Source organism: Methylophaga sp. UBA678 (assembly GCF_002299105.1).
In the GTDB taxonomy this organism is placed as follows: domain Bacteria; phylum Pseudomonadota; class Gammaproteobacteria; order Nitrosococcales; family Methylophagaceae; genus Methylophaga; species Methylophaga marina.
This window is the reverse complement of sequence record NZ_DBNG01000002.1, coordinates 55,226-112,896: the sequence shown is the minus strand read 5'-3', so window position 1 is coordinate 112,896 and position 57,671 is coordinate 55,226. Positions and strand designations below refer to the sequence as shown.

At 44.4% G+C, this 57,671-nt stretch carries 61 protein-coding genes, 1 other RNA gene and 1 pseudogene (1 of these 63 cut by a window edge); 20 read left to right on the top strand and 43 right to left on the bottom strand.

Annotation, left to right across the window (positions count from 1 at the left end; translation table 11 throughout):
* A protein-coding gene (locus B3014_RS00840; RefSeq protein ID WP_289243196.1) for an SIMPL domain-containing protein crosses the window boundary here: on the bottom strand, positions 1-603 show its 5' portion. 87 nt of this gene lie to the left of the window's left edge; only the first 603 of its 690 coding nucleotides appear in the window; it begins with the start codon at positions 601-603; its stop codon lies beyond the left edge, outside the window.
* 170 nt (positions 604-773) lie between these two features.
* Here B3014_RS00840 and pgl point away from each other — a divergent pair, with 170 nt between their 5' ends.
* Genes pgl through B3014_RS00820 form a run of 4 tightly spaced genes read left to right on the top strand, consistent with a single transcriptional unit; the run spans position 774 to position 3,496 of the window.
* Positions 774-1,484, top strand: coding sequence for a 6-phosphogluconolactonase (gene pgl, locus B3014_RS00835; protein WP_289243197.1), 711 nt, complete (start codon positions 774-776; stop codon positions 1,482-1,484).
* Between the two features lie 2 nt (positions 1,485-1,486).
* Positions 1,487-2,473, top strand: a complete 987-nt coding sequence (gene glk, locus B3014_RS00830) for a glucokinase (protein WP_289243198.1) — start codon at positions 1,487-1,489, stop codon at positions 2,471-2,473.
* A gap of 3 nt (positions 2,474-2,476) precedes the next feature.
* Positions 2,477-2,857: a Co2+/Mg2+ efflux protein ApaG gene (apaG, locus tag B3014_RS00825; RefSeq protein ID WP_289243199.1), complete on the top strand. Its 381-nt coding sequence runs from the start codon at positions 2,477-2,479 to the stop codon at positions 2,855-2,857.
* 21 nt (positions 2,858-2,878) lie between these two features.
* The gene (locus B3014_RS00820; RefSeq protein WP_289243200.1) at positions 2,879-3,496 is read left to right on the top strand and encodes a DUF2238 domain-containing protein; all 618 of its coding nucleotides are present in this window, start codon (positions 2,879-2,881) and stop codon (positions 3,494-3,496) included.
* On the opposite strand, the gene B3014_RS00815 is transcribed toward B3014_RS00820, so the two are convergent.
* On the bottom strand, positions 3,485-4,366 hold the full coding sequence (locus tag B3014_RS00815; protein ID WP_289243201.1) for a pentapeptide repeat-containing protein: 882 nt from the start codon (positions 4,364-4,366) through the stop codon (positions 3,485-3,487). The two genes, B3014_RS00820 and B3014_RS00815, sit on opposite strands and share 12 nt — an antisense overlap.
* A 65-nt stretch (positions 4,367-4,431) precedes the next feature.
* On the opposite strand from B3014_RS00815, the gene B3014_RS00810 reads away from it, so the two are divergent.
* The 3 genes from B3014_RS00810 to B3014_RS00800 all read left to right on the top strand — a co-directional run bounded on the left by B3014_RS00810 (position 4,432) and on the right by B3014_RS00800 (position 8,414).
* Positions 4,432-6,120, top strand: a complete 1,689-nt coding sequence (locus tag B3014_RS00810; RefSeq protein WP_289243202.1) for a flagellar hook-length control protein FliK — start codon at positions 4,432-4,434, stop codon at positions 6,118-6,120.
* Positions 6,117-6,410, top strand: a complete 294-nt coding sequence (locus B3014_RS00805; protein ID WP_286303950.1) for an EscU/YscU/HrcU family type III secretion system export apparatus switch protein — start codon at positions 6,117-6,119, stop codon at positions 6,408-6,410. Before B3014_RS00810 ends, B3014_RS00805 begins: the two co-directional genes overlap by 4 nt.
* A gap of 186 nt (positions 6,411-6,596) precedes the next feature.
* A complete protein-coding gene (locus B3014_RS00800) occupies positions 6,597-8,414 on the top strand; it encodes a putative bifunctional diguanylate cyclase/phosphodiesterase (protein ID WP_286303951.1) in 1,818 nt (605 codons plus the stop codon).
* Here the strand turns inward: B3014_RS00800 and B3014_RS00795 are convergent.
* The 24 genes from B3014_RS00795 to B3014_RS00680 all read right to left on the bottom strand — a co-directional run bounded on the left by B3014_RS00795 (position 8,411) and on the right by B3014_RS00680 (position 27,704).
* Positions 8,411-8,782: a DUF2802 domain-containing protein gene (locus tag B3014_RS00795; protein ID WP_286303952.1), complete on the bottom strand. Its 372-nt coding sequence runs from the start codon at positions 8,780-8,782 to the stop codon at positions 8,411-8,413. The two genes, B3014_RS00800 and B3014_RS00795, sit on opposite strands and share 4 nt — an antisense overlap.
* A 30-nt stretch (positions 8,783-8,812) precedes the next feature.
* Entirely contained in the window at positions 8,813-8,998 is a 186-nt protein-coding gene (locus B3014_RS00790) for a hypothetical protein (RefSeq protein ID WP_289243203.1), read from the bottom strand.
* Between the two features lie 12 nt (positions 8,999-9,010).
* Positions 9,011-9,484, bottom strand: a complete 474-nt coding sequence (locus B3014_RS00785; RefSeq protein ID WP_286303954.1) for a chemotaxis protein CheW — start codon at positions 9,482-9,484, stop codon at positions 9,011-9,013.
* 81 nt (positions 9,485-9,565) lie between these two features.
* On the bottom strand, positions 9,566-10,318 hold the full coding sequence (locus B3014_RS00780) for a chemotaxis protein CheW (RefSeq protein ID WP_289243204.1): 753 nt from the start codon (positions 10,316-10,318) through the stop codon (positions 9,566-9,568).
* Complete coding sequence (locus B3014_RS00775; RefSeq protein WP_289243205.1) at positions 10,311-11,099, bottom strand: ParA family protein; 789 nt, start codon at positions 11,097-11,099, stop codon at positions 10,311-10,313. The genes B3014_RS00780 and B3014_RS00775 overlap by 8 nt, the downstream gene beginning before the upstream one ends.
* A gap of 2 nt (positions 11,100-11,101) precedes the next feature.
* Entirely contained in the window at positions 11,102-12,001 is a 900-nt protein-coding gene (gene motD / locus B3014_RS00770) for a flagellar motor protein MotD (RefSeq protein ID WP_289243206.1), read from the bottom strand.
* 10 nt (positions 12,002-12,011) lie between these two features.
* Positions 12,012-12,752 (bottom strand): flagellar motor protein, encoded by a 741-nt coding sequence (locus B3014_RS00765; RefSeq protein WP_289243207.1) that lies wholly within the window; start codon positions 12,750-12,752, stop codon positions 12,012-12,014.
* A gap of 1 nt (position 12,753) precedes the next feature.
* On the bottom strand, positions 12,754-13,809 hold the full coding sequence (locus B3014_RS00760) for a protein-glutamate methylesterase/protein-glutamine glutaminase (RefSeq protein WP_286303959.1): 1,056 nt from the start codon (positions 13,807-13,809) through the stop codon (positions 12,754-12,756).
* 8 nt (positions 13,810-13,817) lie between these two features.
* Complete coding sequence (locus B3014_RS00755; protein ID WP_289243208.1) at positions 13,818-15,851, bottom strand: chemotaxis protein CheA; 2,034 nt, start codon at positions 15,849-15,851, stop codon at positions 13,818-13,820.
* 11 nt (positions 15,852-15,862) lie between these two features.
* On the bottom strand, positions 15,863-16,594 hold the full coding sequence (locus B3014_RS00750) for a protein phosphatase CheZ (RefSeq protein WP_289243209.1): 732 nt from the start codon (positions 16,592-16,594) through the stop codon (positions 15,863-15,865).
* Positions 16,595-16,608: 14 nt separating this feature from the next.
* Positions 16,609-16,998 carry a chemotaxis response regulator CheY gene (cheY, locus tag B3014_RS00745; protein ID WP_286303962.1) on the bottom strand — a complete coding sequence of 130 codons (390 nt, stop codon included), beginning with the start codon at positions 16,996-16,998 and terminating at the stop codon, positions 16,609-16,611.
* A gap of 15 nt (positions 16,999-17,013) precedes the next feature.
* The gene (locus B3014_RS00740; RefSeq protein WP_286303963.1) at positions 17,014-17,736 is read right to left on the bottom strand and encodes an RNA polymerase sigma factor FliA; all 723 of its coding nucleotides are present in this window, start codon (positions 17,734-17,736) and stop codon (positions 17,014-17,016) included.
* Positions 17,733-18,611 carry a MinD/ParA family protein gene (locus B3014_RS00735; protein WP_286303964.1) on the bottom strand — a complete coding sequence of 293 codons (879 nt, stop codon included), beginning with the start codon at positions 18,609-18,611 and terminating at the stop codon, positions 17,733-17,735. The genes B3014_RS00740 and B3014_RS00735 overlap by 4 nt, the downstream gene beginning before the upstream one ends.
* Positions 18,604-19,815, bottom strand: a complete 1,212-nt coding sequence (flhF, locus tag B3014_RS00730) for a flagellar biosynthesis protein FlhF (RefSeq protein ID WP_289243210.1) — start codon at positions 19,813-19,815, stop codon at positions 18,604-18,606. The genes B3014_RS00735 and flhF overlap by 8 nt, the downstream gene beginning before the upstream one ends.
* A 22-nt stretch (positions 19,816-19,837) precedes the next feature.
* A complete protein-coding gene (gene flhA / locus B3014_RS00725; RefSeq protein WP_289243211.1) occupies positions 19,838-21,925 on the bottom strand; it encodes a flagellar biosynthesis protein FlhA in 2,088 nt (695 codons plus the stop codon).
* Positions 21,926-21,931: 6 nt separating this feature from the next.
* On the bottom strand, positions 21,932-23,065 hold the full coding sequence (flhB, locus tag B3014_RS00720; protein WP_289243212.1) for a flagellar biosynthesis protein FlhB: 1,134 nt from the start codon (positions 23,063-23,065) through the stop codon (positions 21,932-21,934).
* Positions 23,058-23,840, bottom strand: coding sequence for a flagellar biosynthetic protein FliR (gene fliR / locus B3014_RS00715; protein WP_289243213.1), 783 nt, complete (start codon positions 23,838-23,840; stop codon positions 23,058-23,060). The genes flhB and fliR overlap by 8 nt, the downstream gene beginning before the upstream one ends.
* A gap of 2 nt (positions 23,841-23,842) precedes the next feature.
* Entirely contained in the window at positions 23,843-24,112 is a 270-nt protein-coding gene (gene fliQ / locus B3014_RS00710) for a flagellar biosynthesis protein FliQ (RefSeq protein WP_007146641.1), read from the bottom strand.
* Between the two features lie 2 nt (positions 24,113-24,114).
* Entirely contained in the window at positions 24,115-24,849 is a 735-nt protein-coding gene (gene fliP / locus B3014_RS00705; RefSeq protein WP_289243214.1) for a flagellar type III secretion system pore protein FliP, read from the bottom strand.
* Positions 24,846-25,268, bottom strand: coding sequence for a flagellar biosynthetic protein FliO (gene fliO / locus B3014_RS00700; protein ID WP_289243215.1), 423 nt, complete (start codon positions 25,266-25,268; stop codon positions 24,846-24,848). Before fliO ends, fliP begins: the two co-directional genes overlap by 4 nt.
* The gene (fliN, locus tag B3014_RS00695) at positions 25,268-25,726 is read right to left on the bottom strand and encodes a flagellar motor switch protein FliN (RefSeq protein ID WP_289243216.1); all 459 of its coding nucleotides are present in this window, start codon (positions 25,724-25,726) and stop codon (positions 25,268-25,270) included. The genes fliO and fliN overlap by 1 nt, the downstream gene beginning before the upstream one ends.
* Complete coding sequence (gene fliM, locus B3014_RS00690) at positions 25,723-26,745, bottom strand: flagellar motor switch protein FliM (RefSeq protein WP_289243217.1); 1,023 nt, start codon at positions 26,743-26,745, stop codon at positions 25,723-25,725. Before fliM ends, fliN begins: the two co-directional genes overlap by 4 nt.
* Positions 26,746-26,747: 2 nt before the next feature.
* A complete protein-coding gene (locus tag B3014_RS00685; RefSeq protein ID WP_289243218.1) occupies positions 26,748-27,242 on the bottom strand; it encodes a flagellar basal body-associated FliL family protein in 495 nt (164 codons plus the stop codon).
* Between the two features lie 48 nt (positions 27,243-27,290).
* Complete coding sequence (locus B3014_RS00680; RefSeq protein ID WP_289243219.1) at positions 27,291-27,704, bottom strand: flagellar basal body-associated FliL family protein; 414 nt, start codon at positions 27,702-27,704, stop codon at positions 27,291-27,293.
* 83 nt (positions 27,705-27,787) lie between these two features.
* On the opposite strand from B3014_RS00680, the gene asd reads away from it, so the two are divergent.
* The gene (asd, locus tag B3014_RS00675) at positions 27,788-28,678 is read left to right on the top strand and encodes an archaetidylserine decarboxylase (protein WP_289243220.1); all 891 of its coding nucleotides are present in this window, start codon (positions 27,788-27,790) and stop codon (positions 28,676-28,678) included.
* A 62-nt stretch (positions 28,679-28,740) separates the two neighbouring features.
* On the opposite strand, the gene zwf is transcribed toward asd, so the two are convergent.
* Positions 28,741-30,210: a glucose-6-phosphate dehydrogenase gene (gene zwf / locus B3014_RS00670; protein ID WP_289243221.1), complete on the bottom strand. Its 1,470-nt coding sequence runs from the start codon at positions 30,208-30,210 to the stop codon at positions 28,741-28,743.
* Between the two features lie 79 nt (positions 30,211-30,289).
* On the opposite strand from zwf, the gene glgA reads away from it, so the two are divergent.
* On the top strand, positions 30,290-31,753 hold the full coding sequence (glgA, locus tag B3014_RS00665; RefSeq protein ID WP_289243222.1) for a glycogen synthase GlgA: 1,464 nt from the start codon (positions 30,290-30,292) through the stop codon (positions 31,751-31,753).
* Between the two features lie 4 nt (positions 31,754-31,757).
* Positions 31,758-34,601 carry a phosphoenolpyruvate carboxylase gene (gene ppc, locus B3014_RS00660; protein ID WP_289243223.1) on the top strand — a complete coding sequence of 948 codons (2,844 nt, stop codon included), beginning with the start codon at positions 31,758-31,760 and terminating at the stop codon, positions 34,599-34,601.
* Here ppc and B3014_RS00655 read toward each other — a convergent pair.
* The 9 genes from B3014_RS00655 to trxA form a co-directional block, all read right to left on the bottom strand.
* Positions 34,598-35,080: a paraquat-inducible protein A gene (locus tag B3014_RS00655; protein WP_289243224.1), complete on the bottom strand. Its 483-nt coding sequence runs from the start codon at positions 35,078-35,080 to the stop codon at positions 34,598-34,600. The two genes, ppc and B3014_RS00655, sit on opposite strands and share 4 nt — an antisense overlap.
* Positions 35,067-36,278: a DEAD/DEAH box helicase gene (locus B3014_RS00650; protein ID WP_289243225.1), complete on the bottom strand. Its 1,212-nt coding sequence runs from the start codon at positions 36,276-36,278 to the stop codon at positions 35,067-35,069. The genes B3014_RS00655 and B3014_RS00650 overlap by 14 nt, the downstream gene beginning before the upstream one ends.
* Positions 36,279-37,151 carry an SMP-30/gluconolactonase/LRE family protein gene (locus B3014_RS00645; protein ID WP_289243226.1) on the bottom strand — a complete coding sequence of 291 codons (873 nt, stop codon included), beginning with the start codon at positions 37,149-37,151 and terminating at the stop codon, positions 36,279-36,281.
* A 51-nt stretch (positions 37,152-37,202) separates the two neighbouring features.
* Entirely contained in the window at positions 37,203-38,072 is an 870-nt protein-coding gene (locus B3014_RS00640; protein WP_289243227.1) for an EamA family transporter, read from the bottom strand.
* A 2-nt stretch (positions 38,073-38,074) separates the two neighbouring features.
* Positions 38,075-38,584 (bottom strand): DUF411 domain-containing protein, encoded by a 510-nt coding sequence (locus B3014_RS00635; protein WP_289243228.1) that lies wholly within the window; start codon positions 38,582-38,584, stop codon positions 38,075-38,077.
* On the bottom strand, positions 38,585-38,836 hold the full coding sequence (locus B3014_RS00630) for a hypothetical protein (protein WP_289243229.1): 252 nt from the start codon (positions 38,834-38,836) through the stop codon (positions 38,585-38,587).
* The gene (locus tag B3014_RS00625; RefSeq protein ID WP_289243230.1) at positions 38,833-39,942 is read right to left on the bottom strand and encodes a TRAP transporter substrate-binding protein; all 1,110 of its coding nucleotides are present in this window, start codon (positions 39,940-39,942) and stop codon (positions 38,833-38,835) included. The genes B3014_RS00630 and B3014_RS00625 overlap by 4 nt, the downstream gene beginning before the upstream one ends.
* Positions 39,943-39,958: 16 nt before the next feature.
* Complete coding sequence (gene uvrD / locus B3014_RS00620) at positions 39,959-42,127, bottom strand: DNA helicase II (protein WP_289243231.1); 2,169 nt, start codon at positions 42,125-42,127, stop codon at positions 39,959-39,961.
* Between the two features lie 181 nt (positions 42,128-42,308).
* Positions 42,309-42,635, bottom strand: a complete 327-nt coding sequence (trxA, locus tag B3014_RS00615; protein WP_007146622.1) for a thioredoxin TrxA — start codon at positions 42,633-42,635, stop codon at positions 42,309-42,311.
* 98 nt (positions 42,636-42,733) lie between these two features.
* On the opposite strand from trxA, the gene rhlB reads away from it, so the two are divergent.
* Genes rhlB through B3014_RS00600 form a run of 3 tightly spaced genes read left to right on the top strand, consistent with a single transcriptional unit; the run spans position 42,734 to position 45,047 of the window.
* The gene (gene rhlB, locus B3014_RS00610) at positions 42,734-44,014 is read left to right on the top strand and encodes an ATP-dependent RNA helicase RhlB (RefSeq protein WP_289243232.1); all 1,281 of its coding nucleotides are present in this window, start codon (positions 42,734-42,736) and stop codon (positions 44,012-44,014) included.
* A 6-nt stretch (positions 44,015-44,020) separates the two neighbouring features.
* Positions 44,021-44,368, top strand: coding sequence for a hypothetical protein (locus B3014_RS00605; protein ID WP_289243233.1), 348 nt, complete (start codon positions 44,021-44,023; stop codon positions 44,366-44,368).
* Positions 44,355-45,047 carry a hypothetical protein gene (locus tag B3014_RS00600; protein WP_289243234.1) on the top strand — a complete coding sequence of 231 codons (693 nt, stop codon included), beginning with the start codon at positions 44,355-44,357 and terminating at the stop codon, positions 45,045-45,047. The genes B3014_RS00605 and B3014_RS00600 overlap by 14 nt, the downstream gene beginning before the upstream one ends.
* Here the strand turns inward: B3014_RS00600 and B3014_RS00595 are convergent.
* The 5 genes from B3014_RS00595 to B3014_RS00575 form a co-directional block, all read right to left on the bottom strand.
* Complete coding sequence (locus tag B3014_RS00595; protein WP_289243235.1) at positions 45,040-45,633, bottom strand: DUF502 domain-containing protein; 594 nt, start codon at positions 45,631-45,633, stop codon at positions 45,040-45,042. The genes B3014_RS00600 and B3014_RS00595 overlap by 8 nt on opposite strands.
* Before the next feature lie 63 nt (positions 45,634-45,696).
* On the bottom strand, positions 45,697-46,911 hold the full coding sequence (locus B3014_RS00590) for a UbiH/UbiF/VisC/COQ6 family ubiquinone biosynthesis hydroxylase (protein ID WP_289243236.1): 1,215 nt from the start codon (positions 46,909-46,911) through the stop codon (positions 45,697-45,699).
* A complete protein-coding gene (gene ubiH / locus B3014_RS00585; RefSeq protein ID WP_289243237.1) occupies positions 46,908-48,110 on the bottom strand; it encodes a 2-octaprenyl-6-methoxyphenyl hydroxylase in 1,203 nt (400 codons plus the stop codon). Before ubiH ends, B3014_RS00590 begins: the two co-directional genes overlap by 4 nt.
* 3 nt (positions 48,111-48,113) lie before the next feature.
* Positions 48,114-49,424, bottom strand: a complete 1,311-nt coding sequence (pepP, locus tag B3014_RS00580) for a Xaa-Pro aminopeptidase (RefSeq protein WP_289243238.1) — start codon at positions 49,422-49,424, stop codon at positions 48,114-48,116.
* Positions 49,424-49,972, bottom strand: coding sequence for a UPF0149 family protein (locus B3014_RS00575; protein ID WP_289243239.1), 549 nt, complete (start codon positions 49,970-49,972; stop codon positions 49,424-49,426). Before B3014_RS00575 ends, pepP begins: the two co-directional genes overlap by 1 nt.
* A 152-nt stretch (positions 49,973-50,124) precedes the next feature.
* Here B3014_RS00575 and B3014_RS00570 point away from each other — a divergent pair, with 152 nt between their 5' ends.
* From B3014_RS00570 to B3014_RS00555, 4 genes are all read left to right on the top strand, one after another.
* A complete protein-coding gene (locus B3014_RS00570; protein ID WP_286303992.1) occupies positions 50,125-50,334 on the top strand; it encodes a TIGR02449 family protein in 210 nt (69 codons plus the stop codon).
* Positions 50,331-50,636: a cell division protein ZapA gene (locus B3014_RS00565; protein WP_286303993.1), complete on the top strand. Its 306-nt coding sequence runs from the start codon at positions 50,331-50,333 to the stop codon at positions 50,634-50,636. Before B3014_RS00570 ends, B3014_RS00565 begins: the two co-directional genes overlap by 4 nt.
* Positions 50,637-50,677: 41 nt before the next feature.
* Positions 50,678-50,860: non-coding RNA, 6S RNA (gene ssrS / locus B3014_RS00560), on the top strand.
* Between the two features lie 211 nt (positions 50,861-51,071).
* Positions 51,072-52,811, top strand: coding sequence for an OFA family MFS transporter (locus B3014_RS00555; protein WP_289243240.1), 1,740 nt, complete (start codon positions 51,072-51,074; stop codon positions 52,809-52,811).
* Between the two features lie 59 nt (positions 52,812-52,870).
* Here the strand turns inward: B3014_RS00555 and aroE are convergent, their stop codons facing one another.
* Positions 52,871-53,698 carry a shikimate dehydrogenase gene (aroE, locus tag B3014_RS00550; protein ID WP_289243241.1) on the bottom strand — a complete coding sequence of 276 codons (828 nt, stop codon included), beginning with the start codon at positions 53,696-53,698 and terminating at the stop codon, positions 52,871-52,873.
* Positions 53,699-53,725: 27 nt separating this feature from the next.
* Positions 53,726-54,739 carry a porphobilinogen synthase gene (gene hemB / locus B3014_RS00545; protein ID WP_289243242.1) on the bottom strand — a complete coding sequence of 338 codons (1,014 nt, stop codon included), beginning with the start codon at positions 54,737-54,739 and terminating at the stop codon, positions 53,726-53,728.
* 160 nt (positions 54,740-54,899) lie between these two features.
* On the opposite strand from hemB, the gene B3014_RS00540 reads away from it, so the two are divergent.
* The 3 genes and pseudogenes from B3014_RS00540 to carB form a co-directional block, all read left to right on the top strand.
* A complete protein-coding gene (locus tag B3014_RS00540) occupies positions 54,900-55,712 on the top strand; it encodes a carbon-nitrogen hydrolase family protein (protein WP_289243243.1) in 813 nt (270 codons plus the stop codon).
* Positions 55,713-55,875: 163 nt separating this feature from the next.
* On the top strand, positions 55,876-57,006 hold the full coding sequence (gene carA / locus B3014_RS00535; protein WP_289243244.1) for a glutamine-hydrolyzing carbamoyl-phosphate synthase small subunit: 1,131 nt from the start codon (positions 55,876-55,878) through the stop codon (positions 57,004-57,006).
* Between the two features lie 6 nt (positions 57,007-57,012).
* Positions 57,013-57,671 (top strand): annotated as a pseudogene (gene carB, locus B3014_RS00530) (carbamoyl phosphate synthase large subunit); the annotation flags it as partial.

Here is a 57,671-nt window from a genome sequence, read left to right as displayed (position 1 = left end):
CATATCCGCTGACATCATATTGGCGCGTTCCATCATTGGCATTGGGGTAAATGAATTACCATCAATGGATATGGACACAATTTCATAACCACTGCGATCAAATTCAGTGCTGATGAGTTGTGCTTTATCTTTGAATTTGCTGATAGCTTGTTTAAGTAAATCTGTTTTGACTTTTTCAGCACGGTCGTCTGAGACCATAAACTGCATAGATTGAATATTGGCTAGTGTATTGATGTCCGCAATAAACTGACTCATTTGATCAAACTGGCGGGTTTCAAGCGTCAATTGCTGACTAACGCGCCAGCTGGCAATTTTGCCCTCATCATAAACGGGCTGCGTGGTGTAATTGGATGTTTCAGCTTGAATCGCATTGAAGTTTTTCACCGCATCCAGAACCAGCGCTGTTTTTTTGTTGACCATGTCAGTTAATTTGGCAGGGTCTTTTCCTTGTTCAAATACTTGTAAACGCGTTATAAGTTCATCATTTTCAACATCCATGCTGGCACTGGTATCGAGTGAGACTATACCCATTTGAGCAAGGTCTTCAGCAAAAGTGAGGGGGCTCATGGCTAAAAGCGAAATAAATGCCAAAGTGTGTTTCATAGGTCCTTCCTTAATTGAATAAAAATGCTGCGTCTTTTAAGACTAGCTCAAAAGCGTTAAGTTTTGATATATCATGCTGGCAATAATCAGTCGAAATTGATGGTGGCGTTGTATAAAACTCACCGTCTGTATTTCAGCATAGTTTACATAATCAAAAATTGAGGAACACAATGAAAGCAGAACAAAAAATCCTGCCTGATGCGACGAGTTTAATTAAAGCAGCCGCAGAACATTTTGTCAGTACAGCTCGATCAGCGATTGCAAAAAGAGGTGTTTTTTATGTGGCCTTGGCGGGTGGTTCAACACCTAAAGGCTTGTATGAAAAATTAGCTACCTCACCTTATTTAGAACAGATTGACTGGGCTAGGGTACATTTGTTTTTTGGTGATGAGCGTTGTGTTCCCGCTACTCACGATGACAGCAATTTTAAAATGGCGCGTCAGGCCATGATCGATTTAATTCCTATTCCAACAGAGAATGTGCATCGCATGCCAACTGAGAGTGGGGATGCGGCTGATGTCGCTGTTCGTTATGCCGATACTATGAAATTTGTGATGAAAGATGCACCATTTGATTTAGTGCTGCTCGGATTGGGGCCTGATGGACATATTGCATCCTTATTTCCAGACACGCCTGCTTTAGATGTGACGGATACACTTACCACTCATCTTTATGTTGAGAAATTTGACTCATGGCGTGTGACTATCACCTATCCTGTTATTAATGCCGCACTTCAGGTGATTGTTTTCATCGCAGGAGAAGCAAAAGCGGCTATCGTGAGTGATATTACCAGCGATGCTGTATCAGGCTTACCCGTTCAGCGTTTGGCGCCTCAACACGATTATTATTGGTTTATGGATCAGGCGGCTGCAGGTAAGTAACCATGACACATGTGCTGGCTGTCGATGTAGGTGGGACTAAAACGCTATTTGAGTTATCCGATGCAAATGGCCAAGTGACCCATAAGCTGAAATTAGACAGTCAGCGCTTTGATACCTTCGATGCCATCCTGACGGCATTTATTGAACAGCTTCCTCAATCGTGTGTTATCAACAATGCTTGTGTCGCACTGGCGGGTCCGGTGAGTGGACAATATGGCCAAGTCACTAAGTTGCCCTGGAAGTTAGATGCCCGTGTCATTGAAAAGCAGTTTTCAATTGAAAGGGTCATACTTTGTAACGATTTCGAAGCAGTGGGTTATGGTATTGCGGGTTTAGCTGATAGCGAGGTTGAGACGTTACAAGCGGGTGAACCGAATCAGTCATATCCCCGTGTTGTATTAGGTGCTGGTACCGGATTAGGACAAGCTATTTTGATTCCGCAGGAGAATCAGTGGCAAGTTTTTGCAACAGAAGGCGGGCATGTTGATTTTGCCCCCTTAGATCGAACCCAGCAGCTTTTCCTGGAGCATCTCCAGCAGCGACATGGCCATGTTTCTTATGATCGTATTGTTTGCGGAAGCGGGCTTGTCAGTCTCTATCATTTCCTACGGGACTATAAGCAAATTGATGAAAATAACGCGTTACGTCTGGCGATGGTAAACGGTGATGCCGCATCGGCTATCAGCCAGTTCGCCATAGAAAAGAATGATATTTTGGCAAATGAAGCCTTAGATATGTTCGTACGTATTTACGCTGCTCAAGCTGGTAATTTAGCGCTGACCACATTGGCTCGAGGGGGCGTTTATCTGGTGGGTAATATTCTGCTGAAAAATATTGCCAAGTTCAGAGCGCCATCATTTATCAACAGTTTTGTTGAAAAAGGCCGCATGACAATGTTGATGGAGCAGATACCGGTTCATATCGTGCTTGATGATGAAGTCGGGCTAAAAGGTGCTCGCTTCTTAGCACAAAAAGCCATGTATAATTAACATATGAATGAACATAATAACGATATTTCAGTTGATGTAGAAACCACCTACCTGGATGAAGAATCTGATCCAGAAAAAGCACGCTATTTGTTTGCTTATACCATCACCATTAAGAATCAGAGTCAGTCATCGGCCAGATTATTGTCCCGTTATTGGAAAATTACCGGTGGTGATGGTCATGAGCAGGAAGTGGAAGGGGATGGTGTGGTAGGTCTGCATCCTTATCTTGCACCTGAGCAGGAATTCACTTACACCAGCGCAGCAATGTTGGATACACCTGTCGGTATGATGCAAGGTCATTACAAGATGCTGGGAGATAATGGTGAGCGATTCGAAGTCAATATTCCGGCATTTACCCTAGCTGTTCCACGCACGCTACATTGATTGTCTTCTGAGCTTTTCAGAATGCTGACAAGCAATAAAGAGAAAATCGTCTGGCTAAGTTTAGTTTCAATAGCTTTGCTTGTTTCTGCTATTGATCCAGTGGCAGACCGGTTGACCTGGTTTATGGAAACCGTGCCCGTGATGATAGCCATACCCACATTGCTTATCACTCACAGACAGTTTCCTCTGACGATTATTTCCGTTCGAGCGATCAGTCTCTTTGCTTTTATATTAATTGTGGGTGGTTATTACACTTACGCAGAAAATCCATTGTTTGAATGGATTCAACAAACGTTTGATCTAGCCCGCAATCATTATGATAGGTTGGGTCATTTTATCCAGGGCGTGGTACCGGCTCTGTTATCCCGTGAAATACTATTACGAACTTCACCACTGCAACGTGGCAAGTGGTTATTTTTTATAGTGTGTTCCATCAGTCTTGCCATCAGTGCTTGTTATGAATTTGTGGAGTGGGCGGCTGCAGTGATTAATGCCCAGGCTGCAGAAGCTTTTCTGGGAACACAAGGTGATAACTGGGATACACAATGGGATATGTTCTTGGCTTTAAACGGCAGCCTATTTGCTCAATGGTTTTTTGCTCGCATCCAAGATCGTCAATTGGGTGCGTTACTGCCCTGACCGTCGGCACATTCCGGTAGAATTTTTGCCACACACCTTGCCATCAATCCATATAGCGTTGTCTAATTTAGTCGTGAGAGTAATGGCACCGCTGATATTAGCATTGGTTAGATCAGCATACGATAAGTCCGCATTCGATAGATCTGCTTCGACTAAATCCGCTTCCCGCAGGTTAGCACCTTTAAGATCAGCATTATTTAATTGGCTATAACTCAAATTTGCTTTACGTAGGTCGCTATACGCTAAATCTGCTCCTGATAACTGACTATTCATCATGTTGCTATCAGTGAGAATGCTACCCCGCATTTGGGCCATTGAGAGATCAGCATTTGTCAGAAGTTGACCAGAAAGCTGACAGTTATTCCAGTTAACATTGGGGGCGGCTGGTGATTGACAATCAGATTGCGGCGTTGGCAGTTCGGTTGGATAAAAAAAGGCTAAACTGGCGACCACGCTGAGTATGATTAAAATGATTAAGCTGGGCCAAAGTATTTTCTGATGACGGTTGCGATGACGGTGCATTAAGGTGCGACGCAGAGCTCGTCTTTTTAGAGCAATGTCGGCTTCTTCCTCGCGTCTCTCGCCTTTGCGTTGTTGCAGAATAGTCTCGTCAACTTCTGTGGGTGGGCTATTGCGTCTGTCCTCACCAGTACGCTCATCCAGATAACCCTTGATGGGTGACGCCTTTTGTTGGGGGACAGTGAAATCGTCAGAATCAGCTAAAGTATGCCAATGTCGTCGATCTCTGGATACCTCATCATCTGAGGTAAGTCTCCCCACTTTTAAATGATTACTGATAACGGAAGCTGTAAAAGGGCCAGAAATTTTCCCTTGCTTACGAATATACCATTGTCCGTGTTTATGTCTCATTGCCATTGCTCTTAGCAATAACCAGATTGCTATACTAGCACCATGTCGACTTGTATAGTGGCTTTATGCAAATAAATAGATTCCAACAGCCTAACACGGAAGTGATTTCAAATGCCTCTGCAAAACTGGTAGACACGCTGCCTGCCGGACAAAAAATGGAGGCAACCGTCATCGCAAGAGTGAATGCCGAACAAGTCAAACTTCAGCTCGGAGATAAGGTTGTCCACGTCAACACACAACAAGATCTCTCTGCTGGACAGAAGGTTATATTGCAGAAGTCTATTGAGTCGGGCCAACCCGTGATTCAACTCACACCCGTAGTGTCAGCTAAGCCTGAAATTCAAGCAGCGACATTAGCTACGCTATTAAAAGCCGGACAGGTCATCGCTGCCGATGTGGTGAAGCTACTCGCACAAAACCAGCTGTTAGTCACACCTAAATTTGTGACTGATCCGACAGTTAACTCTTCGCAAGCAGCTCAACTTAGTCAATTAAATGCGGCTTTACCCAAGCATATGGAAATTAATGTCAGTCACCTTAATCAAGGATTTAAGGTTGGCGATAAGCTGGCGCTTGAGATTCTAAAAACCTTACCTTTATCAGTCAAAATAATGCCAGATAATGCGACACGTGAAGAGCGTATTGTCAGTTACCAAAGAGCGTTATTACCGTTATTACAAAATTTCGTCACTAAGCCGGCGACAATGAATACCTCGGCCACAAATACACCCACCTTGCCTGAGCCTGTCAGGCAGGCATTGACCAATGTAATCCAAAATTTAGTCGATAAGCAGACATTACAACAGCCAGAAAAATTACAACAAACTATCAACAATAGCGGTGTTTTTCTTGAAAGTCAGTTGAAACAAAATGTAGCACAACCAAATTTACAGCAGAATTTGAAAGCCAACTTAATGCGTCTAGCTGATACGCTGAAAGCACATATACAGTCACCATTACTACCTAAAATTCTGGATAATCCTGAGTTGGTTAAACAACTGCCTACGGAGGTTCAGACAGCAATCAAACAAGTGTTATCAGCCCCTCAGGAACTGCGTGCGCTACCTGCGCAAATTTCACCTGCTTTAGCCAATAGAGGACAGACACCAACGCAGCTCTTATTCAGTTTATTGGCGGGGTTAACAACAGCTACAACGGCTGAAAAAACACAATCCCCCCAAGCATCGCCCAATACGTCAACTGCTATGCCATTGCCGGCCACGAATATGACAGCAACAGCTCAACAAGCTGTTACACGTGCTATTGAGTATCAGATGATGAGAGATTTGTTACAGGATGTGGAATCGGTCAGTGCAAAAATTCAATTCAATCAATTATCGATGGTGCAGGATAATGATTTGAATACCAATGCGAATGTCTGGTTGTTTGATTTACCTGTTAAAGAAAAGCAGCAACTTGAACTATTGCAAATGCGAGTTGAGCAACATTTTCCCAACAAAAATACAGATGACGACTCCGTGCTGTGGCAAGTGCAGTTGAACCTGGAAACGCAAAATTTAGGTCCGATGCAGGCTCGTATTAGTCTGCAAGACAAAAATGTGAGTGTGGTGATTTTGGCCGAACGCCAGCAGAGTGCAGACTTACTTTCAAGTCACTTAGATAACTTAGATGGACGACTCAATGAGATGGGGTTTTCCATTCATCACCTGAGTTGTAGACAGGCGCTTGTTACTCCGGTAACGCCTGTAAACACGACACGTTTGAACGATTATCTTGTGGATATTTCAGTATGAGTGAAAAGGATGTATTACAGGCGATTGCCCTGGAATATGATGGCGAGAATGCTCCTATTGTCACGGCGAGTGGTCAAGGGGATATTGCTGAAGAGATTATCCGGATTGCTCGGGAGCACAATATTCCTTTGCGTGAAGATGCGCTGTTGACTGAGATGTTAAGTGAACTGAATTTGGGTGAAGAAATTCCACCGATGCTCTATCGGGTGATAGCAGAAGTGATTGCTTACGCCTATCTGATATCAGGAAAAGTTCCTGTAAATAAAAGAGAAAATAAAAATGGAAACTGAGCTAAATACTTTTGAGGTATGAAGATTTCGTTCCGAGCGACTCATAAACTTTATAATTAGCATTACAAAATTAACATTAAGTGTTGATTTTAATATATATATCCGATATCGTCAGTGCATGTTTAATTTCCGGTCTACTGAATGTAGCTCCACTATCTGATGAAAAATAAAATCAAGGAAACGTTGATGCGTGACATAGCGCTTGATCAGAAATCTGATCTTCCTGCTAGCGTTGCCTCAGTCAAAGAACTCCTTGATGCAAAGATCATTATTGGTGGTCGACACCCAGCAGAGACCGCTTTCACCAAGACCCTGCTCGAGATTAGTGGTTTCACCCATATTGAAAGTGCAACAGATACTGATGGCGTCATGCTTTTGCTTCGTCAGAGTATCCACAATGATTTATGTGATATTGATCTGTTGATAATGGACGATGATTTACCGGGTATTTCTACCCAAGATATTCGTCTGGTGATGGATCAGTTTGATGAATGGCGTCTAATTCCAATTATCTCACTCTGTAGACAGTCAGTCTGGGATCATGCTCAGGTTTTGACGGATTTGGGGCATGGCGTGACCTCGCTGCTTTATCATCCTATGACTGCAGAATCATTACCTTCGGCTATTATGACGGCTCTGGCAGTGAAACGTGAGCGTGATAAAACGTTTAAGCGACAAACAGAACTTGAAGATGAGTTAGCCAATCTTAAAGTCATGGAAGCACGCCTGCAGTTTTCAGTTAATCATGATGATTTAACAGGCTTAGCGAATCGACGTCGTCTTGAAAATGCACTGGATATGACTCTGAGTCAGGTGCGTAATTTTATGAGCGTGAGCGCGCTTTTTTACATCGATTTAGATAGCTTCAAAGTATTAAATGATGCTGAGGGCCATGAAGCAGGGGATACTCTGCTGGTACAAGTGGCTAATTCTCTGAGACGTTATTTTAATATCAACGATATCCTGGTACGAATTGGATCAGACGAGTTTGCGGTGCTGGTCAATAACACGGATAAACAAACTGCCATTGAGCTTGCAGAAGAGCTCAGAAATTTATTTGATGGTTATGATTTTGAACATCATGGTCACCATTACCATCTATCGGCTAGTATCGGTTTGAAGATTATTGATGCAGATAATGCAACCACCGTTGGTGAAGTGTTATCGCATTCTAACCAAGCCTGCTATACAGCCAAAAAGCGCGGGCGTAATCGAGTGCACCTGTACAGCCCTGAAGACCGCGAAATGCATACTTTGCGTCATAGTGTGGAATGGGCCCCTCGTATACGCGCTGCACTGAAGGAAGGTTTGTTCCTTTTAGAGTTTCAACCGATTTATTCTCTCGATACTGAACAAGTCTCACACTACGAATGTTTAATCCGGATGCGTGGCGAAGGTAACGTCATTTTCTATCCGAAAGAATTTATCCCCGTTGCTGAATCGATGGGACTGATTCATCAGATTGATTTCTGGGTGGTGGCGAAAGTATTTGAACTTATCGTGAATATGCCAGAAAACCTGTCATTTGCCATTAATCTGTCAGGCAATGTATTTCTGGATGAGAACTTATTTAAGCTAGTCAGAGATAAACTTAATCAAACACAAATTGATCCCAATCGGATTGTGTTTGAGATTACTGAGACTTACGCTATCTCTAATTTTGAACAGACCAGAAAAATGGTATCGGATTTACGTGCCTTGGGTTGTCGATTTGCACTGGATGATTTTGGCGCAGGCTTTAATTCTTATAGTTATCTGAAACACTTCCCTGTTGATATCTTAAAAATTGATGGGGGATTCATTACTGATTTAGATAATGATCCCGTGGATCAGCAACTTGTGAAATCGATGATTGATATTGCACACAGTCTGGGTAAAAAAACGGTCGCAGAGTTTGTTGAGAGAAAAAGCACATTAGAGCTGTTAAAAAGCTATGGTGTTGATATGGTTCAAGGATTTTTGGTGGGGAAACCAAACGCTAAGATTCCTAAACCAAAGGACTAATGTACGTGACGTTGTCCGTGTAACGTTGTAATCAGGTGAGCTTCTTCATCACTCAAATTACAGTGATTAATCAGCTGTTGGATATCAGCACCTTTTTTGGCTAAACGAATGGCATGGTCATAACCGGGCTGATGATTGGCATTCAAATCGAGACTATGCTGGTGATCTTTGAGTTTAACCAGGGTTTGTTCAAATTTGTGGATGCGTTCATCTGTACCAGCTGCGCCAGCACACAAGGCGGTAATTTGGTTCTGAAGGTCGTGAATACGCTTAGTTTGTAATTGATACAGTTTTAACAGACGCATAGTGGCAAGACCGATGACCAGAAATACGGCACTCATCACTGTAAATACGACAAAAATAGTCATTGTCTTTACTCCCCAGACATCCGTCTGAATTCATACATACTCATCAATAAATTCACCTTTATCGTCCTCTTTAGGACGCGGCTTCTCTTCTTCAGGTGATTCTTTGTCTTTTTTCTTCTTGTGCTGTTCCTGTGAAGCCGGTTTATCCTCATCAGACACAGGATGACTCACCGGCAGGGGCGTCGTGGGCTGAATTGGATTAATATCATCAGCCATGAACGTTACCCTTTAAAAACCTGAGATATCAGCAATCTCTTCATCATTTAACAACTTATTGACATCTACTAAGATCAATAAATATTTCTCACGTTTGCAGACACCTTGAATAAAACGTGAGCTATCATCACTGACATTGGGAGCGGTATCAATTTCAGATTGGCGTAAATACACCACCTCAGCTACACAATCGACGAGCATGCCGATCACATGACCGGAGACTTCTACGATAATGATGCGTGCACGGTCATCAGGCTCAATGGCACTCAAACCAAAACGCATCCGCGTATCAATGACAGTCACCACATTGCCGCGTAGATTAATGATGCCAAGTACATACGGTGGTGCACCAGGTACAGGCGCGATTTCTGTCATACGTAAGACTTCTTGCACCTGCATGACGTTGATACCGTAGTATTCGTCTTCAAGTTGATAAGTGACCCACTGTAGTATGGGATTTTCGTTACTGTTATCTTTCTCGCTCATTTTTATGACCTTCTGATATGGCTGTCATTTTTATGACAGCGAGCTGTTGATAAAGATTATGCAGGCTTCATGCCATTTTTATCACTCTAACGCCTTGATAATGGCTGATATATCCAAAACACTGTGCATTGTCTCGCTCAGTACCCCTGTAAACCATGGTCGCTGATGAGTATCATTGCGCCAGTTAATCTCATTATTGTTTTTATTGATAATTTGCTCAATCGTGTCACATGCAATACCGGTTCGACGATCATTGACCAGTAATATGTAATGGGCATTGAGTGGTGATGTCTGTTCAGGTGAGTGCAAGAGCTTTCTTATGTCGATGACATTGGTATTTTGTCCATTGTCATTATATAAGGCGATTTCCCAGGATTTACGTCCTGGAATATAACTCAAATCTTTCTCTGGCCAACGGATTATATTGTCCAAAGCATTGACTTTGATCGCCACTTTTATTCCACCAATATCGCAGAGTAATAGTTTGAGTACAGCATTCTCTGTTTGTATCGGGTCCGAGGCTATCGCATCAGTCGTGTCAATATCCGTGTCTTGTACCTGTTCAGTCGCGACTTTGTGATCAGTGACATTTAACGATGTTTCTACTTCACTTTGCGTGACTGAAGGTAAAGGTGTTGGCGCTGATATCTCTGCATCAACAGGGACGGCCAACTCTTCAACGGGGAACACAATATTTTGTTTCAATGACGGCGAAACTGGAGGCGATTCAGTTTTGTTTTCAACAATTGGCTGGCGTGTATGTGAGTCAGCCAACATGTCATCAAAATAGGCTGACAGGGCATCTTTCTGATCGTAAATAGGCTTCTTAGCCATTGGATACACTCACTTCTGGCTCGCTCAAGACGGTCAATAGCTGCCGATAGGCGCTTGCGCCAGGACTATCAGGGGCCATCTCAGGTAAGGGGAGTCCAAGTTTGCTGGCTTCACGAAAGCCTATATCAACTGGAACAAAGCCTTTCCAGACATTCTTTTCATAACGTTTATGCAGTTCTGCAAGGCAATCTATTGCAGCTTTTGTTCGGCCATCATGCATGGTAGGCACAATAAAATAAGGCAAAGCACTACGTCGAGAATGATTAATCATCGACACGGTATGTAGCATGTGCTCCAGACCTTTGAGCGATAAAAATTCTGTTTGTACAGGAATAACCAACTTATCACAGGCGGCCAGAGCATTGATCATTAACACCCCAAGCATTGGGGGACAGTCAATCAGTACGTGTTTAAAGCGATCTTTGAAAAAGCTGAGAGTTTTTCGTATGACTAAGCCTTTACCTTGTTGTGCGCCAAGTTGTCGGTCAAGTGTGGCCATAGCTGTAGAGGCAGGTAACAAGAAAATATTGTCATGACGTGTTTTCTTCAGACTTTTTAAAATCGCTTCTTTAGGGGTGTTATCTAACTGCTGAAATAAGGTGTAAATACTGGTTTCAATAGCGTCTGGATCATAACCAAGGTAAGTCGTTAAGGAGCCATGTGGATCAAGATCCAGCATAAGCACTGGTTCGCCTTGTTGAGCAAGTAAGCTGGCAAGCGATACCACTGTCGTGGTTTTTGCTACCCCACCTTTTTGATTACACACTGCCCAAACGGCCATGATTATTGTCCCCCTCTATTATCAATGCCTAATTGGCTGCCATCATTACTGATGGCTGTGGGGGCCTGTGGAGTAGTCAAGGCATCAGTGTGTTCAAAAACAGTGATGTCACGGCGACTCATATCATTACCTAATACCACGAGCACAACACGACGGTTTTTTTGACGACCTGCTTCAGTATCATTACTGGCAATGGGTTTGTATTCTCCATAACCAATAGCAGACATGCGATCAGGTTGGATACCGTATCTATCTAGTAGGTGAACAACGCTGGCAGCCCGTGCAGCAGATAATTCCCAATTGGAAGGGAAGCGGGGAGTATTGATCGGGTTGTTATCAGTAAAGCCCTCGACCTGGATAGGGTTAGCCGATGTTTGCAGAATACTGGCAATCTCGCCAAGTACCGGTATGGCGGGTCGGGCCAATCTGGCTTCACCACTTTCGAATAGCACCCGTGATTTGATTTCGAGCTCTAACCAGTCCTCACCTTGTTTGATAGTTACATCTTCTGTGCCTATCCAGTCCGATAAAGCGGAGGTGAATTGCTGAGATAAATCGTTGATCGTTCGGATATCATTATCCGACGCAGTAAGAGGCATCTTATTGCTCAGTTCAGGAAGAGGTGCTTCTTCAAGTATAACCGGCACAGGGGCTATAGGCTCAAGCTTAATTTCACCTTCACCTCGACTGATTTCACCAATTTGTATTGGATCTTTACTTCGAACAGACTCTGAAAATACGGCTTCAAGTGTGTCGGAAAGTACACGATATTTACCCTCATTCACTGATGAAATCGAATACATGACAACAAAAAACGCAAATAGAAGGGTGATAAAGTCAGCATAAGAGACCAGCCAACGTTCGTGATTTTCATGTTCTTCATGTCTTTTTCGACGTGCCATAGAGCATCACTTAATTTAAATAGGCCTGAAGACGACTTTCAATATTTCTTGGGTTGTCTCCGTCTGCAACACCAATCAAACCTTCGATTAACATCATTTGAAGGCGACTACGTTTATTAATCAGGGCTTTTAACTTATTACCTATGGGTAAAAACAATAAATTAGCGAGACCAACGCCATAAATGGTAGCCACAAAAGCAACTGCAATTCCTGAGCCAAGTGAGGCCGGATCGGCGAGATTACCCATGACATGTATTAATCCCATTACTGCGCCAATAATACCGATAGTCGGCGAGTAGCCACCCATAGCTTCAAACACTTTTGCTGCCTGAAAATCATCCGACTCTTGAATATCCAGGTCGTTTTCTAATACTTCTCGCAGCACTTCTGGTTCAATGCCATCAGCAATCAATTGCAAACCTTTTTGAGTGAAAAGGTCAGATTCATCAATCGCCATAGACTCTAATCGGATTAAGCCTTCCCGACGAGCGACCTGATTCCATTCCAGTATTTTTTCTAGTTGCTGATGAGCCGATAATTTGGGGGGCTTAATAATCCATAAAGACATACGCATCGCACGAAGAAAAGTGCTCATTGGGGTTTGCAGCATCACAGCACCGAGCGTACCTCCCATAACGATTAATAATGCAACGGCATTCAGTATGGTGTCGATATGACCGCCTTCGAGGTACTGGCCCACTAATATGGCACCAAAACCGACTATCAGACCGAGGATACTTAAAATATCCATATCAACTCAATTCCGCCAGTTGACGGCCAATTTCATTAATATCCAATATTTTGTCAGCTAATCCGGCTTTGGCCACTGCCATAGGCATGCCATAAATCGTGCTACTTTGCTGGTCTTGAGCCCAGATCTTGCCTGCTTTTTTCTTGATACTTTCACAGCCATTACGACCATCACTACCCATACCCGTTAAAATCACCGCTAAGGTTTTTGAGCCACAGATGTGTGCAATAGAGTCAAATGTCAAATCGACACAGGGTTTATAGGTCTCCTTCACATCCCCCGGCTCAATACTGAGATAGAGATTATTCGGCCGGCCTTTAAGCAACATTTGTTCACCACCAGGGGCGAGATAAGCTGTTCCTGGTACTAAATGCTCACCATTTTCAGCCTGTTTTACTCGAATCGCACATTGTGTATTCAAACGTTCTGCAAATGATGGCGTAAAGGTGGCCGGCATATGCTGAATGAGTAAAATTGGGCAGGGAAAACTCGCTGGTAACTGCGTTAACACTTTTTGTAAAGCAACGGGCCCACCTGTTGAAGTGCCAATAGCAACCAGTTCAGGTGTGGTATTGAATGATTTTTCGGGTTTAGCGGCAGCCACTTGTGTTTGACTGTTAGTGGCTCTATTGGCAGGTATGTCTGATTGACTGGCCTGAAAACCACTGGCTAGCTGGTAAATACGTTGACAGAGCTTACGCTGAGCTTCAATTTTATCGCTTGATAGATCTTCAAAGCGTTTTGGTAAAAAGTCAGTGGCTCCGGCTTCCAATGCATCTAAAGTCGATTTGGCGCCTTCAGTTGTCCAGGTGGACAACATCAAAACCGGTGTATGACGAATGGTTTTAATCTTTCGAACAGCTGTGATGCCATCCATCACCGGCATTTCTAAGTCCATAGTCACTACATCTGGGTGATGACGCTGTACTTCTCGAATGGCTTCTTCACCATTACTGGCCGTGGCAATAACCTGGAGTCGCGGATCAGTTGCTATGATTTCAGCAAGACGTTTACGGAAAAAACTTGAGTCATCGACTATCAGAACCTTAACCGTCACTTTTACTCCTAGTATCCACGGTTAGCATGGACTTTCATTAATTCTGGAAAATCCAAAATTAATGCAATGCGGCCGTCACCAGTAATAGTCGCGCCAGCAAACCCATGAGTTCCTTGTAACAAAGCTCCAAGTGGTTTAATTACAACTTCTTCTTGACCTAGCAATACATCAACAACGAAACCAACACGCTGAGTACCCACATTCACAATAACAACATGCTCGATCTCTGGTTTTTTACCATCAGTTCGACCTTTGGTCAGCCACTTGCTGAGGTAGAATAAGGGTAAGGCTTTATTTCTCACCATAATGGTTTGTTGTCCATCAACGACATTGGTTTTAGAAAGATCGAGATGGAAAATTTCATTCACGTTCACCAGTGGGAAAGCAAAAATCTGCTCACCGAGCATGACCATTAATGTCGGCATAATGGCTAACGTTAGAGGGACTTTGATGGACAAGGTTGTGCCCACACCCACTTCAGATTGAATATCTATGACACCATTGAGTTTAGATATGCTGGTTTTCACTACATCCATACCCACACCACGGCCAGAAATATCTGAAATTTCCTGCTTCATGGAAAAACCGGGAGAGAAGATTAGTGAAAAACACTCTGATTCGGTAAGTCTGGCGGCGGTGTCTTCATCCATCATGCCTTTTTCAACCGCCTTGCGACGCAGCGTTTCCGGGTTCATACCCGCACCATCATCTGCGATAGTGAGAAGAATATGATCACCTTCTTGAGCTGCAGATAGTACGACTTTACCTTGACGCGGTTTACCAGCAGCTTCTCGGACATCAGGCATTTCAACACCATGGTCAACAGCGTTTCTGACTAAATGCACAAGCGGATCTGCGAGAGCTTCGACTAAGTTCTTATCGAGATCAGTTTCTTCACCACGTAGTTCAAGATCAATATCTTTTTTCAGGCTTCTGGCAATATCACGAACCACTCGCGGGAAGCGACCAAATACTTTTTTGATCGGTTGCATGCGCGTTTTCATTACAGCCGTTTGCAGGTCACCCGTGACAACACGAAGGTTATTGACCGCTTTTGCCATCTCTTCATTTTCAAATGAAGATTCGAGTGTACTGATCCGGTTTCGTACCAGCACCAATTCACCGACCATGTTCATGATTTCATCGAGACGACTTGTATCAACACGTACACTGGTATCAGCAGCTTGTTTAGCTGGTGCTGCCTTTGCTTCGACCTTTTCAGATGCTGCTTTTTCTGGTGGCTTTGGTGTAGGTGTAGGAGCCTTAGGTTCTGCCGCTTTATCAGTGCTAGGAGAGGGCGCTGCTTTAGGTGCTGCTGGTGGCGGCACTGGTTTTTCCGTTTCTGCTTTTTTCGCACCTTGTAATTCGTCAAGCAATGCTTCAAATTCTTCTTCAGTGATATCGTCACTGTTGGATGAGCTTGACGCGGAAGCCGCAGGAGCAGGCGGTTCTTTTGGTGCTTTTTCTGAGTCTTTTATGCCAGGTGCTGAATTACCATGTAACTGGTCTAGCAAGGCTTCGAATTCATCATCTGTGATTTCGTCATCTGCAGGCGCATCAGCTGAACTTGACTCAGTTGAAGCAGGGGGAGGAGTGACTTCTTCGACCACTTCAGGTTCTGGTTCGGGCTCAGGTGCAGCAGCGGGGGCTGAATCGTTATTTAAATAAGCTGATAATGACTCAATGACTTCAGCATCAGCCGGGCTGGGGTATTGACCGGATTTGATTTCCGCAAACATGGTATTCAATATGTCGAGCACCTTAAGAAAGGTGTCCATCATATCGGCATCAACAAAGCGTTCACCTTGTCTTAGCAGATTGAATAAATCTTCACTTTTGTGGCAAAGATTGACCATTGCTTCCAGGCTGAGAAAACCTGCCCCACCTTTAATGGTATGAAAACCACGAAAAATAGAGTTAAGGAGATCAGCATCTTGTGGGCTATTTTCGAGCTCTACAAGCTGTTCGTTCAGACCTTCTAATATTTCTTCTGCTTCAACAAGAAAGTCTTGCAGGATTTCATCATCTGTATCCAGCGCCATGAATCATTTCCTCAGAAGCCAAGGCTAGATAACAAGTCATCCACATCATCCTGGTTATTCACCACATTCGGATTATCTTGTGCGTTTATCTGTGGACCTTCAGCTTTAATTGGGTCAATTTCTTTTTTATTAGAAGACGGTTGAGGTTTGCCAGCCACTTTGACTAACTGCACCAAACTATCTTCCACTTCTTCTACCAAGCTAATCACCTGACGAATCACTTGTCCGGTCAAATCTTGGAAGCCCTGAGCTAACATCATTTCAGATAAATTATGATGAACTTGATCAGCATGTTGTTTCACTGTCGGTAAATAGTTTTCGATTTCTTTTACCAATATGCGGAACTCATCTGCATTCATTTCCTTTTTCCGAAAACGGTGCCAGCTCTCATCTATCTTTTCGGCAGTATTTCGGAGTTCTTGAGCCAAAGGTAGGGTGTTATCTATATAACCTAACGTTTTATGTGCTGCTTCTTCAGTCGTGGTGATGACATAGTTAAGTCGGTCACGTGTGTTAGGCATATCATTTTGAGTTAAATCAATGAGTCTGGCGTCGAGATTAAAATTATTTAAGGAGTCGTGTAATTCGCGAGTCAGTTTGCCAACTTCTTTGAATAACTGACTTTCCTGTGCTTTTGCAAGAATAGTCAATTGCTCCTCAGCCGCTTTCTCATCATTTTTTTCAAGCGCCTCAACGAGGGCTTTTGCTGCATCCAATTGGGTTGCCTGATTTACTAAAGCCATGAGCCGAGTGCTCCTTATTGTGCGTTAATGCGTTCAAAAATCTTTTCGATTTTTTCCTTGAGCGTCGCTGCAGTGAATGGTTTGACGATATAACCGTTGACACCCGCTTGTGCAGCTTCAATGATTTGTTCGCGTTTGGTCTCTGCGGTTACCATGAGTACTGGCAATGAGGCGAGTTTTTCATCAGCACGGACTGTTTTTAGTAGATCAATCCCTTGCATGCCGGGCATGTTCCAATCAGTGACCAGAAAATCAATTCCACCTGCTTGAAGTATGGGCAAAGCTGTTAAGCCATCATCGGCTTCTTGCGTGTTGTTGAATCCCAAATCCCGTAACAGATTTTTTATGATCCGACGCATAGTGGAAAAGTCATCCACGATCAGGATTTTCATATTTTTATCCAAAGCACACCTCCAAAATTACATAATCCAGTCACGAAGTTTGGCGCGAAGTCGAATCACAGTCTGACTATGAATTTGACTGACTCTGGACTCACTTACGCCCAGAACCTCGCCGATCTCCTTTAAATTTAATTCGTCATTATAATACAGGCTCATTAATAAGCGCTCACGCTCTGGGAGTGTGTCTATGGCTTGTGCCAATGCCTGTTGGAAATCATCATCCTGAACTTCATCATCTGGCCCACTGGGGCCGACAGATATAGGGTGAGCCTGGGTTTCATCATTATCAGTAAACTCATCCAGGCTAAAAACCTGATAACCACTTGAATCGTGCAGTTGTTGATAATACTCGTTGATATCGATACCAAGCGCCGCGGCTACCTCACTGTCTGAAGCATTCCGTCCTTTTTCCTGTTCGATTTTATGCATTTGTTCCGCGATTTCACGGGCTTTTCTGTGCACCGATCTGGGCGCCCAGTCATTGCGGCGGATTTCATCCAGCATGGAACCACGTATACGGATGCCTGCATAGGTTTCAAAGCTTGCGCCTTGAGCGGAGTTGTACTGGTGAGAGGCATCGAGTAGGCCAATCATGCCTGCCTGAATTAAATCTTCAACATCAACTGACGCTGGTAATCTCGCAATCATGTGATAAGCGATTCGTTTGACCAGAGGCGCGTGTTGCTCAATCAACTCTGATTTACTTTGACCCGATGTATACATGACTGCTCTGTTACTCATGCCATTTCCATACTTGCCTGAATGAGTCGCTCAACAAAAAATTCCATGTGGCCACGAGGTTGTTTCTGTACAGGCCAATATTCAATTTTTTTGGCTAAATGTGCAAATGCCGTAGCCGCTTTACTACGTGGAAATGCTTCTACTACACTACGTTGTTTTTTCACTGACCGTCTTAAATCTTCATCAAACGGTACTATACCCATAAAGTCCAGGGTCACGTCGAGAAAGCGATCACAGACTAAAGAAATCTTATCAAAAAGTTCACGACCTTCCTGCACGCTTCGGCACATATTAGTCACGATATGGAAGCGTTCAACCTGATGCTCACGGCTGAGAAGCTTAATCAAAGCATAGGCGTCTGTGATTGAGGCTGGTTCGTCACAAACCACAACAATCACTTCCTGAGCCGCTTTACTAAAAGTGATAACACTGTCAGCAATACCTGCCGCGCTATCAATCAATAGCACGTCGATGTGTTGATCCATCTCACTAAAGGCTTGGATCATGCCGGCATGTTCAGCCGTGCTGAGTTCAGCCATTTTTTTCACACCAGAAGCGGCTGGGATAATCTTCAGGCCAGAAGGGCCTTCAACAATAATGTCTCTGAGTGATTTGGTTCCATCTAATACATGCAACAAGTTGTATTGGGGATGGAGCCCTAACATCACGTCAATATTTGCCAAGCCCAAATCCGCATCAAGCAGGACAACTTCTTTTCCTAAAGCAGCTAACGCGACGCCGAGATTAACCGTCACATTTGTTTTACCTACACCACCTTTGCCGCTGGCAATAGCAATCACTTTAACGGGCCTGATGGCTTGCGTCATTTTGCGAAGGCCTGCAGCTTGATCATGGGGTTGGGTATTTTCAGCCATAAGCGGCAAAACCTCCGTAGCTGGATACTGTTTGGGGATCCAGTTGTTGCTCATCATTCATCAATTCGCTGGCCTGGTTAACTAATGTATTGGGTCGAGCGAGACTCAGATCTTCCGGCACTTGCTGACCATTTGCCAGATAGGCTAGGGGTAAATGGTGACGTACTAAAGCCGATACTGCACCACCGAGACTGCTGGCTTCATCTGTTTTAGTTAAAATACAGCCGCTCAAGTTCAAGTGAGAATAAGCATGAATAATATCATCCATCGCACTGGCTTGAGTGTTTGCTGACATGGTTAGGTATGTTTTGACACGAGGGGACTGCTGTTTTATCACAGCAAACTTCTCTGTCAGTTTTATATCACGTTGATTCATTCCCGCAGTATCTATCAGGATAAAGCGGCGATCAAGCAGGTCATTAAGAGTTTCAGTGAGTTCAGCATGGGTTCTGGCCACTCTCACAGGTACACCCAAAATTCGGGCATAGGTACGTAACTGTTCCTGACCTCCTATGCGATAGCAGTCGGTGGTGATCAAGGCAACTTGTCGTGCACCGTGCTTTAGAGCACACCGGGCGGCGAGTTTAGCTATGGTGGTCGTTTTTCCAACGCCTGTTGGACCGACCAAAGCATAGATGCCACCTTGAGTCAGAATGTCCTCTTCTGTGAGCTGAATTTGTGAAGCTAATGAGCCCAGACAATGCCGCCATGCTGTTTCCAAATCATCAATACCATGCATTTTTGCGGTAATAGATTTAGCAAGCTCTACATCAATTCCCATCTGCATAAAACGTTTTAGTAGCTGTACCTGGGTTGGATTCTGACGCTCCATATCTTTCCAGGTGAGATCCGATAGCTGATTTTGTAGCATATTACGTAAGCCAGCAATTTCTTTACGCATCTGAACCAGAGTTGGTTCTTGAGACCAGATATTTTGTTTTGGCGCTGATTGTGGTTGTTCGTGCGCATATGTGTCTGGAGTTGGATTTATTTCAACTCGAGGAGGTTGCTGTGCTTGTATAGAAGCTGTTTCGACTTGCGCCTGACGACGAAACTGTGATTCGTCATAGTCAGTAGCAGCCACAATTTCAATACCACCATCGACACGAGTATTGGACAGTATGACCGCATCCGGGCCCAGTACATCCCGAACCTCACGAATAGCTTGACGCACATCAGCTGCTTGGAAACGTTTGATTTTCATACATCAACCTCAAACTCTAAATTTATCGACCAATATTGGCCACTATTCTTATTTGTTTATCGTCCGGTATTTCGTTGTAGGACAATACATTCAATCCGGGAATAGAGTGGCGAATAAAGCGAGAAATCCAACTTCTCAAACCTGCTTGAACAACAAGAATGGCTGCATCACCTGTCATTTCCTGTCTTTGTGTCGCTTCTTGCAAGTTCTTGTGCATATTTTCTGCCAGACCTGGTTCCAGACTGGCTCCACCTTCACCGGATGCCTGTAAAGTTTTTAGCAATATCTGTTCCAGTTCTGGATCCAGTGTGATGATAGGAAGGTCAGTGCGTGTACCATTAATATGCTGAATGATGGAATGACTGAGCGACATGCGGGTTGCTGCCGTGATCGCTTCCGGATCGGGATTACGGGCGGCCTGCTCTGATATGGATTCAGTAATGGTACGTATATCACGCACAGGAATATTCTCTTCCAGCAAATTCTGCAGAACCTTCTGTACCGTGCCAAGTGGTACCGTATCTGGCACCAGCCCCTCAACCAGCTTAGGCGCAGACTTGGCCAGGTTATCAAGTAAATGTTGAACCTCTTCACGACCAAGCAGATCGTGAGCATGATTGTTGAGAATCTTACTCAGATGGGTTGCAATGACCGTATCTACATCTACCACGGTATAACCTTGTGCTTGTGCATATTCACGCTGCCCAGTTTCAATCCAGATAGCATCTAACCCAAAAGCTGGATCTTGCGTTTTGATGCCTTCCAGATCGCCAAAAACCTGTCCAGGATTAATGGCTAACATTCTGTCGGGATAAACTTCAGCTTCGCCAAAGGTCACACCAAACAGAGTGATTTGATAGGCCGTTGGTGCCAGATCAAGATTGTCTCGAATATGCACGGGAGGGATTAAAAAGCCCATTTCCTGTGATATTTTCTTACGTATCCCTTTGATTCTATTCATTAACTGCCCACCCTGAGATTTATCTACCAGAGGAATCAGACGGTATCCGACTTCCAGGCCGATTGGATCCACAGGGCTAAGATCGTCCCAACTTAATTCACGCTGTTCTCTTGCAGCTTCTGAAGTGGGCTGTTGTGCTGCTGCTAATTCATTTTCCGTGGCAACTTTTTGACGCTTATGAATCAGGAATGCACAGGTGCCACCAATAGCAGCTAGAATCAGGAAAGGGATATTAGGCATGCCTGGAATCAAGCCTAATCCACCGATAATGGTTGAGGTGACAGCCAGTGTTTTGGGATCGCTCAGCAACTGACTAACAATCTGCTGTCCCATATCCTGCTCTTTTGTTGAGCGTGTAATCAGCAGGCCTGCTGCTGAGGCTAATAAAAGTGAAGGTAACTGAGCGACCAAGCCATCACCAATGGTTAACAGCGTGTAGTTTTGTGCTGCTTGAGAAAAACTTAAATCATGTTGGGCAACGCCAATAATAAAACCACCGATAATGTTGATAAACAGAATCAATATCCCGGCTACCGCATCACCCCGAACAAATTTACTGGCACCATCCATAGAACCGTAAAAGTCTGATTCCTGCATGATTTCTTCACGACGACGACGCGCTTCATCTTGATCGATAAGGCCGGCATTGAGATCGGCATCTATAGCCATCTGTTTACCGGGCATGGAGTCCAAGGTAAACCGAGCACTGACTTCAGCAATACGGGTGGCACCTTTGGTGACAACGACAAAGTTGATAATAACCAGGATGGCAAAGACCACAAAACCCACAGCATAGTTACCGCCAATAACAAACTCACCGAAGGCTTCAATAACGTTTCCTGCAGCAGCAGCACCGGTATGGCCTTCCATCAAAATAATACGGGTTGAAGCCACATTTAAGGCGAGCCTGAGTAAGGTCGCTATCAACAAAATACTTGGGAAGGCTGCAAAATGCAGCGGTTTTAGCATGTAAATACTGGCTAATACGATCACCAGTGATAAAGCAATATTAAAAGTGAAGAGCATGTCCAGCATAAACGCTGGTAAAGGCAGAATCACCATGGCCAGCAATGCCACCAGAAGCATTGGTGTGGCTAATTGACCGTTTACGACTGATTTAAAACGGGCCGCCAGTACATTATTTTCCATCTAACATTAATCTCGTCTGTATTCATCCGGTATGGGCAAATCTTCTGGATTCAGATGCGGTTTGTTACCACCTTGTTTACGGTAGCGCCGCAACTGGAATACAAAAGCCAGTACTTGAGCTACTGCAATATATAGACCAGATGGGATCTCTTCGCCGATTTCTGTTGAGTAATAAACAGCACGAGTCAGAGGAGGGGCGGCTAAAATAGGTACATCGTTATTCTCTGCGACCAAACGGATTTGTTGTGAAATTAAATCAGCGCCTTTAGCAACAACAATTGGAGCACCAGATCGAGATTGGTCATAACGCATTGCCACAGCATAGTGAGTTGGGTTGGTGATAACCACATCAGCGGAAGGAATATCCTGCATCATTCGCTGTTGAGACATTTGAATTTGCATACGTCTGATTCGGCCCTTGACCTCAGGGTTACCATCCGTCTGTTTCATTTCATCTTTGACTTCTTGCTTTGTCATCCGCAATTGTCGGCTGTGATTCCATAGCTGGAAAGGCACATCAATTAATGCAATTAAGATCAGACTCGCGGTAATTGCCAGAAATACCCACAAGGTCAAATACGCTAAATCTGTCATGGCAACGTTCACTTCCTGAGTGCCAAGCGTCAATAATTGGTCACGTATTCCCCATAAGATAACCGTCGATATCGCACCGATAAGAATAAATTTCCCTAAGGCTTTACCCAACTCAACCAGACCTTGTGGCCCAAAAACACGTTTAAGCCCTTTGATAGGATCCATTTTTTCTGGCTTGAATGCCATGGCTTGTGTAGAGAAATTCCAGCCACCAATTAAGGCCGGAGCAGCCAAAGCAGCAATGACGGTAACAGCGAGAAACAGACCTAAATCAAATGAGATGATTTCGATCATGTGAATGAAGTGATGCACCATCGCCATAGGATCAAACAGTTCTTTACGACTCAATACCAGTGACTCATTCATCACAGCAGCCATATCCTCAATCAGGCTACTACCCATGATGAATAAGGCGATGGCACTAGCAATCAGGACCAAGACAGTTGTTAATTCTTTTGAACGAGGTACTTGGCCTTTTTGCCGGGCGTCTTCTAAACGCTTACCCGTAGGCTGTTCTGTTTTTTCTTGTCCGGTTTGCTCAGCCATCCTGAACCACCATAAGCCTTGTCAATTGCAGTATATGATCCGTCATGTCCATTAAGTGATCGGCCACTAAAGGGAGCGTGACAAACATAATGATAAAACCCATCACAATGGTCATCGGAAAACCGATAGAAAATGGACTGATCTGAGGAGCCGCTCGCGATAAGATGCCAAACGCCAGATTCACCATCATGATAGAACCTATGGCAGGTAGAGCAATAATTACGCCAGCAGCGAACATCCAACTCGCTTGTGCCACAACATCACGAAGATCAGTAGGTGTTAGACCGCTACTGGATATGGGCATGGTGACAAAACTTTCTGATAACACCTTTATCAGAATCAAATGACCATCTACCGTGATGAATAACAAAGTTATGAAAATAAGATAAAACTGACTTATTACAGGGACTAATACGCCATTTTGAGGGTCCACCATGGAAGCAAACCCCAACCCCATCTGCATGGCAATGATTTGCCCAGCCACAATAAAGGCGTTAAAAAGGAGTTGCAGCATAAACCCCATGCAGGCCCCAATCAGGATCTGTTGAGCAATGATCAAAAAACCTTCCATACTCAACGGTTCGACGGTAGGCACATTCGCAGGAATATTGGGAACCAGTACGATACTAATGGCTAAAGCGATGATGATGCGGGTGCGCGCGCTCAGAAAATTACTACTAAAAATGGGAGCGACCATAATCATGGCTGCAATACGGATAAAGGGCCACATGTATTGCCCTAACACGCCAGTAATCTCAGCGGTGCTGATTTCCATAGTTAACCGATGAGAAATGGTATTTCTTCATACAAGCGACGAGTAAAACCCAGCACCATTTCCAACATCCAAGGCCCTGCCATCACTAAAACCAATAGCGTGATAAATAGTTTCGGAATAAAACTTAAGGTTTGTTCGTTGATCGATGTCGCCGCCTGAAACATGCTCACCAATAAGCCAATCAGCAGAGCGGGAAGCAAGATGGCAGCAATCAAAATCGAAATGATCTGTAGGGTTTGCTGCATAACGGTGAGGACAGTTTCTGGCGTCATAATTACACGTAAAAACTCGAAGCTAAGGTACCCATGAGCAAGGCCCAACCATCAATCAAAACAAACAACATTAATTTGAAAGGCAGGGAAATCAGCATAGGCGAAAGCATCATCATACCCATGGCCATCAAGACACTGGCTACGACAAGGTCGATGATTAAAAAAGGGATAAAAATCAAAAAGCCGATTTGGAAAGCCGTTTTTAATTCACTGGTGACAAATGAAGGTAGTAATAAGCTATACGGAATGTCTTGTGGTGTTTGCATCTCTTCATAGCCACCAATAGAGGCAAACAAAGCAATATCACTTTCCCGTGTTTGAGCAAGCATAAATTCTTTAAACGGCTGTCCAGTTTGTTCAATAGCTTGGGTAAACTCAATATCACCATTCATATACGGCACAACACCCGCATTGTAGGCATTATTGAATACCGGATGCATAATAAAAATAGTCAGAAATAATGCCAGACCAATTAATACTTGATTCGAGGGGGTGGACTGCACACCAATCGCCTGACGTAAAATCGACAATACGATAATTATGCGAGTGAAGGAGGTCATCATCATTAATGCCGCAGGCAATAATGTGAGTAAAGTCATTAACGCCAGAATTTGCAGGGTGACACTATAACTTTGTCCACCTTCACCATCCGTCACTGTTACGGCTGGAATTCCCGGCTCAGCGAGACTGACTAATGGAAATGTCAGTAAGAATAAACTGAGAAGCAGGCGAATCATGCGTCACCTCGCTGCATAAACTGACGGAGTTTATTGGCGAACTCATTCGGTGTTGAGGATTCCGCCTCGCTTAATGGCGTTTCTAGTTTGTGTAAGGTATTGATTTGTTGTGCGGTAACGCCTAAAAGCAATTGCTCTTCACCTACCTGAACCAGAACTAATCGTTCTCTGGTGCCTAATGCAATGCCAGCAATGACTTTAAGTTTTCCATTGGCAGCAGTATGAAAACGGTTGGTGCGTTTCAATAACCAAGCCACTGCCACGATACAAGCTAAAACAAGAGCTAAGCCCAATATCGTTTGCAATAAGTTGACTGCTGACAGGGGCGACTGGTTGAGCGTATGCGCGCCCGATTCAGCTGCAGCAAAAACGGGGGCGGAGACAAAAATACTTGTTAACAGGCACCATGCGTTTTTCATTAGCGTAGTTTCTTGATGCGTTCTGAAGTACTGATGATGTCGGTCAGTCGAATACCAAATTTATCATTGACCACCACGACCTCACCGTGGGCGATAAGGGTATCGTTAACAAGCACGTCCATAGGTTCACCAGCTAATCTGTCGAGTTCAACCACAGACCCCTGACTTAATTGAAGCAGGTTGCGAATACTGATTCTGGTACGGCCGATTTCCATTGATATCGTGACCGGAATATCCATCACCATATCCAGATCAACATCCGATTTTGGTTTGCCTTCATCATCCAGCTTGGCAACCGGAGCTGGATTAGCTTGTTGTGTGGATTCTGATGCTGCTTGTTCTTCTAAAGCGGCTGCCCAGGGATCTTCTTCTGTTTCAGCTGCATCACCTTGTTGTTCCAGTGCAGCCGCCCATTCGTCAGCCAGCGCCTGATCTTGTGTTTGGGTGTCTTCACTCATAGCTTTTTACCTTTTTTCAGGTGGATTGTAGAATTCGTATCATGAGGATGTTCAATAATCTCCATGATTTTTAACGCTGTTTTTTCATGATGCTCACCAAATGTGGAACGAAACATGGGGATATCTTCAACCATGGTCGTCACATGTTTGGGCATCTCAATCGGGATGATATCCCCTGGTTTTAACTTCAATATTTGTCCAAGCGATAATGTCGCTTGAGATAAGTTTGCCCAAAGTTCTACATCGGCGAGCATGATCTCTTCGCGCATGGATTTTTCCCAGCGCCCATCATCCATGCTGCGATCACTTTGTAAACCGGTATCCAGTAATTCCCGAATAGGTTCCAACATGGAGTAGGGAAAAGTAATGTGTATATCGCCACTGCCACCATCTAAATCCACATGGAAAGTAGAGATGACCACGACCTCACTCGGGCTGACAATATTGGCAAATTGTGGGTTCACTTCGTGGTTAACAAACTCAAATTCAACCGGCATGACGGGTGACCAGGCTTCTGTCAGATCTTTAAAGCACAGGTTGAGTACCATATTGATGACTCGAAGCTCGGTTGAGGTGAACTCTCTACCTTCAATACGAGCCTGAAAGCGTCCATCTCCACCAAAGAAGTTATCCAGAAAGGTGAATACCAGTTTAGGTTCAAAAACAATTAACCCTGTGCCTCTCAGAGGATGCAGGTGAATCAGATTGAGGCTGGTGGGCACAAAAAGAGTATGAATGTATTCAGAAAACTTCATTACCTGAACACCGCCGACAGAGATCTCGGCAGACCGCCGCAGCATATTGAACAGACTAATTCTTAAATAACGACCAAAACGCTCATTAATCATTTCCAGGGTCGGCATTCGGCCGCGGATAATACGCTCTTCATTACCGAAGTCGTAGGGACGGGTACCGGCATTGTCACTATTCTCTGACCCATCTGTTTCAATATCGCCATCGCCCAAGCCATTGAGCAGCGCATCTACTTCATCTTGTGAGAGGATGTCATGAACGGCCATAGTTATTGCATGATGAAGCTGGTGAAGTAGACGGCTTCCAACTGTTCATCAACAGAAGATTCGTTTTTAAGAATCTCATTGATGGTATTCAAGCTGGACTGTTGAAGTGCTTTTGTTCCCTCAATAGTTTGTAATTCGTCATAATTTTGACTAAAGAACAGCATATTTAATTCATGTTGAATGGCTGGTAAGTTCAATGTCACAGCATCAATAACATCTTGAGAACGCGCTTTTACCTTGAGTTTGATCTGCATATATTTCACTTCCCCTTTGCTTTGTTCAGAGAAGTTGACGATAAAGGGGTCTTCAATCGCGTAGTAGATAGGTGGCTGTTTGACTTCAGCTTTTTCTTCCTCGGGTTCATCACCGCCACTCATCATGAAAAAGGCAGCCACACCCCCGCCTATCAGTAGTAGAGCGACAACGATAATGATGATGAGTTTTTTCTTACCACCTTTGCCTTCAGTAATTTCAATATCTTCGCGTTCTTCTGCCATAATGCTGTTTCCAATTTGTTAATTTCAAGTTAGCAAGTAATGTGCCGACTATTGGATGATAAAGCTTGTGAAGTAAACTTTTTCGATTTCAGGGTTACCTGTTTCTTGCTCTAAAATGTTTCTCACTTGTTCTGTGGCTTTTTTATCTAACTCTTCTCGTCCCTGCAGCGTGTTGAGTGATTCATAGGTCTGCTGTGAAAATAATGTTCTGAGTTCATCTTGAATCATTGGTAGGTTTAACACTGCATTGTCGAGTGCTTTTTGATCTTTAGCCATCAGAGCAACTTTGATTTGAAGATAACGGGCCCGTTTCTGACTTTGATTCACAAAGTTGATTGTAAATGGCTCTTCAATTTTGTAATACACAGAGGGTGTCTTTTCACTCTCATCGTCATCAGCAAATGTTGGTGTCACTAAGGCACAAAAGAATAATAAAATGATTAGCGACAGCGATTTCTTCATTGCTTGATATACTCCATGATTTCTTATGAAAAAGGTTTACACAGAATTATGACAAGCTTAGGCAATTGGTTAAAGAGGCAGGCATGAGTAAAACGCAAAAACACCCACATGCTTCTTGGTTCAGCAAAGTCTCTGATGTGATTTTGACGCTGCCACAATATGTGATTCCACAGCATGCCTTATCTGTTGTCATGCATGCCTTAACTCGTAGCCAGGTAAAGTGGTTTAAAAATGCATTCATTCGGTTTATTACTTGGAAGTTCAACGTCAATCTTAGCGAGGCCGCCGTTTCAGAACGCGCTTATTACGCTAGTTTTAATGCCTTTTTTACTCGTGAGTTGCGAGCAGGTATTCGTCCCATCGCTGCAGGTGAAGAGGTTATCGTTTCTCCTGTTGATGGTGCGATTAGTCAGCTGGGTCCAATCGTTGAGCAAAGTATTGTGCAAGCGAAAGGACGAAGCTACACAGTAGAAGAATTGTTGGGAGGAGATAAGGCCTTGGCAGAGCAGTATCAGCAAGGACAATTTGCCACTATTTATCTCTCGCCGCGTGATTACCATCGTATTCACATGCCAATAGCGGGAAAACTGAAGTCCATGCGCTATGTGCCGGGTAAACTATTTTCAGTAAATCCGCGGACGGCGAGAGCCGTGCCGAGACTCTTTGCTCGAAATGAACGCGTTATCTGTGTGTTCGATACCGACTTTGGCGAGGTGACTCTCGTGCTTGTTGGGGCTATTTTTGTTGGCAGTATGGAAACGGTATGGGCAGGTCAGATAACGCCTCCTTACGGTAAAAGCATACAAAACTGGACTTATGAAGGTGATGAAGCGTTGTCATTCGAAAAAGGTCAGGAAATGGGCCGGTTCAATATGGGCTCGACGGTAGTGATGTTACTACCTGCCGGCATGAAACCATTTAATCAAGCATGGCAGCCAGAGGAAAAAATTCAATTGGGACAGGCGATGAACTAAGTTTGTTTGCTGATGAAATAAAAAAGCCGGCAACTTGCCGGCTTTTTTGTGAGCGTATCTGCTTAGATATTGTTACGCCATGCGTGACATGAATTATCCTGAATACGACTCACTTCTTCAGGGCCCCATGTACCTGCAGGGTAGGTATGAACAAAGCCTTTATCTTTTGCCCATTTCTCGATGACAGGATCGACCACTTTCCAAGCCAGATTAACTTCATCTGAACGCAAGAACAATGAACGGTCACCTAAAATGGCATCCAGAATTAATGCCTCATAGGCATCCAAGCGATGCTTGGTGTCTTCATTTTCAACGGTTTCAAGCGCCACAGTATGGTTGTTTAATTCTAGACCAGGCTGCTTAGCTTGCAGTTCGATACGTAAAGTGTTGTCAGGTTGCAGACCCATTACAATCCAGTTGGCATGACTATCACCAATCACAGTATCTTTGAATAACTCTTGTGGTGGTTTCTTAAAGCGGATGGCAATCATCGCTTTAGATTCTGGCATACATTTGCCCGTTCTTAAGTAGAACGGCACACCACGCCAGCGCCAGTTATCGATGTACAGTTTCATAGCCGCATAGGTTTCAGTCACGCTGTCATTCGGTACTTCATCATCTTCCAGGTAACCAGGCTCTTTTTTGCCGTTGACTTCACCGGCCGCATATTGCGCACGGAAGGCATGATCATCAACAATATCTTCAGTGATGGGACGGATGGCTTTTAAGACTTTTACTTTTTCATCACGTAAAGATTCATCACCTAAATCTGCTGGTGGTTCCATCGCGACTAATGCCATCACCTGCATTAAGTGACTCTGAATCATATCGCGAAGTGCACCAGAGGTATCATAGTAACCAGCACGACCGCCCACACCTTGTTGTTCAGCATGTGTAATTTGAACATGGTCAATGTAGTTACGGTTCCATAATGGCTCGAGCAACAAGTTAGCAAAGCGGAATACAAAAATATTTTGTACGGTACCTTTGCCCAGGTAGTGATCGATACGGTAAGTTTGTTGTTCGGTAAAGTTTTTGCGCAAGATGCCTTCTAATTCTTCAGCACTCTTCTGGTCATAACCAAATGGTTTTTCAACGACCAAGTGGCGCCAGCCATTATCTTCTTTATTTAAACCAACAGCGGCTAATTGATCACCTACGACGCCAAATAGTGCTGGCGCAATTGAGAGGTAGAAGACGATATTTTGAGAGAAATTATTCTCTTCTGACGTGATCAGTTTGTTGAGTTCGTGGTAGCTGAAAGCATCGTTGATATCACATTTAAAGTAGTGAATACGATCCAGAAATGTATCAAGAAGTTCATTATTCACACCACCGCGTGCTTTAGGTGTGACAAACTCTGTTACTTGTGCTTTCCAGTCTTCTTGACTGGACTCACGACGACCCATGCAGATAATGCGCGTATCCGCTGTTAAGCGTTTTTCCGCATCAAGATGGTATAAAGCAGGCAATAACTTTTTCTTAGATAAGTCGCCTGTGGCGCCAAAAATAACAATGGTACAAGATTGCATGATTTCTCCCGTTTCAGGCTATTACTCAGCCGTTGACCGTATATAATTTGGAGAATTGTACAATTTTTGGGAGATAAGCGTGCGAAAAATTCTTTTTGCCAGTAGTGAAGTCCATCCGTTAATGAAAACGGGGGGGCTTGCAGATGTGTCTGCCAGCTTACCAGCGGCTCTGGCTGAGCATGGACAAGATGTCAGAATTTTTATGCCTGCTTATCGTCAGTGTCTGCAAAAAATAGAAAGCTCGCACACCGTTGCTACAATTAAACTGGATGGTTACCACCTCCCTGTGGAAATTATTGAAACCACACTTCCGGGTACTGAGGTCATCGTCTGGCTATTGAATTCCCCCTATCACTTTGATCGCAGTGGTGGACCCTACAGCCACCCTGGCGGACATGACTGGGAAGATAATGCCGCAAGGTTTGCATTGTTTTGTCGCGCTATTGTGGCTTTAGCCATGGATGATGCTGAACTGAACTGGAAGCCAGATATTTTGCATTGCAACGATTGGCAGACCGGGCTTGCACCGGCACTGCTCTCGTTGAGAGAGAATGCACCCCATACTATTTTTACTATTCACAATATGGCCTATCAGGGACTATTTGAGCGGCCGGTTTTTGACGCGCTGGACTTACCAGAGTCTCTTTGGTCAATCGATGGGCTAGAGTTTTATGGCTTGATGTCTTTTATGAAGGCCGGGCTGATATTGAGTGATCACATCACTACAGTCAGTCCTACTTATGCTAAAGAAATTTGTGACGCTGAGTTTGGTTATGGTCTGGAGGGATTATTATCTTATCGAGCCGAACAAGGGCGCTTAAGTGGCATATTGAATGGTATTGATTATCAAGAATGGAACCCGGCTACGGATCCTTATCTAAGACACCATTACTCAGTTAAAACACCAAACCGTAAAAAGAAAAACAAGCAGGCGCTCCAGCAACAATTTTATTTACCTCAATCTGAACAGACGCTCTTTATCGGCTTAATCAGTCGTCTGGTATCACAGAAAGGTATCGATTTGTCCATCGAAGCCATAACACGCTTACTGGAAGAGGGGCAGGATATTCAGCTGATTTGTCTGGGCAGTGGTGAAGCAGATTTTGAGCAAGCTTTGCGTGTACTTCGTGCGCGGTTTCCTGATAAAGTGGCATTGACCATTGGCTATGATGAAAAACTCTCGCATCAGATTGAAGCGGGGGTAGATGTGTTTCTGATGCCATCACGATTTGAGCCATGTGGCCTGAATCAGATGTATAGCCTGCGATATGGTACGCTACCGATTGTACGTAATACTGGCGGTTTAGCTGACACAGTTGTTGATGCTAACGACGAAAACCGTAAAATCGGTATTGCTAATGGATTTTGTTTTCATGAGGCTTCAGCAGAAGCATTATACGAAACACTGGAACGGGCGACCGCGCTGTTTCAGCATCCGCGGATATGGCGAAAACTGATGATCACCGCAATGGAGGGGGATTTCAGTTGGGAAAACAGCGCCAATATCTATATCGATCTCTATCACCATGTAAATGAACGTTAATACTATGACAGATTATGAACCTGTATTGAGTACTGTCGAGCAGCTATCTATGCTGGGCGATAAAGAGCTACGTCAACATGTTCGGTTTCTTGGCCATATTCTTGGTGAAGTAATTGATGAGCGTGCTGGTCGTGAGGTCTATGAAACGGTAGAGCGATTGCGTAAGGGGTTTATTAATCTTCGCAAAGACGATAACGCTCTATTACGCACGGAGTTGTTGAGTTTCCTGAATACGCTGGATGCCACCACATTACGTGAAGTCATTCGTGCGTTTAATTTGTATTTCAGTCTGCTGAATACAGCAGAAGAAGCCTTTAATTACCATAACCGTCTAATTCAGTTAAGAAATGGTCGTGATTTATGGCATGGATCGTACCTGGATACATTAAACCAGTTCAAGCAAGAGGGCGTTACCCTCGAACAACTTCAGCATATGATGGATACGATGGTATACATGCCTGTATTCACCGCTCATCCAACTGAGTCAAAGCGTCGGACTTTGATGGAAATTCTACGCCGTATTTTCTTATTAGACGAAAAGCTGACCAATGACCCTCTGACGGCATTTGAAGAAGAACGCACACGGTCAGAAATTAAAAAACAAGTGCAGTTGTTGTGGTCCACCGATGAAGTGAGGGCTGTTAAACCCACCGTTCGCGATGAAATCAAAAATGGTTTGTATTACTTTAACGTAAGTCTGTTTGATGCGGTGCCCAGAAGTTATCGCAATATGGAAAATGCCATTCGTCGCGTCTATAAAGACGAGATTGATGCAGGTGCGTCATTCAAAGTGCCAGGCTACATTCAATTCGGTTCCTGGATTGGCGGTGACCGAGATGGAAACCCTTATGTAACGGCTGAAACCACCGACATGGCGATTCAGTTACAAAAGCGCACAGTGATTCGCCGTTATCTGGAAGACGTGACTAAACTTAGCTACCAACTCACACACTCACAACCTTTGTGTGAAATAAGTGATGAATTAGCTGCCAATATTGATGAATCGGAACAACGTTACGCTGGGGCATTTCGTGCAAAACCAGACCGTTTTCTGAATGAACCTTACCGCAGAAAACTTTACATGATGCGGCATCGTTTGGAAGATAATCTACGACTATTGCAGCAATATTTTCGGCCTGATCTTGAGCCCACTGCATTGGGACTGGCTTATGACAACGAAGATGAATTACTGCAAGACTTACGCTTAATTCAACAGTCCCTGATCGCTCACGGGGATGCCGAGTTGGCGGGCAGTGAACTGACCGATTTGATCCGATTGGTGGAGACCTTTGGTTTTTATTTATATCACTTGGATGTGCGCCAGGAATCGACATTACACACGGAAGCGGTGAGCGAGGTGCTAAGACAAACAGGCCTGTGTGAAGATTATCAGCAATTAGATGAAACGCAACGTCAGTCAGTGTTGACGGATTTGTTAGCACGTCATGATTTACCCTCTTTGCCTGAATTAGAAGGGCAAAACAAAGAAATTCTGTCGGTATTTCAGTTAATGACACGACTGCAACAGGAAGTCAGCACCAATGCATTCGGCAGTTATGTGATTTCAATGACCCACCAGGCCAGTCATATTCTGGAAGTATTAACCTTGGGGCGGTTTGCTGGTTTATGTGGTTATACAGAAGATGGCAATACCTACTGCCACCTCCGAGTGTCACCTTTATTCGAGACCATTGAAGATTTATCTCATATCGAACCAGTGATGTCGGCATTACTTGAGAATGAACATTATCGTCGTTTATTAAGTGCCTCAGGCAATTTACAGGAAGTCATGCTGGGTTACTCCGATTCTTGTAAAGATGGGGGGATTCTGGCGTCTGTATGGAATTTGTATCAAGCCCAGCAGAGAATCAGTCACCTGGCCGAACAGCATGGCGTGCAATGTCGTATGTTTCACGGTCGTGGCGGTACGATTGGTCGCGGGGGTGGTCCAACTCATGATGCTATTCTGTCTCAGCCGGTTGGCACGGTGCAGGGACAAATCAAATTCACAGAGCAGGGCGAAGTATTGTCATTCAAATATGGCAATATCGAGACAGCTGCCTATGAATTGGGGATGGGTGTATCTGGTTTAATGAAGGCTTCACGAAGTCTGGTGGCTAAAACGCATCACGATGAGCCGGCCTTTATGGATGTAATGCATCAGCTCACGGCCTACGGCGAGCAGAGCTACCGTAAATTGACCGAAAACACCGCAGGCTTCCTCGATTATTTTTATGAGGTCTGTCCAGTGACTGAAATCGGTATGATGAATATCGGTTCCAGACCCTCACATCGTAAACAGGGTGATCGTTCCAAAGCATCGGTTCGCGCTATTGGCTGGGTCTTTTCCTGGGCACAGTCACGACACACCTTACCTGCATGGTATGGCATTGGTTCGGCGTTAGAACAGTGGCATCAAAATGATCCTGAGAAAATTGAAACGTTACATCGAATGGTCAAAGAATGGCGTTTTTTCAGTGCGCTTTTAAGTAATACGCAAATGTCCCTGTCAAAAGCCGATATGAATATCGCACGGCGCTATGCCGCTTTGTGTGAAAATGCATTTCAAGGACAGCAAGTATTCGAAGTCATTTCAGCAGAATATCATCGCACGGTAAAACAAGTCCTGCTTGTGGTGGGGGAGGACAAGTTAATGTCAGAAACACCGGCATTACGATCTTCTTTACGCCGACGTGAACCGTATCTGGATCCCATTAACTATATTCAGATTCTTTTATTGCAACGATATCGTGAGAACGCCTTATCTGAAGATGAACGAGATAAGTGGCTGGATCCGTTGCTGAGAACGATCAGTGCGATTTCTGCCGGTATGCGAAATACAGGTTAATTCGTCTGAGTTCGTAAGGTGCTGACAGTGAGCTGTGTGGTGAGCATAATCAGTAACACTGCAGCACCAAACACATATAAGCCCGGATGAATCTGAATACTGGCGATGGCACCAAGTTTGACAGTGACGATCAACATCGCCACGACCATGACATCAAGCATTGCCCAGCGGCCATAATCATGCATAAGATTCAATAAGGTCATCTTGAGTGGCGTAGGGTGGCTGTCAGCGAATAACAATCGGAACAGTAAGCCTAATTTAGCGAAAGGCATGAGGATACTGAAACAGCCGATAACAAAAAATAACACGTATTTTTCTGCTTTCCACAATTCTGTGATACCTGAAATGACAGAGAAATCATCACGAATGACCAGAAATTGCGTGATGGTCAACATCGGCATGAAAAGTCCGGCAATCAATAACACGCTGCTGATTAACAATAAGCCGCGTAATAAATAAGTAGATTTATTCTTGGGCACGGTCTTTTTTAGAAATGTATCTGGCTTTGGGGTCTTTTTTACTCTTTTGTTTATTGACTTTGCCTTTCGGTGCCAAGCCCTTCATTTTTATTACAGGTAATGACTGGCCAATATGATGTTCGATCCGCTCAAGGTTTTTTTGGTCATGGCTTTCCACCAGATTGACAGCAATACCTGATTGTCCAGCCCGCCCGGTTCTGCCAACACGATGAATATAAATATCACCACGAAATGGCACATCATAGTTAACGACGTGGCTCACTTGCGGTAAATCCAGTCCACGTGAAGCTACATCCGTTGCAACTAAGACTTTGATTTTTCCTTGACGGAATTTACGTGTTCGTTCTCGGCGATCTGCCTGAGAGAATTCACCATGCACCACCTGCGCAGAGATATTTTGTGACTGCAAATAGTCGGCTACTTCATCTGCGCGTTCTTTTTTATTGCAAAAAACCAAAGCACTTGCGCACTCGTCCGATTGAATCACAGCTTTGAGCAGTGCTTGTTTATGTTCACGATTATCAGCTAAATAGACACGCTGCTCGACCTGTTCGGCATAGTGATTTGAAGCATTCACATCTACTCGGGTAGCATCAGGCAGTAAGGTGTTAGCAAAAATTTCCACACCGGCACCAGCCAGTGTGGCGGAGAACAAGCAGGTTTGGAATGCTGTTGTAATTGAAGCTAATAATGTCGCGACATCAGGACCTTGTCCCATGTCCAGCATACGATCCGCTTCATCTATCACCACAAACTCAATCAGTGATAAATCGGCCTGCTCTTGTTCAACTAAGTTTAATAAACGGCCGGGTGTGGCAATGATGACATCACAGCCTTCATCCAAAACCTTTTGTTGAGCGGTGGGTGCCTGACCGCCGGTAATCATGGCAATATCAATTGGATCTTGTTTACTGAAGGTCTTCAGCACATGTTGAATCTGGAAAGCCAGCTCACGTGTCGGAGCCAGAATGAGAGCGACAGGTTCATGTGAACGATGCTTTCTGTCCCAGAGTTTTTGTAATAAAGGCACAACAAACGCTGCGGTCTTGCCTGTCCCTGTGGCCGCACAGGCCAATACGTCCTGACCGGCTAAAATAAGCGGGATCGTTTCTTCTTGAATTGGCGTAGGAGTGGTGTAGCCGTGAGCAGCGATAGCGCTCAACAGGCTGTCTTCTAACATGAGATCTTCAAATGACATTTAGCGGTGTATCCGGAATGCAGTGATGACGTTATCCATCATCATTGGAACAATAACAAGGTCTTTCTCAGGCATGACTGTATGGTCAGCACTACCTGGATTAAATTCAATCAAAGTTTCACTTCTTCCTTCAGGTGTGATTTTTAATAATCGGCCTTTCATCCAATCGGTGACCAGGTAATTCCCCTGACCATCTGCTTCGATGCCATCCAGATTACCCACGGGCGATTGGTCACCCAGGCTTTTCATCTGCTGTGTAATCAGATCAATGATTTTTAAATGTCCCGGCGTCTCGGTTTCAAATCCTTTGGTCATATTGCCCCAGCTGGCGACAATCAGATTATTATGCTCAACCAAAAGACCATTGGGGGATTCTAGAGCAGGGTCATCCATCCAGACATTAAATTCATCACCAGACAAGCGATAGATGCGGTTTGTCATCATGTCGCTGACGTAAACATGTCCCTGTTTATCAATGGCCACATCATTCAGAAATTGGGCATTCTCCGCGGGGTAACGCTTGATGATGCGTTGTTCAGCAATATCAATGACCACCAGTTCATCAATATCAGAAACATAGAGATGGTTACCACTGAGTGCCAATCCTTTTGGGGCATTGAGGCCATCCAGCCAATGCAGTTTTTCAATCTCACCTTTGACTGACAATTGGCTAATAAAGCCATTACCATCTGCATCTAGGGGATTGCCATTAACATTCGAGACATATAAATGTTTTGTGATGGGATCATAGATAACAGACTCAGGTGTTTTAAGTTCTGCCGGGCTGCTCCATACAGGTGACAGCACTGTGTTAGCACAGACCTGTACTGACATTAATAAGCCGGTCAGCAATAGCGTTAACCGTTTCATCATCTTCTCCAATAACAATCTGAGTGCATAATAACAGGCCAAGCTCTATCCCGCTCAAGCGTTTAGAACCAGTAAGCTGCCTGCCACCATTACCAGACAAGCTGATAAGCGTCGCCAGAGATGTTCTTCATTAAAAATGCGGTAGCCAAGGAATACCTGTAGCACCATACTTAGTTGAAATAATGCCAGAGAATAAGCGACCAAAAGCTGTGAAAATACCAGCATAGTCATGTATTGCATCAGAAAGATCAGACAGCCCAGATAAACAAAAGGGCGGATGTTATGTCGCGCTTTTGCGATATTGGTGGTGATATCTTTTTTGATAAAAAGCCATTGAGTTAAGGCTGCCAACGGCAAACCCAATAAACACCAGAACACGGTTGTGGCTAAGGCTCCACCTTCTATCACTGCTGTTTTCAGCGGTAGAGTGCCGATAGAAAAAAGCAAAATCGATAAAAACCGGTATTGAACGCCTTTGTCTTTGAACAAGGTCAACATGCGGCTTTGCGAAGTCGTTTTGGGCGGAAATAAAAAATAGCTCCCCACCACAATGACCGCGACACCAAAAAAGCCTTGAAGGCTGGGGATTTCTCCAATAAATATCATTGCCAGTATCATGGAGATAACGACTTTGTAGGCATTCAAAGGCCCAAACACAGATAGATCTGTTTTTGATAAAGACATGACCAGGTAGACCGTACCCGCCATATCCAATAAGGCGGCAAAGAAAATATTTATCCAAAAATTGCTTGTCAGTGTAAACAGGTCAAGCAAAGAAAGTAGTGGCAGACAGATAACGGCTAGAACAAGATAAGAACTAAAAACAATAAACAGTGAGTCAAAGCCACGGTGAGTCAGTTGCTTTTGAAAAACATTAGAGAATGCCGAGAACAGTAACCTGCTCAGCACAACGAGGATTTCCATGGTTATTCCTCAGTTGTGCTGGCCTGGTAATGCTGATTTTCATCAAGCTGATAGGTAGTAAAAATGCTGTATTGTTGGTTTGGGGTAAACTCAATAACGGCAAAATTATCTTTGCGGGGGCCCATTTCCATGCCGGGCGTACCTACTGGCATTTGAGGAACAGCGAGCCCGGTGATAGTGGGTTTTTGTGTCAGTAAACGCATGATATCAGCAGCTGGTACGTGCCCTTCGATAACATAACCTTCGATCACGGCCGTGTGACAAGAGTGCATAGCATGAGGGACGCCTAACTTTTCTTTAACGGCATCAAGATTGTGTGTTAATTGATCGGTGACATTGAATCCGTGATGCTCAAGGTGACTGATCCACTTATGACAACACTGACAATTCGGGTTACGGTAAACCTTGATATCAACTGGTTTATCTAAATTGATAGTTGATTCAGACCACTCTGAGTCTGCATAAGCAGTTGTATTCAACAAACAGATCAGTAAAAAAAGAAGCGTTTTCATTTATAAATATTCAACATAGATTTCAGTATCGTGACTGCTTTTTTCAACCTGGCTCAAAGCATTGATGACCGATCTTTCATTAGTTGGGTCAGCCTGTTCGCTGAGAAAAAAACAGTCGCAGCCATATTCGACTAACTTGGCATAATCATTAGTGTTTTTTAGATCTGGATTCAACCAGACCGTCGCTTGCTCTGCCTGTATATCTGGAGCCGCTTCAGCTAAACCATCGGCTGTAAAAATCAAGAAAATCATTGGGCCGGTTCAAGGTTTAAGTATGTTCGTTCAGATATTTGAGACCAATCGGCATCCTTTTGCCGGAATGCCTGATATGCATTGAAGACACGTTTAAATTTCGGATTCTTCTCGGCTTCTTCGACTAAAGTTTCATCTGACAGGGTTTTTAAACGTTGCAACACATCATCTGGGAAGGGCGCTATAGTAATGTCATCACGTGCTTTCAGAATTTGTAATGCCTCAGCGTTTTTATGCTCCATCTCTGCCAGCATGGCCAGGTTTTCTGCTTGAGCTGCATTCGCGACGATAGCTTGCAGATCAGGTGGTAGGCTGTTCCATGCACGCTCATTCACCGTTAACTCCAGGACGGTGCCAGGTTCATGCCAACCTGGATAGTAATAATGCTCTGCAGCGCGATACAGACCTAAGCGCTCGTCATGATATGGCCCAATCCATTCAGTCGCATCAATCGTATTGCGTTCAAGCGCACTATAGACTTCACTGCCGGCCAATAAAACAGGGTTACCACCGGCTTTGGCTAATACCTTGCCACCTAAGCCTGGAATACGCATTTTTAATCCCTGCAGATCATCAACAGAATTGATTTCTTTATTAAACCAGCCGCCCATTTGGACACCAGTGTTACCCAGCGGGAAAGGGATAACATGGAATGGCTTATAGACTTCACGCCATAATTCGAGGCCGCCACCATCGTATAACCATGAGTTCATACCTAATGCTGTCATGCCAAAGGGGACGGTGGAAAAGAATTGCGCTTCAGGGACTTTACCGGCCCAGTAATAGGCACTGCCGTGCCCCATTTCTACCGTGCCCTGTGATACGGCTTCAAACACCTGTAAAGCAGGGATGAGTTCACCGCCGGCATAGACTTTAATTTCCAGTCGTCCATTAGACATGGACTTGATATTGGCAGCAAAACGTTCAGCACCTTCCTGTAATACAGGGAAACCGGGCGGCCAGGTTGTGACCATCTTCCATCGGTAACTCTTTTTATAGTCTGTATTATCAGTGACAGATTGTGATTGCTCACTTTGTCCACATGAGGCCAGCATGAAAGTCATTAGACCCACAATGACAGAACGTGAAAAACAAGATGCCAACATAGATGTATGTCCCTAATTAAAGTATGTCTAATTTAGCATAAGCCAGTACTAACCACTTACTACCAGCATGTTTGAAGTTGACTTGCACTCGCGCATTTTTGCCTGAACCTTCGGTATCAACCACGATTCCCGGGCCAAACTTTTGATGATGCACCTGCTGTCCGGTTTTGATGCCTGTTTCGTTCATTGTCTGCGTGTCTCGACCACGAACACCATTCAGGCTGGGAGAGATATGGTTTTTGCGAGCACGAACTTCTTCTGTACACTCGGCCGGAAGTTCACTCAGAAAACGTGACGGGCGTTGAATCATTTCTTGCCCATAGAGAAAGCGCGATTCTGTGTACATCAGATAGAGGGTTTTTCTCGCGCGTGTCATGCCGACATAACAAAGCCGTCTCTCTTCGGCAAGGCGGACAGGATCATCACTGGACTTTTGTCCGGGGAACAGACCTTCTTCCATGCCCACCATAAAGACGATTGGAAATTCGAGACCTTTGGCGGAATGTAATGTCATTAATTGCACGCAATCTTCCCAGCGGTCAGCCTGATTCTCACCGGCTTCGAGTGCAGCATGGGCAAGAAATGCATCCAGATCCGACATGTCTTCTGCTTCTTCAGGTTTGTGAAACTGTTTGGTCGCTGAGATTAATTCGTCCAGGTTATCAATCCGACCTTGCCCTTTTTCGGTCTTATCTTTGGCAAAGTGGGCTTTTAGGCCACTTTCATCAATGACTAACTGTGTCAGTTCATTTAAGCCCATCACGGTGTCTTGTTCAGGAGTCAGTGAATCAATCAGTGTGATAAAACCCGCTAGCGCATTACCTGCTCGTGCCGCAAAGGCTTTAGCATCGAGCATCTCTATGGCACTATGCCACATTGAAATACCGCGTTCACGAGCATATTGGCGTACTTGTGTGAGAGTGGCAGCGCCGATACCGCGCGTAGGTGTGTTGACGATACGTTCAAAAGCGGCGTCATCGAGACGGTTTGACACCAGACGCAAATAAGACAGAACGTCTTTTATTTCAGCCCGCTCAAAAAAGCGTAAGCCACCATAAACCCGATAGGGCATAGCGGCTTGTAATAAGGCTTCCTCAATGACCCGTGATTGCGCATTCGAACGATAGAGCACGGCAGCATCACTTCTTTTCCCACCGTTTTCTACCCATTTACGGATTTGCTCGACAAGGTATGAGGCTTCGTCACGTTCGTTGTAGGCGTTATAAATCTGGATGGGATCGCCATCATCATCCTCTGTCCATAATTCTTTGCCTAAGCGTTCACTATTATTGGCAATAACCGCATTAGCTGCTTTGAGAATATTGCCAGTAGAACGATAGTTTTGTTCTAGACGGATGGTGCTGGCACCCTGATAGTCGGTGTCGAACTGTTGAATATTTTCTATACGTGCACCACGCCAGCCATAGATAGACTGATCATCATCCCCCACGATAAACAGGTGTCCGCTAGTTCCGGCGAGTAATCTAAGCCAAGCGTATTGCAAGGTATTAGTATCCTGAAACTCGTCGACTAAAATTTGTTTAAACCGCTGCTGATAGTGCGCCAGAATATCGGGGCGTTTTAACCAGAGCTCATGGCTTCTTAATAAAATTTCACCGAAATCGATGACCCCAGCTCGTTGACAAGCTTGTTCATAGGCAAGGTAAATGGCCAGCATATTTTTTGAATAAGGGTCATGACCTGCCTGAATATCTTTGGCACGCAGGCCTTCATCTTTTTGTGCATTGATGTACCACTGGGCCTGTTTAGGTGGCCATTGAGCTTCATCCAGTTCCATCGCGCGGATGATGCGTTTCAGCATCCGAAGTTGATCATCGCTATCCAGAATCTGGAAATTTTGAGGCAGGTCGGCTTCTTTCCAATGTGAGCGCAATAGGCGGTGAGCTAAGCCATGAAAGGTCCCTACCCACATGCCGCCTGGTGGATAACCCAGAATCTCTTCAATACGACCACGCATTTCTGCAGCCGCTTTATTGGTGAAGGTCACAGCTAAAATATTACCCGCTGAAAAACCTTCTGCTTGTATCAGCCAGGCTATTCGGTGGACTAATACCCGTGTTTTTCCACTACCGGCTCCCGCCAGAATCCTGGCGTGGCCTAGAGGTGCAGCAACTGCTTCACGCTGTGGTTTGTTTAGATCGTTTAAAAGCTCTGAGACATCCATTTTGTGATCATATCGTTCAGAAATAAATAAACCAGCACATTACCCGGTCTGATGGATATGAACTGGTCAATTGATGTTATGCCATATCAGTCGGGCGGGGGACTGATAGCGTATCTGCATAACGCTCATTGTAAAAATCAAACTCCCCGCAACAAGAATGCTTGCGGGGAGTATGTATTTTTTAGATGTTGCTATCTAAAAATGCAGCCAATTGTGATTTTGTTAAAGCACCTACTTTTGTGGCTTCAACTTCACCATCTTTAAACAACATTAATGTTGGGATACCACGGATACCGTAGCGTGGTGGAGTGTCCTGATTTTCGTCAATATTCAGCTTGCAAACTTTCAACTTACCAGCGTATTCGGTCGCGATTTCATCCAATACAGGGGCGATCATTTTGCATGGACCACACCATTCAGCCCAGTAATCGACCAACACAGGCAGGTCAGACTGTAGTACTTGGCTATCAAAGTCGCCATCGGTCACGTGGGTGACGTTTTCGCTCATGTTTTATCTCCAGTGGTATATAAAGTATCGTGGGTCTATACTCCCATACGATATAGCCTAACATTTTTTCCTATCACAAAAGGTAATGCAAGTATTCTATGAGTGCACATCTAACCGAGCAGGCCTTCTCATCCTTGCCACTCCACGCTTCACTAAAAGCCGGGCTGGCAAAGGCCGGATTCGAATTCTGTACCCCGATTCAAGCTTCTGCGCTGCCATTATTACTATCAGGCCGTGATGTTGCTGGTCAGGCACAGACAGGAACGGGCAAAACCATTGCTTTTTTACTTGCTACCTTTCAATGCCTGCTTGAAAAAAAGCCTGCCGAAAATTGGGACGGAAAACAACCACGCGCACTGATTTTAGCTCCGACTCGCGAATTAGCCATTCAAATAGCGAAAGATGCAGAAAAACTTAATGCTGAATCAGGACTGCGTATTGGTATCGCACATGGAGGCAAAGATTACCAACGTCAGCGCGATATGATTACGGGGGGGCTGGATATTTTAATCGGCACGCCTGGGCGCTTGCTGGATTATCAGAAACAACACGTGTTCAGTTTAAAATTCATTGATGTCGTTGTACTTGATGAAGCCGATCGGATGTTTGATCTGGGCTTTATTAAGGATGTCCGTTATTTCTTGCGTCGTATCCCTAAACCCGAGCAACGTTTAGGGATGTTGTTTTCAGCGACATTGAGCTACAAAGTTAGCGAATTAGCTTACGAACATATGAATAACCCAGAAAAGGTTCAGGTCGAACCTGAAAAAATGATGGGGGATCGTATTGAAGAATGGGTGTATTACCCGGCGAATGATGAAAAAATTCCTCTGCTGCTGGCATTGATTAAACGTTTGAATCCTGAACGGGGCATTATTTTTGTCAATACAAAACAAGCTGCAGATGTTGTCTGGGGATATTTGGAGGGGAATGGCTACAAGGCTTCATTATTGTCTGGTGATGTGCCCCAGAAAAAACGTGAACGCTTATTGCAACATTTCCAAGATGGCGAATTTCCCTTCCTCGTCGCCACTGATGTTGCTGCGCGAGGATTACATATTCCTGAGGTGAGTCATGTATTTAATTATGATTTACCCCAAGATGTAGAGGACTACGTTCATCGCACGGGACGGACTGCTCGAGCAGGGGCTAGCGGTGTTGCCATCAGTTTAGCGTGTGAAGAATATGTATTTTCACTGCCAGATATTGAAGCTTATATCAAACATAAATTACCATTAGCATCAACCTCTGATGAGCAACTCGACACACCCAAGCCACGAGTAAAAAAGGAAAAAGAAGCCTCACCACAACGAAAAAGACACGACGCGAATAAATCATCAAAGCCACGACGCAGGCGTCCAAGGCAAGAAAAAAAGTAATGATAGATGCAGATCAACAATAACAGACAAGCGAATTTTTACCCGCTGGTTCCTACTGAACCACGCAATAATGCGCGTTTGCCTGTTACTTTTGATGCTGCCGCTGAATACACCGCCACCATCGTTGATAAAGAACAAGCTGATACAAGCAATGTCGTTGTGCCAGTGGTCTCTACACAAGATAGTCAGCAAGCGCAATTTGTCAGGCAGTTTATCGGCACTGAACGTGACTCATCTTCATCTGAACGACAAAACAATCTATTACCAAAGTCTGTACAGCAATATTTATATATCAAGGACATGAATAATGACTCAAAGCCATCAGGAGGGCAGTTAGTGGATGAGATGGTTTAGCGTTTTATGGCTTGTTTTTTTCATTACGGGATGTGCGACAAGCGGAAATAATAGTCAGTCAAATAACGGTGTCTCTAGACTGGCCAAGAGTGACATCGATGAAGTAATAGAACTTCATCAACAAGCAGTGATGGTGCAGTTAAAAAGATTAATGTTGAAGCTTTACAAACGTAACCCCAATCTTCGTCATGACAGGGATATCAGAACCATCAAAGAAAGTGTAGAGCGGACATTCTCCAGAGAGGTGGATTTCATCTATCCCGAATGGGCTATTATCAAAAGACCAACCGATATAATCCGACTCTCTCTTGATGAACGTTTTCAGGGGGATCGTGTACTTGCCTATATTGTCGGCTTAAGAAAAATGCTGATGGCATCTTATGATAACCACAGCGAATTTTTTTATCTGACCTCTATCGATCAGCAAAAACTCTATAACAGTGCTCGTAATATAGAAATTGCGGCATGGTTGTTGGCAAAGAAACGTGATCGTGACGGTAATCTACTGATGTTGAGCGATAGCTTATCAGGCGAGATACGTAATTTAAGTTACCAACGACTGTTTGGAAAAATGATTGCTACCCAAGATAATCTTGCTCAAATCATTGCGCAGAAGAATGGGCGTATTATTAAGACATTTGTCGTGCGAGCGGCCACGCTTGTTTTCTTACCTATTTAGGTTTTGTGTGACCAGCGACCCCAGCAGTTAATACAAAACGCATGGCTTGTTCCATGCTCATATCAATCGGTTTTAACATGCGTCTTGGCATGATCACAGGATAGCCGCCGATGTTATAACTCATTGGTAAATACACCAGCACACGATCTTCATCATCTTTGGTTGGCAGATGCTCTGCACTGTCCAATGTGATAAAGCCAATCATCTCCATACCATTATCCAGTTTGACGGAAACAACCTGTTCAAACTCAGTTTCTCGTCCCGGTGTGAAGTAATGAAAAAAGTCATGCATGCTGCCATAAATTGATTTGATGACTGGCAGGTGATACAGCAAGCTTTCTGCACCCTTGAACAAGCGCTTGAAAACATAGAGGCGCATTAAAATACCGAGAGTGAAGATCAAGGCAATAGCGGCTAAAAAACCCATCCCCGGCCAATACATGTAATCCGGTAACAGAAACATGATGACTTGGCTTAATGCTTTTTCTGCAGAAGAAATGACCCAATAAATCAGATAGAGCGTAATGGTGATAGGCAGAATAGTGATTAAGCCGGTCAAAAACTGACGGGTAAGAAATCGAAACATAAACTAGGCTCCGCGAAATGAAAGTGTGGTCATCTGATCTGAGAAAGACGAAAGGGGAATAAATTAATCACGGCCATAGTGACGCTGAGCCAGTTTAGGCGTGGCAAAAGAACGGCTTGCTGCTTGCTGCATAAAAAGGTTTTTCAGTAAGCGACTTTGGTTGACATGACGCAAGCCAAATTGACGTAGCCATCTCACCGGAGCGATGCGATTAGTAAAGACACGCTTGAACATATCCATGCTCATTTGCATCAGCAGATTATCAGCATGTCGTTGTCGTTGGTATTTTTGTAACGTATGTAGCTGACTAATATCACGATTATGCATGGCAGCATCGATAATAACTTCGGCTAGCGTTGCTGCATCCAACAAACCGATATTGACGCCTTGTCCAGCTAATGGATGAATTGTGTGTGCGGCATCACCGACCAGAACAATGCCTGGTTTGATATATGTCTCGGCATGACGTAGTTGAAGCGGAAAAGCATCACGATGGCTGATGTGGGTGACTTTTCCCAAACGTTCTTCAAATGCCACATTCAGTTCATCGATAAATTCATCATCGCTGAGCGATAACAGACGATCAGCATCGTCATTTTTAAGTGTCCAGACGATTGAGCATTGATGATTATCTTTTAGAGGTAAAAACGCAAGCGGACCATCAGTTAAGAAGCGCTGCCATGCGGTGTTTTGATGAGGATGCTCAGTGGTGACATTACACACCAGGCCTTTTTGATGGTATGACCAGCCTTTTGTCTGGATGTTAGCCAGCTCTTTAATGGCGGAATGAGCACCATCTGCCGCGATAATCAGTTGTGTTTTTACTATGCGTCCATCCTCGAGACGGAGTTGCTGGTTATCAATAGCCACTGGTTTGGCTGGGCAAATCACATCAATATTAGCTTGTTGCTGACAGAGGCTGAAACTGGTTTGTTGCAGCTGCCGATTCTCAATGATATGACCTAAGTTGCTGGTACCCATATCTGCACTATTGAAATGAATCTGACTCTCACTGGTTTCCCAGACTTTCATATCAGAAAATGCAGATAGTCGTGCTGGTGGCAGCATTGACCATATTCCCAGATTTTTCAGAATGGCTTCACTACCTTTGGTCAATGCACTGACTCTGATGTCAAAGGAATCGTCAGCAGTTAATGGTTCAACATGACGAGCCTCTATTAAGGCAATGGTGAATTGGTCATAACGTGATAATGCCAGCGCCAGACAGGCTCCCACCATGCCACCACCGACAATCGTAATATCATATTGCTGTTTCATGATAAGGGAACACCTCGAGCTAATTTGGGCTGTGCTTGTGCCAATCCCATACTTTTCTGTGCCAGCCAGTGTTTCATAACAGGCATCGTATCCATCAGCGTAAGTCCTGCCCCTCGCAGATGACCTAATAGCGGAATATCATTACTGAATAATCGCACCAGTTGGTCTGTGGATTTAACAACCTGATCCTGATCTTGCTGACGTTGCTGCTGATAACGTTGCAATAACTCAGCGTGACCGCAATCTTTGGCATCAAAAATATGTTCAGCCAATACCGCGACATCACGTAAGCCAAGATTGAATCCCTGACCAGCAATGGGGTGCAGGCTGTGTGCGGCATTTCCAATAAATACGATTCGAGCTTGAACTGGCATGTCAGCTTGCATCAATATCAATGGGTAACTGTTACGCTCGCCAACACGAATAAACCGTCCGGCACGATAGCCGAAGTGATGTTGTAATTGCTTTAGAAATGCTTCCTCTGGAAGTGAGAGCAATGCACTTTCTTCACCCGCTTTGACTGTCCATACTAAGCTGCTTCTTTTATCCATCGGCAATAAAGCCATGGGACCAGATGTAGTGAAACGCTCGTATGCCCAACCATGATGTGGTTTATCTGTAGAAATATTGGCGGTGATAGCGACCTGACTGTAATCTTGCTCCCAGGCACTTAAGTTCAAACAGTGACGGATAGTCGATTCACGCCCATCAGCGGCAACAAGCAGTTTGGCAGTCAGAGTGTCATGGTTATCTAACGTGACTTTCACATGTTCAGCTTCAGTGACTACTGCACTCACCGTGCTTGGACAGAATAATGTCAAATTATCGAGTTGCTGCAATTGCTGGTTGAGTGCGTGGCCTAAATATTTGGCTGTAATGACTTGGCCGAGTGCCGGCACTTTTTCCTGTTCGGCCGATAAGCGTGTCACACCAAAGCGGCCTCGCTCAGACACGTGAATGTGTTGGATGGGACTGGCGTGCTTTTCGATAGCAGTCCAGACATCCATTGTTTCGAAGATACGTTGCGAACCATAGCTAAGTGCAATGCCACGATCATCGTAACTGGGCTGGGAGTTTGTTTCTAATGATTTCGCTTCTATAAGACCAATCTTCAGCCGACTCTCTTTCAAAGCGATAGCCAGGCTGGCGCCAGCCATACCGCCTCCCACAATCAACACATCAAACAGGCTGTGATTCACGTTTTAGATTGCCTCTGCCATTAATGCTTCAATCTCGTCGATTTCCTTAGGGGCCGCTTCAGTGAGTACTTCGCAACCGTCTTTTGTCACCAGTACGTCGTCTTCAATCCGAATACCGATAAAGTGCCACTTTTTATCGACATGATCTTGATCGCGGATATAGAGACCAGGTTCTACCGTTAATACCATGCCGGGTTCTAATAAGCGCCACTCACCTCCGACTTTGTAGTCACCGACATCATGTACATCCATTCCCAGCCAGTGTCCAGTTCGGTGCATATAAAACTCACGGTAAGCGCCTTCTTCGATGAGTTGATCGACATTGCCGTTGAGAATGCCTAATTCAACTAAGCCTTGTGTTAAGACCTCAACCGCTGCTTCGTGTGGTTGATTCCAATGATTGCCTGGCTTCACTGCAGCAATGGCGGCTTTTTGTGCATTTAAAACGATTTGATATACGGCTGCCTGAGCGGTAGTGAACTTACCATTAACAGGAAAAGTGCGAGTAATATCGCCTGCGTAACATTCGAATTCTGCACCGGCATCAATCAGCAATAACTCATTACTTTTCAACTTGGCACTGTTTTCAATGTAATGCAGGATACAGCCATTCTCACCGCCACCTACAATAGACGGGTAAGCAGGGGAGCGACAGCCATTTTTCATAAACTCATGAATAATTTCTGCTTCGACCTCATACTCCCATTTACCTGGTTTGGTAAATTGCATAGCACGAATATGAGCTTGGGCCGACACGCTTGCTGCCTGTTTCATGGCTTTGATTTCCTGACTGCTTTTAAATAATCTCAGCTCATTCAGGCAATGCTCCAGTTCAATAATCTCTGTTGGCGAATGTTTACCAGAGCGTGCTGCCTGACGCAGGTGATTCAACCAAGACACCATGTGCTGATCAAAGCTCGGCTGATTTCCCATGGTGTAATAGACTTTTTCTTTACCTTCCAGCAGACCAGGCAGGATATCGTCAAGATCACTTATTGGGTAAGAGTCATCGGCGCCAAATTCAGCGATGGCACCTTCCTGACCTGCGCGATAGCCATCCCAGATTTCTTTATCCAGGTCCCGCTCACGGCAGAATAAAATATACTCGCCATGTTCTCTTCCCGGAATCAGCACCAGTACGGATTCAGGCTCATCAAACCCTGTCAGGTAGTGGAAACTACTATCACTTCGGTAGGGATAGTCGACATCACGGTTACGGTTAGCCACTGGCGCGTTGGGTAATACAGCGATCGTATCTGGGCCCATAATATCCATCAGATGTTGACGGCGTTTGGCGAATTCTTTCTTTTGCATTAGTGTTCAGTCGCTTCCTCAGTTGGGTCGGTAGGTTGCAATTCTCCGTAAAGTAAAAAAAGACCCATACGAATATATTCTACGAGTTCTTCAAAATTGGCACGTTCTTCTTCTGTGTCTTCTACATTGTCAAAATTAACCTGACTGATTTTGATGACATCAGTCACGTATTCCTGACAATCATCAGAGAGTTCCGTTTCATTGGTCATGCCTGATGTACCGAGACCGAATACAAGCCCTTGACACCAGTCTGCCATCGCCGATAAACGTGAGACAATTGGTGCATTGTCATCCGGAAGTTCCATTTGAAAGTCAAAATCCAAGCTGTTAAGAGACTGAATCGTGTCATCAAACAGGTGTGTTAAATCTTGTTTCTCTTCTTCGGCAGGCGAGAAATCTTCAAATAATCGTGTGTACCAGCTTTTACGATCGGCGAGAGCGTCCATACAAAGCAAACCACATAAAGCGCCCTGGAGTTCAGCGAGACTGGCAGGCCCATCACCGTTTTGATTATCGGGCGATAGAGATGGAAAGTAGAGTTGTGACATAAACTTAAAACCTGAATAATGGCAAAAAAGATATCTTGTTCAATGTTATGCATTGGAACATAAATTGTTCCTATTATGACAGTTGTTGACCGAGTCGGCAGCGCACGTCTATAGTTAGGCTTTATTCTCGCACAGCGAAAGAACTCATATTAATGGATAAGAACGCGATACAACAATTGGAGCAACAAGTGGATGAGCTACTTCGTACCAGTCGTCGATTGCGGGAAGAGAACATGCTGTTGCGCTCTCAACAAACAGCGTGGCTCTCAGAACGTTCTCAACTGATCGAAAAAACCGATGTGGCTCGAAGCCGGATTGAGAAGATGGTGAGTCGTTTAAGAGAATTGGATAGCGAATTATGAGTTCACCGGTAACTGTGACGATTTTGGGCAAGGAATATCAAATTGCTTGTCCGGAAGAAGAAAAAGAGGCGCTGATTGCGTCTGCCAAGATGGTCCATGACAATATGGAAAAGATTCGTCAAAGTGGCAAAGTGGTAGGTGTCGATCGTATCGCAGTCATGGCAGCACTCAACTTAGCGCACGAGTTGCTTATTTTCAAACATGACGAAGGTCATGACATGGAAAAAGTAAACAACAAAATTATGCAGTTGAAAGAGCGTGTTAGCGCTTTTCTGGAAGAAGATAGACAATTGGAGCTCTGAAAAACTTGAGCTAAGCATAGGGAATTTGCGTATCATAGGTTATGTCCCTGCGGTGCTCGATAGCGACATGTGTGTCTTGAGCCGATAAGCAAATGCTTAAGGAAACTGACAATCCGAAGTTGAAAAACAGGCCCGCTTGACGGGAAGTTTGCCATCTTCATGAAGTTTCCCTCTTGAATCTCATGGTTCAAGAACCCCCGTCGCACCGACACTGTGGGGCTCAATTTCCCCCTTCATCCTCACCTCGATCTTAATCATAAAAAGAAGCCGATCTCATCGGTGGGGATGTTTTTCCTTGTTGGTTTTCACCATCACCACCATTTCCCAATGGTTTGCTTTTTTAGGCTTTTTTTCTGTGGCGGTTCCGTCTTGATCAATAGTTGTGATATGTTGCTGAAAAACATAAAAACTATATTAAAGAGAGGAATATTACTGATGTCATGGTTTGATAACTTGGCCAGTCGGCTATCCAAGAAACATATCATCGCCAAACCTGGGTTTAATCGCTGGCTAATTGCCCCTGCTTCTGTCGCTATTCATTTGTGTATCGGTTCGGTCTATGCTTGGAGTATTTTTAATCCAGCCCTGACGAAACAGTTTGGTGTGGTGGCCAGTGCTGCTGATGACTGGAGCTTTTCATCTGTTGTCTGGATTTTTTCTACCGCGATTGTGTTTCTGGGATTAGCAGCAGCCATTGGGGGGAAATGGCTTGAAGAAGTAGGGCCAAGAGCGACCGGATTTCTCGCTGCTTGTTTATGGGGTGGTGGCTTTCTCGTTGGCAGTATCGGCATTGCCACACACGAGCTTTGGCTCATTTATTTGGGGTATGGTGCTATTGGTGGTTGTGGTTTAGGGCTTGCCTACGTCACGCCAGTCAGTACCTTGATTCGCTGGTTCCCTGATAGACGTGGTATGGCGACAGGTATCGCCATCATGGGGTTTGGTGGTGGTGCGATGATAGGCGCGCCATTAATTACTTACCTATTGAGTTTGTATTATCGAATGCCTGAATATTTAGGCAAAGTCACCGACGTTAACCTGATTACTGAATCGGGTAGGCGCTATGCTGAAGTGGCAGGTCAACAAGTTGAAGTTGTTATTGCTTCCGCAGCGGATATGTTAAAGACCCCTGTGCCTGGGCCAGAAGGGGTCTATGTCGTGGGCACAGGTGATACCGGAGCGACCAGTGTCTTCATCACGCTTGGTATCGTGTATTTTATCGTGATGACTATCGCAGCGTTTAGTTTTCGAGTTCCAGCTAAAGACTGGAAACCAGACAACTGGACGCCTCCAGCCAAAGATCAATCTACAAAAAACCGTCTGATTTCTGACAACCATGTTCATATTGATCAAGCGATAAAAACACCGCAGTTCTATCAACTATGGATTGTATTGTGTTTTAACGTGACGGCAGGTATTGGGGTGATCGGGGTGGCAAAAACCATGATTACTGATATTTTTAGTCCGAGCCTGCCAGGAATTGTTGATGCCAGCTTCGCTGCTACCTATGTATTGATGATTAGCGTGTTTAATATGTCAGGGCGTTTTTTATGGTCTACAGCATCTGATTACATCGGGCGTAAAAATACCTATCATTGCTTCTTCTTGTTGGGGGCATTGTTGTATTTATCTATCCCCTTTATAGCTACACAAGCTAGTGTGAGTCCGAGTGTGACTGCATTAATCATGTTCTATGCCGTTACCATGATCATATTCACTATGTATGGCGGTGGTTTTGCCACTATTCCAGCTTATCTGGCTGATATTTTCGGTACGATGCATGTGGGTGGTATTCATGGTCGATTGTTAACAGCCTGGAGTACCGCTGGCATTTTAGGACCATATGTGATTACGCATCTGCGTGAGCACTCGATGAATAAGGTTTTACATGAATTAGCAGCTAAAGTTGATCCAGCTGCATTCCTGCAAAAGTTTGGGGCGAGTATTGATAATCTCGATGAGTTGATTGCCGCGAAAACAGTGTCCATTTCACAGCTGATGGAGATTGCACCGGCAGGGACTTTAGATCCTACTCCAAGCCTTTATAATTCAACTATGTATGCCATGGCTGGATTACTTCTTGTGGCATTCCTGGCGAATTTGTCTATTCGTCCAGTTAGAGAAAAACATCATGTGCAAAACACACATCCTGAATTAGCTCAGGAACATAAATGAAGTCTGTACTTTCGCAAAAAAAAGCCTGCTTTTTAGCAGGCTTTTTTTATTAGGCTAGGCTAGCCTGATTTCATGTTCTCACGAAGTTGCTGCAAAACAGCTTGGGTATCAGGCCTGATCTGTCGCCAAAGATAAAAGGCTTCAGCAGCTTGCTCGACTAACATTCCCAGGCCATCAATGGTTTGACTGACTTTATGTTGTTTTGCCCACTTGATAAATGCGGTATCACTATCCGCATACATCATGTCATAACAACATGATTGTGTAGTAAAAATACTGTCAGGTAAGTCAGGTATTTCTCCTTGCAAACTCGCCGCCGTTGCGTTGATGATGATATCGAAATGCCCGGATACGTCAGTAAAACCACCGCCTTTGATATCCCCTAAATCGGAAAATAACTCAGCTAATTGAGTCGCTTTACTGGCTGTTCTGTTGGCAATAAATAATTCGGCTGGTTGATAAGTCATTAACGGGGCGATGACGCCTCGCGCCGCACCACCTGCACCTATTAACAAAATCCGCTTACCTTTAAGGCTGATATCATGGTTTTCCAAATCTCGGCATAATCCAATACCATCAGTATTGTCGCCATGCATAGTGCCGTCATTCTCAAAAATGACTGTGTTGATGGCACCAGCCCGTTGTGCACGATCTGACAGACTATCTGCCAAGGCCCAGGCTTGTTCTTTAAAAGGAACAGTGATGTTAATCCCTTTAAGCTTGAGAATATCTCGCAGCTGCTGAAGACTTGAAGCCAGTGAGTCTACTGGCACTTCGATAGCCGTGTATTCAATATCTTGCTGACTCTGCTTGGCAAATTCAGCATGGATGAATGGGGATTTACTGTGTTTAATTGGGTTGCCTATAACGGCGTATTTATCAGTCATAGAGTCATTGCAAATGTATTTTTAAAATTAGATGCCAGCTTTTAATTGCTGAGCCACTTCCTTGGCAAAGTAAGTCAAAATGCCATCAGCCCCAGCACGTTTGAAAGCCAGAAGACTTTCCAAAATAACTGACTCAGTCAACCAGCCATTGTCGATAGCCGCTTTTAACATGGCATATTCACCGCTGACTTGGTAGACATAAGTGGGTTTTTTGAAAGTGTCTTTCACACGATATAAAACATCTAGATAAGGCATGCCTGGCTTCACCATCACCATATCAGCGCCTTCCTGAATATCTAATGCGACTTCATGGAGGGCTTCATCACTGTTAGCGGGGTCCATCTGGTAAGTAAATTTGTTACCGCTACCTAGATTTCCTGAGCTACCAACAGCATCCCGGAATGGGCCATAAAAACTAGAAGCATATTTGGCTGAATACGCCATGATGCGGGTATGTATATGGCTGTTGAACTCCATTGCATCACGAATAGCACCGATTCGGCCATCCATCATATCGGATGGTGCCACAATTTGAGCGCCAGCTTCGGCATGCGATAAGGCTTGTTTAATTAATACATCAACAGTGTGATCATTGACGATGTATCCATTGTCATCGAGAAGACCGTCCTGCCCATGCGTCGTGAAAGGGTCTAACGCCACATCGGTCATGATGCCTAGCTCAGGGAACTCCTGTCGTAGCGCTCGAACAGCTTGTTGAACAAGACCCTCTGGATTATAAGCCTCACTGGCATCTTCTGTTTTTTTCTCAACAGGCGTCACTGGAAATAAAGCCATCACGGGTACACCTAAACGATGAATAATTTCAGCTTCTTTAAGAAGCAGGTCGATACTCAATCTCTCTACGCCAGGCATAGAGCTAACCTGTTGACGTTGATTGCTTCCTTCAAGCACAAAACAGGGGTAAATTAAATCGTTGACTGTCAGGACATTTTCTTGCATCAAGCGTCGGGAAAAATCATCTTTACGCATTCTTCTTGGGCGCTGATTAGGGAAACCACTAGTGATAATTGATTGCGTCATGCCTGACCTCATTGATTACAGAGTAAACACCCCAATATACCTAAGCAAAGCTAATGTCACCAGTGATTTTCTGATGTGTTGCGTATGAGTTTGTATTGAACGATTTTTTGTTATATTTTTCGTCAAATAGGAATAGGCACAAAAAATGTAAGGTGATGTGATGGTAATAGACGTCGGTATCGTGCAAATGAATTCATCGGAAAGCTATGAATATAACCTGGCTTTTTCTGAGAACATGGTCGCAGAGGCATCGGAACGCAAACTTAATCTTTTAGCCTTTCCTGAAACCTTTCTCTATGTCGGCAAGGATCACTCAGCTAAGCGTAAAGTGGCAGAAAAACTGGAAACAGAGATATTGCCGCGCTTTAGCCAACTTGCAAAACAGAGTCATTGTGCTTTGTTACTGGGCAGTGTCTACGAGCTGACAGATGAAGATAGTGGGCGGTTATTCAATACCTCCATTTTCATTGATCGTGATGGCAAAGAAAAGGCTCGTTATCGAAAAATCCATATGTGTGATGCAGTGCCTTTGGGGTACATGGAATCTGCGGGTATTAAACCTGGGGACAAAACCGTAGTGATTGATCACGAACTAGGTCGGCTCGGATTTAGCGTTTGTTATGATCTTCGTTTCCCCGATCTCTTTCGTTCACTTTCTGACAAAGGGGCTGAAATCATTTTCGTGCCTGCCGCCTTTTTTCTTCATACCGGTAAACACCATTGGTTACCGCTATTAATTGCACGGGCTATTGAAAATCAGGTGTATATCGTTGCGCCGAATCAATGGGGGCATCACTACGGTGATCGAACTTCATACGGCAGCAGTGTCATTATTGATCCATGGGGAAGCATCCTCTGCTGTGCACCTGAAAGAGTGGGATTAACATTGAGTCGAATTGATATTGAGTACCTTCGACAAGTTCGTTCGAATATGCCGCTGCATACGCATCGCAGACCAGAACTCTACGTCTGACAGGCAGACTACTTTTCAGCAAATTGAAACAGTTATCACAAGCACTGAGGGATAATCGTTTTTAGCGTGGACTCGACCTGCTGTTTTGCGATAAAATTGCAAAGATTTTGTCTGGGGAGAACGTCATGTTAGCCCCATTATTTTTATCTGGTGGAGGTTTCCCTTGCGAACGAGTGCGTTACTTGCTCTTGAAGACGGCACGGTTTATCACGGCGAGTCGATTGGAGCCATTGGCCAGTCAGTCGGTGAAGTGGTGTTTAACACGTCAATGACTGGCTATCAGGAAATCCTGACTGATCCTTCTTATTGTCGACAAATAGTCACATTAACTTATCCTCATATCGGCAACACGGGTGTGAATGTGGAGGATGAAGAGTCTGACAATGTTTACGCAAGTGGACTCATTATTCGAGAGCTGTCCCCGGTTGTTAGTAGCTGGAGAAGTGAACAAGCACTAGATGAGTACTTGGTCAAACACAATATCGTCGGCCTGGCAGGTATTGATACTCGCTCGCTCACACGCTTGATTCGTGAAAAAGGTGCAATGAAAGGCTGCATCGTTGCTGGTGATGATATTGATGTCGAAGCAGCTATTGCAGTAGCTAAAGACTTTCAAGGCTTAAAAGGACTGGACCTGGCTAAAGAAGTCAGCACCAAACAAAGCTATGTTTGGGATGAGGGATGCTGGCATATTGATGGGCAAGCAAAAACAGCTGAGGCGAAATACCATGTGGTCGCTTATGACTATGGCGCGAAAAAGAATATTCTTAGAATGCTGGTGGAACGTGGCTGCAAACTGACAGTTGTTCCTGCACAGACACCTGTAGAAGACGTTCTGGCGATGAATCCAGATGGCGTGTTTTTGTCTAATGGACCTGGCGATCCAGAACCTTGTGATTATGCCATCAGCGCTATTCAAACCTTACTGGAAAAAGATATCCCTACCTTTGGTATCTGTCTTGGCCACCAACTACTTGGGCTGGCCTGTGGTGCCAAAACAGTCAAAATGAAATTTGGTCATCATGGTGCTAACCATCCAGTACAAGAATCACTGGCTGGATTGGTGATGATTACCAGTCAGAACCATGGTTTTGCTGTTGATGAAGAAACGCTGCCAGAGACCTTAAGAGCAACGCATAGGTCCCTATTTGACGGCACCTTGCAAGGCATCCATCATGTCAGCAAGCCTGCATTTAGCTTTCAGGGACATCCAGAAGCAAGTCCTGGTCCGCAAGACGCAGCTCCTCTTTTTGATCACTTCATCGATCTACTTGAACAAGCAACGGGTAAATAACACACGATGGCTAAACGTACTGATATTCAAAGTATTCTGATTCTGGGTGCAGGACCGATTGTTATCGGTCAAGCCTGTGAGTTCGATTATTCTGGTGCACAAGCGTGTAAAGCGCTGAGAGAAGAAGGTTACCGTGTGATTCTGGTGAACTCGAATCCAGCCACGATAATGACCGATCCCAATATGGCCGATGCAACCTATATTGAGCCTGTTACCTGGCAAGCAGTAAGTAAAGTCATTGAAGCGGAACGCCCCGATGCTATCTTGCCTACTATGGGTGGTCAGACGGCATTGAACTGTGCATTAGATCTGGAAAAACACGGCATCTTAGAACAATTTGGTGTTGAAATGATCGGCGCTGACAGTGAAGCGATTAACAAAGCTGAAGACCGTGATTTATTCCGTGAAGCGATGCGTAAAATCGGTCTGGATATGCCGCAGTCTGATATTGCTCACACATTAGATGAAGCAATAAAAGTTCAAGAAAAATTTGGCTTCCCAGTGATTATTCGTCCATCTTTTACAATGGGTGGCAGTGGCGGTGGTATCGCATACAATAAACAAGATTTCATTGAAATCTGTCAGCGCGGTTTATACCTCAGCCCTACATCTGAGCTACTGATTGAAGAATCCATCATTGGTTGGAAAGAGTATGAAATGGAAGT

Bases quoted from the DNA above. Each gene is read 5' to 3' on its own strand.
- pgl (WP_289243197.1), top strand. From the start codon at position 774: ATGAAAGCAGAACAAAAAATCCTGCCTGATGCGACGAGTTTAATTAAA.
- glk (WP_289243198.1), top strand. From the start codon at position 1,487: ATGACACATGTGCTGGCTGTCGATGTAGGTGGGACTAAAACGCTATTT.
- apaG (WP_289243199.1), top strand. From the start codon at position 2,477: ATGAATGAACATAATAACGATATTTCAGTTGATGTAGAAACCACCTAC.
- B3014_RS00820 (WP_289243200.1), top strand. From the start codon at position 2,879: ATGCTGACAAGCAATAAAGAGAAAATCGTCTGGCTAAGTTTAGTTTCA.
- B3014_RS00815 (WP_289243201.1), bottom strand. From the start codon at position 4,366: ATGAGACATAAACACGGACAATGGTATATTCGTAAGCAAGGGAAAATT.
- B3014_RS00810 (WP_289243202.1), top strand. From the start codon at position 4,432: ATGCAAATAAATAGATTCCAACAGCCTAACACGGAAGTGATTTCAAAT.
- B3014_RS00805 (WP_286303950.1), top strand. From the start codon at position 6,117: ATGAGTGAAAAGGATGTATTACAGGCGATTGCCCTGGAATATGATGGC.
- B3014_RS00800 (WP_286303951.1), top strand. From the start codon at position 6,597: ATGCGTGACATAGCGCTTGATCAGAAATCTGATCTTCCTGCTAGCGTT.
- B3014_RS00795 (WP_286303952.1), bottom strand. From the start codon at position 8,782: ATGACTATTTTTGTCGTATTTACAGTGATGAGTGCCGTATTTCTGGTC.
- B3014_RS00790 (WP_289243203.1), bottom strand. From the start codon at position 8,998: ATGGCTGATGATATTAATCCAATTCAGCCCACGACGCCCCTGCCGGTG.
- B3014_RS00785 (WP_286303954.1), bottom strand. From the start codon at position 9,484: ATGAGCGAGAAAGATAACAGTAACGAAAATCCCATACTACAGTGGGTC.
- B3014_RS00780 (WP_289243204.1), bottom strand. From the start codon at position 10,318: ATGGCTAAGAAGCCTATTTACGATCAGAAAGATGCCCTGTCAGCCTAT.
- B3014_RS00775 (WP_289243205.1), bottom strand. From the start codon at position 11,099: ATGGCCGTTTGGGCAGTGTGTAATCAAAAAGGTGGGGTAGCAAAAACC.
- motD (WP_289243206.1), bottom strand. From the start codon at position 12,001: ATGGCACGTCGAAAAAGACATGAAGAACATGAAAATCACGAACGTTGG.
- B3014_RS00765 (WP_289243207.1), bottom strand. From the start codon at position 12,752: ATGGATATTTTAAGTATCCTCGGTCTGATAGTCGGTTTTGGTGCCATA.
- B3014_RS00755 (WP_289243208.1), bottom strand. From the start codon at position 15,851: ATGGCGCTGGATACAGATGATGAAATCCTGCAAGACTTTCTTGTTGAA.
- B3014_RS00750 (WP_289243209.1), bottom strand. From the start codon at position 16,594: ATGGCTTTAGTAAATCAGGCAACCCAATTGGATGCAGCAAAAGCCCTC.
- B3014_RS00740 (WP_286303963.1), bottom strand. From the start codon at position 17,736: ATGAGTAACAGAGCAGTCATGTATACATCGGGTCAAAGTAAATCAGAG.
- B3014_RS00735 (WP_286303964.1), bottom strand. From the start codon at position 18,611: ATGGCTGAAAATACCCAACCCCATGATCAAGCTGCAGGCCTTCGCAAA.
- flhF (WP_289243210.1), bottom strand. From the start codon at position 19,815: ATGAAAATCAAACGTTTCCAAGCAGCTGATGTGCGTCAAGCTATTCGT.
- flhA (WP_289243211.1), bottom strand. From the start codon at position 21,925: ATGGAAAATAATGTACTGGCGGCCCGTTTTAAATCAGTCGTAAACGGT.
- flhB (WP_289243212.1), bottom strand. From the start codon at position 23,065: ATGGCTGAGCAAACCGGACAAGAAAAAACAGAACAGCCTACGGGTAAG.
- fliR (WP_289243213.1), bottom strand. From the start codon at position 23,840: ATGGAAATCAGCACCGCTGAGATTACTGGCGTGTTAGGGCAATACATG.
- fliQ (WP_007146641.1), bottom strand. From the start codon at position 24,112: ATGACGCCAGAAACTGTCCTCACCGTTATGCAGCAAACCCTACAGATC.
- fliP (WP_289243214.1), bottom strand. From the start codon at position 24,849: ATGATTCGCCTGCTTCTCAGTTTATTCTTACTGACATTTCCATTAGTC.
- fliO (WP_289243215.1), bottom strand. From the start codon at position 25,268: ATGAAAAACGCATGGTGCCTGTTAACAAGTATTTTTGTCTCCGCCCCC.
- fliN (WP_289243216.1), bottom strand. From the start codon at position 25,726: ATGAGTGAAGACACCCAAACACAAGATCAGGCGCTGGCTGACGAATGG.
- fliM (WP_289243217.1), bottom strand. From the start codon at position 26,745: ATGGCCGTTCATGACATCCTCTCACAAGATGAAGTAGATGCGCTGCTC.
- B3014_RS00685 (WP_289243218.1), bottom strand. From the start codon at position 27,242: ATGGCAGAAGAACGCGAAGATATTGAAATTACTGAAGGCAAAGGTGGT.
- B3014_RS00680 (WP_289243219.1), bottom strand. From the start codon at position 27,704: ATGAAGAAATCGCTGTCGCTAATCATTTTATTATTCTTTTGTGCCTTA.
- asd (WP_289243220.1), top strand. From the start codon at position 27,788: ATGAGTAAAACGCAAAAACACCCACATGCTTCTTGGTTCAGCAAAGTC.
- zwf (WP_289243221.1), bottom strand. From the start codon at position 30,210: ATGCAATCTTGTACCATTGTTATTTTTGGCGCCACAGGCGACTTATCT.
- ppc (WP_289243223.1), top strand. From the start codon at position 31,758: ATGACAGATTATGAACCTGTATTGAGTACTGTCGAGCAGCTATCTATG.
- B3014_RS00650 (WP_289243225.1), bottom strand. From the start codon at position 36,278: ATGTCATTTGAAGATCTCATGTTAGAAGACAGCCTGTTGAGCGCTATC.
- B3014_RS00645 (WP_289243226.1), bottom strand. From the start codon at position 37,151: ATGATGAAACGGTTAACGCTATTGCTGACCGGCTTATTAATGTCAGTA.
- B3014_RS00640 (WP_289243227.1), bottom strand. From the start codon at position 38,072: ATGGAAATCCTCGTTGTGCTGAGCAGGTTACTGTTCTCGGCATTCTCT.
- B3014_RS00635 (WP_289243228.1), bottom strand. From the start codon at position 38,584: ATGAAAACGCTTCTTTTTTTACTGATCTGTTTGTTGAATACAACTGCT.
- B3014_RS00630 (WP_289243229.1), bottom strand. From the start codon at position 38,836: ATGATTTTCTTGATTTTTACAGCCGATGGTTTAGCTGAAGCGGCTCCA.
- B3014_RS00625 (WP_289243230.1), bottom strand. From the start codon at position 39,942: ATGTTGGCATCTTGTTTTTCACGTTCTGTCATTGTGGGTCTAATGACT.
- uvrD (WP_289243231.1), bottom strand. From the start codon at position 42,127: ATGGATGTCTCAGAGCTTTTAAACGATCTAAACAAACCACAGCGTGAA.
- trxA (WP_007146622.1), bottom strand. From the start codon at position 42,635: ATGAGCGAAAACGTCACCCACGTGACCGATGGCGACTTTGATAGCCAA.
- rhlB (WP_289243232.1), top strand. From the start codon at position 42,734: ATGAGTGCACATCTAACCGAGCAGGCCTTCTCATCCTTGCCACTCCAC.
- B3014_RS00605 (WP_289243233.1), top strand. From the start codon at position 44,021: ATGCAGATCAACAATAACAGACAAGCGAATTTTTACCCGCTGGTTCCT.
- B3014_RS00600 (WP_289243234.1), top strand. From the start codon at position 44,355: ATGAGATGGTTTAGCGTTTTATGGCTTGTTTTTTTCATTACGGGATGT.
- B3014_RS00595 (WP_289243235.1), bottom strand. From the start codon at position 45,633: ATGTTTCGATTTCTTACCCGTCAGTTTTTGACCGGCTTAATCACTATT.
- B3014_RS00590 (WP_289243236.1), bottom strand. From the start codon at position 46,911: ATGAAACAGCAATATGATATTACGATTGTCGGTGGTGGCATGGTGGGA.
- pepP (WP_289243238.1), bottom strand. From the start codon at position 49,424: ATGCAAAAGAAAGAATTCGCCAAACGCCGTCAACATCTGATGGATATT.
- B3014_RS00575 (WP_289243239.1), bottom strand. From the start codon at position 49,972: ATGTCACAACTCTACTTTCCATCTCTATCGCCCGATAATCAAAACGGT.
- B3014_RS00570 (WP_286303992.1), top strand. From the start codon at position 50,125: ATGGATAAGAACGCGATACAACAATTGGAGCAACAAGTGGATGAGCTA.
- B3014_RS00565 (WP_286303993.1), top strand. From the start codon at position 50,331: ATGAGTTCACCGGTAACTGTGACGATTTTGGGCAAGGAATATCAAATT.
- B3014_RS00555 (WP_289243240.1), top strand. From the start codon at position 51,072: ATGTCATGGTTTGATAACTTGGCCAGTCGGCTATCCAAGAAACATATC.
- aroE (WP_289243241.1), bottom strand. From the start codon at position 53,698: ATGACTGATAAATACGCCGTTATAGGCAACCCAATTAAACACAGTAAA.
- hemB (WP_289243242.1), bottom strand. From the start codon at position 54,739: ATGACGCAATCAATTATCACTAGTGGTTTCCCTAATCAGCGCCCAAGA.
- B3014_RS00540 (WP_289243243.1), top strand. From the start codon at position 54,900: ATGGTAATAGACGTCGGTATCGTGCAAATGAATTCATCGGAAAGCTAT.